This is a genomic window from Flavobacterium geliluteum (assembly GCF_017948595.1).
GTDB lineage: Bacteria > Bacteroidota > Bacteroidia > Flavobacteriales > Flavobacteriaceae > Flavobacterium > Flavobacterium flavipigmentatum.
The window spans coordinates 1-57,671 of record NZ_JAGFBV010000026.1 but is presented as its reverse complement, the minus strand read 5'-3'; the positions used below and the strand labels follow the sequence as shown (position 1 = coordinate 57,671).

The window sequence follows — 57,671 nt, the reverse complement described above, 5'->3', positions numbered from 1 at the left end:
GGAACTGTCGTAGATGCGGATGATTTGATGCAGGATATGACCGATACGGCAAAACAAATTTCTGAAGATTTAGGTAAATTGGATAGTTACTCTGAAGAGGAAAAAGCCAAATTATACAAAACAATTGGTTTGGGGGCCTTAAAATATTATATCTTAAAAGTAGATCCTAAAAAACGTATTTTGTTTAACCCAGAAGAATCTGTTGATTTTGCTGGTAATACGGGACCTTTTATACAATATACGTATGCGAGAATTCAATCGATTATTCGTAAAGCCGATTTTGATTTTTCAGCGAAAGCGGATATCCAAGAACTACATGAAAAAGAAAAGGAACTGGTAAAACAAATCGAACTTTTTCCGGAAGTCATTCAAAATGCGGCGCATAACCACAGTCCGGCTTTGCTTGCCAATTATACGTATGATTTGGTAAAAGAATACAACTCGTTCTACCAATCGGTACACATATTGGGAGAAGTAGATTTGACCAAAAAAATATTCAGAGTACAGCTTTCTCAAAAAGTAGCCGAAGTGATTAAAGCTGCTTTTACACTATTAGGAATTGAAGTTCCGGAGAGAATGTAAAAAAGCAAATTTGTTCTCATATAAAAAAGGCCAGTCGTTCTAAAACTACTGGCCTTTTTACAACTAACACAAACATTTTTATTTTACAAACTTGTCGATAATGGCATCAGTATCGGCTTTTTTAGTGTCTGGTTTTAAATCAAACAAAAGCGAGTAAAGTGCTTTTTTATCTACTTTTGCTTCCAGGTTTAAGTCTTTATGTCTGTCAAAGAGTGTTTGCCATTTGTCACGTACGTTTTTCCAAAGTACCGTATTCTCTTTCCACCAGTTTTGTGCTGCGATACATTTAATATCCGGAACTTTAGTGTATACATCCATTCCTTTTTCTTGCGCAAGCAAAACATCTTTTCCGCTATTATCTCTGATCAACTTGTCATTGTCCTCCTCATGGTTCCAGCCCGTAGCAGTAATTTGGTGAATATTTCTTCTCTTCAAAACATTATAATCATTGCGCTTTGTATGTTCTCTTCGCGGAAGCGGAGCATCTGTAGTATTGGTCCAATAATTTTGCCCATCAACATGTACCCATGTGGCAGATCCTTCATATCTTGGGCTATCATCTACTTGATATACTTTTTGTGTCCATTGCCCTTTTACGTCTTTTTTGTCTCGTTTTTGATACTTCCAGGAGGTGTTTTTATCAAAGGCATAAAAGTCGGTATTTTCGAATAACCAATCTTGTCTCCAGTGTTTGATGATCATGTCATCGCTCACAATCAGTAAATGCTGCATTACGATTTTATTTGGAGTGTCTTCTACCAATTCTACCCATTCCAAACCACTTTCATGTTTTGTTGGAGAGGGTTTGTATGTAAGGGTATCTTTAGGATATTGAAAAGTTTCGGCAAAATTAAATTTCACTTCATAACAACCACACATCGACTTAATCGATTTAATATCTTGTTGTTTTTTAGCATCCTGACCAAATCCAATGCTGCATGTCAAGGCCATTACGGCCGAAAAATAGAGACTTTTTGTAATCATAATTCTTTTCTTTTACTTTTAAAAAATTTCAGCAAATATATAAATTTTATTTAGATTGAATAAAAATAATTATATATTTGCCGAGTTATTAAGAATGAATAAAAATAATGAAAATAAAAATCACCCTTTTTACAGTGCTTCTTTTTGGACAACTTTCTCACTCGCAGGAGAAAGACACTACGGCTGTAAACAAACTTTCTGAAGTTGTTGTGACAGGTCAGTTTAAGCCTCAATCGATAAAAAAGTCTGTGTTTAATGTGAGACTGATAACGAGTAAAGACATTCAGAATCTAGCAGCTACGAATTTAGCAGATGTATTAAATCAGTATTTGAATATTACAGTAAGACCAAGCGGAAACGATGGGCGATCAACTGTTTCTATGTTTGGATTGGATGCGCAATATTTTAAAATTTTAGTAGATAATGTACCATTGGTTAATGAGGCCGGTTTAGGAAACAATATCGATTTGTCTCAGATAAATTTAAATGATGTAGAACAAATCGAAATAATAGAAGGCTCAATGGGAGTTACACACGGAGCAAATGCCGTGAGTGGTGTTTTGAACATTATTACAAAAACGTCATCAAAGTACAAATTGAGTATTGCTGCAACGGCTCAGGAAGAAACTGTTGGCGATGAGTATTCTCTTTTTGATAAAGGACGCCATATCCAGAATTTAAAAGTTTCTTATAATATTAATAAAAACTGGTTTGTCTCTATCGGAGCAAACAGGAATGATTTTCAGGGTTTTTTAAGTACTAAAAAAGGAAAAGATTATAGCGAAAATGACGGTTTACGCGGTTATACATGGCTTCCAAAAGAGCAATTAAATACAACAGCTTTAATTTCATACAAAAAAAATGATTTCAGCTTTTTCTACAAATTTGAATTTTTAGATGAAGATGTTGATTTCTATAACAGTACAGTGCAATCTGGTTTTAGTACAACTTTGGGTTCGTACAGATATTCACTTGATAAAAGATACTTAACCAATAGATTTTTTCATCACTTAAATACAACCGGAAAAATATTCTCTCAACTTAACTATAATGTTTCTGTTTCACATCAAAAACAGGCAAGAGATGTTGAAAATTTTAGATATTATCTGGCTGCTAAAACGGAGGCAGATAATGTTAAAGTAGAAGATCAATCTATGGAAGTGTTGTATTCTACAGGAACTTTAAGCAATTTCTTTCCGAACAGTAAAGTCGATATGCAAATTGGTTATGAATTTGTAAACAATCTTGGGTTCTCTTTGGTTCAGGAAGCTAATAATGTATTTGTTCCGGTTACCAAACGTCTTGAGAATTATGACTTTTTCGTAGCTTCAGAAATAAAAGCGACAGAGCGCCTTTCAATTAGACCCGGACTTCGTTTTTCTGATCAGTCAAAATTTAAAGATCAATATGCTTCTTCTTTAGGACTGCGTTATTTATTCGAAAAAGGAATTGAGCTTCGTGGTTCTGCCGGAAAATCTTTTAGAACACCGACTTTTAATGAATTGTATTCTAAATTAATTTTTGATAGTCACTTTTTTATCGGAAACGAAAATCTTGTTCCTGAAACAAGCAGCTCTTACGAAATCAGCCTTAAAAAATTAACGCTTTATTCGTCAGGATTGCAAATGTCGAACATGCTTACAGGTAGTTTTCTGGATGTAAATGACAGAATCGATATGGCATTGGTTGGTTTCAATGACGCAACCGGATCGCCGGAATACCAATACATCAATATTAGTAAATATCGAATGTGGAATGCTTCAACAATGCATCTATTTAAAAAAGACAATTTGACTTTTAATTTTGGAGCTTCTTTGGTTGGAATATCTCAAAAAATTGACAATCTGACTTTTACTTCAGATGATAAATTTTTGTATTCTTTTAATTTGAATAGCAGTATTTCTTACACTGTTCCAAAATGGAATACTGTTTTCTCCGCCTATTATAAATACAATGGAAAATCCCAACAATTTATAGAAACTAGCAATGCTTTTGTTATTTCAGAAATAGATTCAAGCAATTGGCTTGATGCTTCTGCGAGAAAGACTTTTTTCAATAATAAATTAGAAGCTACTATTGGAGCAAGAAATCTATTTGATATAAAAAATATCAATCAAACAAGAACGAGTGAAACTGCAGGACATGCAACTTCTAGTGAAGTAATGCTTGCCTACGGACGTTCTTATTTTGTAAAATTAACATATAACCTTAATCTTTAATATAAATCAAATACAATGAAAAAATCATTTTTAATCTTATCATTTGCCTTACTAAGTCTCGCGTCTTGTTCTAGTGACGATGAAGCTTCTGTTGAAATTCCTTCTGTTGGAGCTGTTTTACAACCATCAGTTGGAGGGCCAAACCAGCCAAATCAGGTTTATCTTGATTTAAGCAGTGAGGAATCTAAATCTGTAAACAGAACTGCATGGGATTTCGGATTCTCAACTGGAGCTGACTTTAGAGTAGTGATCAACGGATCTCTTAAAATGGCTGTAAAAAAATTAGAAACTACTGATATGTCTTTGGTTCAGACTAGCGACGCTAATGTAGCTGTTGGAGGTGGTACAACTCTTTCTTCTAATGGATTTGTTGATAACCCAACCGGAGTTTTGGCTGGTGCTGGTGCTGGAATCGGAACTGCAATTGCTGAGATTTCTGCTAATGATGCTGACAACAAAGTATATTTAGTAAATCTTGGATTTGGTATTGGTACTACTAAACCGGCTGTTGGTTCAGCTGCTGTTGATGGTGATGCTAGAGGGTGGAAAAAAGTTAGAATCTTAAGAAACGGAACAGGATACAAAATTCAATATGCCGACTTAGCTGCAACTACTTTTACTGAAAAAACAATTACTAAAGATGCAGATTTCAACTTTACATTTTTTAGTTTGACAACTGCAACTACTGTTGCTGTTGAGCCTCAAAAAACAAAATGGGATTTGAATTTTACAACATTTACTAACTACCTGAATATGGGTACTGGTGATGTAACTTATGGTTATGCAGATTTTATTACTACAAATTCAAAAGGAGGAACCTTGGCTTACCAGGTTTTAGTAACAGAAGCAGTAACGTATGCAAATTTCACAAAAGCAAGTGTAGTGGAGGCTAATTTTACAGTTTCGGCAACAGATCAAAGAGTTATTGGTGCTAACTGGAGAATTGGTGGAGGACCAACTACTTTACCAAGTGTAAGAACAGATCGTTTTTATGTAGTGAAAGATGCTTCCGGAAATTACTATAAAGTAAAATTCCTCGCAATGACAAACCAAGCAGGCGAAAGAGGACATGCTGCTTTTGAGTACGCAATTTTATTATAATTGAATGAGTTAGTGACTTTGTTTTTTTTATTTTTTTTTGGAAAAGGGGTTGGATTTATCTGACCTCTTTTTTTATTTCTAAGACATTCCAGTATTGGTTTTTCCGAATGAAATAAAACAGCTTTAAACTTTAAACCTTTGCGCCTCTGAATCTTTGAAACTTTCTAACTTTGTTCTATATTTGCAACTTCAAAAAAAACAATACTATGTTTGATAATTTAAGTGATAAATTAGATAAAGCGTTCCATATATTAAAAGGACACGGGAAAATTACAGAAGTAAACGTTGCCGATACCTTAAAAGAAGTGCGTCGTGCCTTATTAGATGCCGATGTTAACTTTAAAATTGCAAAAGATTTTACCACCAAAGTAAAAGAAAAAGCAATTGGTCAAGACGTTTTAACGACGCTTCAGCCAGGACAATTGTTGGTAAAGTTAGTAAAAGACGAGTTGACAGAGTTGATGGGAGGCGATGTCGCAGGGATTAATCTTTCTGGAAATCCTTCGGTTATTTTAATGTCGGGATTGCAAGGTTCTGGTAAAACGACTTTCTCAGGAAAACTAGCCAATTTTTTAAAAACAAAGAAAAATAAAAAACCACTTTTGGTAGCGTGTGATATCTACCGTCCTGCGGCGATTAATCAGTTGCATGTAGTGGGAGATCAAATAGGAGTTGAGGTCTACTCAGAGCCAGAGAATAAAAATCCTGTTGAAATTGCACAAAACGCAATCAAACACGCCAAAGCAAACGGCTTCAATGTTGTGATTGTCGATACCGCCGGTCGTTTGGCAGTAGACAAAGAAATGATGGACGAGATTGCTCGTGTTCACAAAGCCATTCAGCCACAGGAAACCTTGTTTGTTGTAGATGCAATGACTGGGCAAGATGCTGTAAATACTGCAAAAGCATTCAATGATATCCTGAATTTTGATGGAGTTATCTTAACCAAATTAGATGGTGATACTCGTGGTGGAGCTGCAATTTCGATTAAATCGGTTGTAAACAAACCAATCAAATTTGTTGGTACAGGCGAAAAGATGGAAGCAATTGATGTTTTCTATCCAGATCGTATGGCCGAGCGTATCTTAGGGATGGGTGACGTTGTGTCGCTTGTAGAGAGAGCGCAGGAGCAGTTTGATGAAGAGGAAGCCAGAAAACTGCAAAAGAAAATCGCTAAAAACGAATTTGGTTTTGATGATTTCCTTACTCAGATTCAACAAGTGAAGAAAATGGGTAATATGAAAGACTTGGTCGGAATGATTCCGGGTGCTTCAAAAGCCATGAAAGATGTAGAAATAGAAGATGATGCTTTTAAGCATATCGAAGCCATCATACACTCGATGACACCAGTCGAAAGAAGTAAACCTGCCATAATCGATGTAAAAAGGAAAGCCAGAATCGCCAAAGGTTCGGGAACCAAAATTGAGCAAGTAAACCAGCTGATGAAGCAGTTTGAGCAAATGAGCAAGATGATGAAAATGATGCAGGGCCCGGGCGGAAAAAACCTGATGAAAATGATGGGAGGCATGAAAGGAATGCCAGGCGGAATGCCGAGATAAAATAATAAAAGTTTCAAGTTTCATGGTTCAAGTTTTGAGCCTGAAATTTGAAACTTTTTTAATATAACAACATATCAGTTCCATTTTTCAAAACTTGAAACTTGAAACTAAAAATTTTAAACTTGAAACTTTTTTAAACAATGCAACTACTAGACGGTAAAAAAACATCAGAGGACATTAAAAACGAAATAGCAGCCGAAGTTCAATCGATAAAAGATGCGGGAGGCAAAGTGCCTCATTTGGCCGCAGTAATCGTGGGAAACAACGGAGCAAGTTTAACTTACGTAGGAAGTAAAGTAAAATCTTGCCAGCAAATTGGTTTCGATTCAACTTTGATTGCTTTACCCGAAACTATTACTGAAGCTGAGTTGCTTGATAAAATAAAAGAGCTAAACGAAGATGATAACCTGGACGGTTTTATTGTACAGTTGCCGTTGCCAAAACATATCGACGAGCAAAAAATTTTAATGGCAATTGATCCTGATAAAGATGTCGATGGTTTTCATCCGACCAACTTCGGTAAAATGGCGCTAGACATGGAAACATTTATTCCAGCTACACCATTCGGAATCATGCAATTATTAGAGCGTTACAACGTAGAAACTGCCGGAAAGCATACTGTTGTTATTGGTAGAAGTCATATTGTAGGTCGTCCAATGAGTATCCTGATGAGCCGTAAAGGAAATCCGGGAGATTCAACTGTTACCCTAACGCACAGCCGTACAAAAAACTTAGCCGAATTTACTAAAAATGCAGATATTATTATTACAGCTTTAGGAGTTCCTGAATTTTTAAAAGGAGATATGGTGAAAGACGGAGTTGTAATCGTAGATGTTGGAATTACAAGAGTTGACGATGCATCAAACCCAAAAGGTTATGTTATAAAAGGGGATGTCGATTTTGATGAAGTAAGCAAAAAGTCATCTTTTATTACGCCAGTTCCCGGTGGAGTAGGACCAATGACAATTGCAATGTTGCTTAAAAATACGCTTCTGGCACGTAAAATGAGAAGCGCAAAAAAATAATTTTTGTTAAGATTACGATAAAGAGAGCCTATTCTAATCAGAGTAGGCTTTGTTGTTTTTAATAAATAATTAGTATTTTAAAGTTTTAGGTTTAAAAAAATAAAAGATACTTTTGCAGCACTTAAAAAAAACTTCTCCAATGGACGATTATTATTCGTTAGTATTAAACTGAAAATAGCTTTTTGAATCTTTCAAAATGCTGTTATAAAAACTTATAATTTTGAAATGAAAGCCTTTTACAAAAACAACAACGGAGTAATCGCAATTCCAGAATGGACTTCAAATTGCTGGATAAATATTGAAAATCCAACCGCAGCAGAACGAAAATATTTGTTGGAAGAACTTCAAATTCCCGAAGCATTTTACAATGATATAGAAGATGTTGATGAAAGACCTCGTATCGAGATCGAAGACGGCTGGACACTCATCATCATGCGTGTGCCCATAAAAAGCGACGATGTGAAGCTCCCTTTTCAGACCGTCCCGATGGGTTTGATTTTTAGAGAAGATATTTGCGTTACGATCAGCTTTTACAAAACAGAAATTATTGCCGACTTTGTACTGTATTCTCAACGAAAAAATATCGAAATCAGAGATAACCACGATTTGGTGCTCCGATTATTGTTGTCTTCAAGTGTCTGGTATTTAAAATACCTCAAACAAATCAATCAGAAAATAAAGCTCGCAGAAGATAATTTAGAAAAATCAATCAAAAACGAAGAATTACAGGCTTTGTTGCAAATCGAGAAATGTCTCGTATTTTTTATCACTTCCTTAAAAGGGAATGATGTTTTATTTCATCGAATAAAAAACTTAAAAGCACAAAAAGCCAATTACGACCTCGATTTGCTGGAAGATGTTGAAATCGAATTGAGTCAGGCGCAAGATACCGCAAACATTTACAGCAATATTTTGACCGGAATGATGGATGCTTATGCTTCGGTAATTTCGAACAACATGAATAATATCATGAAGCAAATGACCTCCATTTCAATCATCTTAATGATTCCCACCTTAATCGCCAGTTTGTATGGGATGAACGTGCCAAACGGCCTCGAAGAAAGTAAATACGGAATCTGGATCCTGCTTTTTGTTTCAGTTGTGCTATCTGCTTTTGGCGTATTTTTGTTTAAAAGACGAAGATGGTTCTGATACAATTTTAGAAAAAAAATATACAAATTAGTGTAAAAGTCTGTTTATTAGAATAGGCTTTTTTTGTTCTATATATTGGGCGTGACCGTATTTACAAAAGGCGCATCGTAACAACCGCATATTGCGCGCCTTTTGCAAATACGGTCGGGCTATCCGCACTGCTTTGGCAGTTAGCTCCTATCCCTCACGCATTTTCTCGGTAATAGTGGCACTGGTTTTGGTGAGATTTTTAAGTGTTAAAGAGTTGTTTTTACAACAGTAAATAAAAAGCTATTTTTTGTTGCTCAATTCAAAATAAAACATAACTTTGCAATACAAAGTACTTTAATTATGAATCAAAAGCACCAGGAAGACTTATCACATATTCGCTCAATGATGGAGCGTTCTTCAAGATTTATATCCCTAAGCGGACTCTCAGGAGTTTTTGCAGGATTGTCTGCCTTGATTGGCGGGTTGTATGTGTACCAACTGTTAGAGTTAAACGGGCTCGATTATCTTCATGACGAGCATAGATTGTATTCGGGCAATTTGGTTTCAGAGTTATTTTGGATCGCTTTTATCGTGCTAGTATTTGCATTTGCGTTCGGTATTTTTTTTACCATCAGAAAAAGCAAAAAATACAATTTGCCTATCTGGACAACCGCCACAAAAAAAATGCTTTTCAATCTTGCCATTCCTCTCGTTGTCGGAGGTGTTTTTTGTCTGTCACTTTTATACCATCAAATTTATGTGTTGGTGGCTCCTGCTACTTTAATTTTTTATGGTTTGGCATTGATCAATGCAGAAAAATACACATTTTCAGACGTGAAATATTTAGGCTTTAGCGAACTTCTTTTAGGTTGTGTTTCTCTTTTCTATTTAGGATACGGCTTGGTCTTCTGGATATTGGGATTTGGCGTTCTACACATTTTATATGGACTGGTGATGTTCAAAAAATATAAATAAACCTCAATGGGAATTATTGATAAATTAAATAAAGATTTTGAAAGTCGCGTCAGATTAGGCATCATGTCTATCCTGATGGTCAATGATTGGATAGATTTTACAGAAATGAAAACGCTTTTGAACATCACAGACGGCAATTTGGCAAGTCATTCCTCAGCTTTAGAGAAATCTGAATACATAGAAGTAAAGAAAGAATTTGTGGGTAAAAAACCCAAAACTTCTTATAGGGTCACTAATAGAGGACGTGCGGCCTTTAACGAACATTTAAATAGTCTTGAAAAATTAATGAAATCCAATAAATAAAATTTTTTATCCAAAAACTTTGAATTACAAAGTACTTTTAAATTAATCAACATGAAAAAACATCATTTTATTTTAGTCAGCAGTTTGATTTTTACACTGCTTTTTTACAATCAGGGATTAGGCGTAAATCTCGCCCTATTCGGAATGGCTCTTACAGCCCTAATTTGCTATCACTTTCAGGAGCAATTTACCAGTCGCACACATTTGGTTTTGGTGCTGACATCGGTTTTGTCGTGTTTTGCGTTTGCCTGGTACGGCGATTTTGTTTCTTTTCTAGCTTTGGCCTTGTCGGTTCTTTTTTTGCAATTTAAAACGCAGGAAAACAACCTTAAAGTGGTACAGGTTTTTCCGCTTATAATAGTAAATGCATTTGCTTCTTTAGGTCGCATCCTCATGTTCAGCCAGTGGCTTCCGGAGCGTAAAATTCACAACAACTTAGCCAAAAAAATCATTGCCTATTTTATTATTCCTTTAGTATTTTTAGGGCTGTTTCTTATCGTTTACTCTTTCGGAAGTGCGCATTTTTCATCGTTATTTACCGATTATTATTTAGACATAGACGTTTGGCAGCTGATCATTATTGCGGTCCTCGGATTTTATATTTCTTTTAATTTCTGGAATTATTGGATCCCTGAAATTTGTTACGAAAAAAATGTACTGTTAGACAATGATTTTAGTACTGAAAGTAAGAATCAAAGGCAAAATACATTTTCGTTTCTGGATATTGATTTTGAGAGAAAAAGTGGTGAAATTACTTTGTTTTTGCTCAATGCTTTGCTTTTGGTTTTTATAGCGACATATATTTACGAACAGTTTTTTGAAGTTATTCAAACATCAAATTTAAGCGCTGATACACACGAAAGAGTAAATGCTGTTATTTTTTCTATCGTTATGGCTGTCGGAGTCTTGTTGTTTTATTTTAAAGGCGGATTTAATTTTGATGAAAAAGCCAAAAAACTAAAACGTCTCTCAAAAATTTGGATTTTTTTAAACGCAGTTCTGATTACAAGTACTATTTTCAAAAATTCAGAATACATTTCTTTTTATGGACTCACTTACAAAAGATTAGGGGTTTATGCTTTCCTTATTTTAGCAATAATTGGGTTGTTTTATGCTTTTCTTAAAATCACCAAGCAAAAAACCAACGCTTATCTTTTTAATCAAATGCTGTGGTATTTTTACGCGACAATTTTGTTGTGCAGTTTTATCAATTGGGGAAACCTGATTACGACCTATAATATTTCTGTAAATAAAGGAGTTGAGCCAAAATTTTTGAGTAATTTAAATTTTAATGATGATGCACGTCGCGAATATTTTCTGCTTCATTCTCTTGATGGGCAATTTATAGAGTCATATCGAGAGGAGGAAATTGCCAGAAGACAAAAAGATCCTTTGCTGTCAAAAGTTTTTTATTACGAATTTGTAAAAGACAAAAAATAATTTTAAAAACCCATTCAGTTTAGAATGGGTTTTTTTAGAATTTCAAGAGTGTGTAGGGCTATTTTTATGAAATGTTGAGGTGTAAAATTGTTAATTAATATAGTTATTACAAAGGGTTAAAACTTATTAAGAAAATCTTTATTATATTTGAATTATGAAAATTTAAAATTTTTGTATTTCCAAAACAAATAAGCAAGATTTTGCTTAAAAATTTAAGTAATCAATAATTTAATCCTAATAACAAATACCATGGAAAAAACTACCCAAAAATCGTGTACTGAAATTAATTTACCTCCAGGCAGTGTGATCGTTTCAGGAGAAAGTACTCCTCAATTAGGGAGCGTAACATTTCCTCAGACAAAGTCTGTAGATATTTTATCACCTTATGTGGAGGCATACTATAATGCCAAAGATAATTCGCTTACTGCAACCGCTGTTGTTTATGTTGATGACACGACTATTCAAAATGGAACATTTTATTATAGTGTGTTTCAAAACTCATATATAGATATTGCAGGAGCTCCTCAATTGCAATTTTTTATTGTGTACGACATGCCAGAAGAATTATCAGTGAATTTTGGTATTTATGAAATAACTTTTCAGGCAGACGCAACTATTTTTTCTGGTGGACTTTCAAATGTAGAATCAATCCAGACTTTTTTGTGGGATGCTGATCCTATAACCTCAAGAGGTACCGAAACAACCGTTCAACACGGATAATTAATAAATAAAGATTCTTACTTAAATGACGTAAAAGCGACAGGAATAAGTCTTGTACGCTTTTATGTCATTGTCATCTTTTAAATATAAAGCATAATAGTGTAATGATTAAAATTAGATCGTTTACTTATTTAATATTATTTTTTGTTTCCTTACCTCTCTTTTCACAAGAGTCACAACATGTTGTTTCCTTGATAGATACAGAAGTTAAAGCCAAATCCCTACAATTTAAAGAGAGGGTTAATTTTGATAAAGCTCAAACATTTTTCAGAGAAAGTAACTGGGATTCGACTTTAGTTTACTCCATGAAAGAAATGAGTAACTCTAAAAATATTGAACTCATAGATTATTGTCATTATTTTAGGGGAATTAGTTTTCAGGAAAAAAAACTACTCGATGAATCTAAAAAAGAGTTTGGTAAAATTTCACAAAGTTTCCGCTTTCTTTTTAAGGTTAAAATGAAATTAGGTGAAATTGCTTTAGACCAAAAAGAATTTAAAAAAGCATTAAAATATTTTCAACAAGTCGAAAAAGCATCTAAGATTGCTTCTCATGATATGAAAAAAAGTACTGTTATACATAACATAGGCCTATGTTATTTACATCTTGAGAAATTCGATAAGGCAGAAAAGTATTTATTCGAAAGTGTGAAATTACAAGAAATTCAAAAAGATACTTTAATGATTATAAGTTCTTATATGGATATTGCTAATTTATATTACACACAATATAAAGATGCACAGGCAATTCCGTATTTTCAAAAAGCATATTTTTTATCAAAAAAGGCCAACTCATTTAATTTGAAAAAAACGGCAGCTATGAATATGGCCGTTGTAGAAGAAAATAGAAAAAATTTGTCGCTGGCATTGGCTTACAGAAAAGAATACGAAATATGGAAAGATTCTTTAAACGATCAGAATAAAGTTTGGGCCATTGCTGATCTCGAAAAAAAGTTTGCGATAAAACAAAAGCAAAAGGAGGTAGATGTTCTTGCAGCTGAAAATAAAGCAAAAATAGCCGAGAGAAACGGATTTATTCTTTCTTCGGTTTTACTGTTCGTATTGTTTGGTACAGGCGTTTATTTTTATCGTCAGAAGATAAAAAGTAGTAAGATCATTTTGGCTCAGAAAAATGAGTTAGACCAACTGAATGCAACTAAGGATAAGTTGTTTTCGATAGTAAGTCATGATTTAAGGTCTTCGGTCAATGCTTTAAAGACGAGTAATGGCAAACTGATGGAAAATCTGGAAAATAAAAATTTTACAGAGCTAGATGTTTTGCTTCATAACAACAGCACCATAGCCAATGGCGCTTATAATTTATTGGACAATTTGCTCAATTGGGCTTTGTTACAGACCAAGCAAGCTTATTTTTATCAGGAATCGCTGCATTTGGCTTCTATTGTACAGCATGTAGAGTACAATTATAAACCCTTGATGCTAAACAAAAATCTCCATTATAAAAATAATGTTTCTGCGACAGATTATGTATTTGCAGACATGGATTCTCTCAAAATAATGATTCGAAATCTGCTGGATAATGCCATTAAATTCTCCAAAGAAAACGGAACGATCTCTATTTATACGAGACCTTCATCAGAGGATTTTTGCTTTTTGGTGATAGAGGATACGGGATCTGGAATGAATGATTCAACAAAAGAAGAATTGCTTAAAGACACCGTTTTACTTTCGAAAAAGAAAGATGACGAGGCGATAGGAACTGGCTTAGGAATGCAGTTGTGTAAAAGCCTGATTCGCAAAAATGGTGGAAAATTAGACATCGAAAGCGAAGAAAATGTGGGTACTAAAATAATCATTGCATTACAAAAGTTTAAAAATCATGGATAATATTAACGTACTTATTATCGAGGACACTCCTGTTGAAAGTGATGCGCTTGTAAAAGTCCTTACGGAAAACAATTATAATGTTGTAGGTGTTGCTGCAAACTATAACGATGCACTAAAACTTTTTTATCAAAACACGGTTGATATTGTTATTATCGATGTTTTTTTAGATGGAAAACCAGACGGAATCACTTTTGCAGAAACCATCAATATCGTTCCAAATGGATTAAAACCATTTGTTTTTTTAACGAGCTCTAAAGATCGCCAAATTTTTGAAAGAGCAAAATTGACTAAACCTTTCAGTTTTTTGTTGAAGCCGTTTAATGAACTCGAAATTCTCTACGCATTAGAGATGGCAGTGGAGAAGTTTTACGGTCAGGCGAATGTTTTTCACAGCGAAGATCAAAATACAGTGGTAAGCAACGATTCCCTTTTTATCAAAAAGAATAAAGTTCTAAAAAAAGTCCAAGTAGAAGATATTGTTTATATCGAGGTGGAAGATCGCTATTGTAACATCATAACTGAAGTTGAAAAATTTGTTATTTTAATATCATTAACCAAAATTATACAGCTTTTGGATGCGACTAAATTTTGTCAGACACATCGCAATTATATCGTAAATATTAGTAAAATTGAAGAGATAATTGTCAATGATAACTTGGTGATACTAAAAGGGAATCATAAAGTAACTTTAAGCGATAAGTATAAAGATTTTGTGAAAAACTTCCGAATTTTGAGATAACGGAATTATAAATCAAAAAAAAGAGCCTTTTTTTAAGGCTCTTTTTTTTTGATTCTAAACAAATTAGTAATCTCCTTTTTTCTTAAATCGAGGATCATTTTTTGAGATGAATTCGGTTCTACGCTTTGGTGCTTCCGTTTTTGGCAAGCTAGCTTCCTGAGTTTTACTCGATGGCTCGATTAACGCATTTAGTTCTTTGATTTCGGCATCTGTTAGATCGCGATAGCGCCCCACGGGAACGTCCAGTGAGATATTGATAATTCGAATACGTTTAAGAGCCGTTACTTCATAGCCTAAATATTCGCACATTCTACGAATCTGTCTGTTCAGTCCTTGAGTCAGAATGATTTTAAAAATGTATTTACTAATTTGTTCTACTTTGCAATCTCGCGTTACAGTGTCCAAAATCGGTACTCCACTTCCCATTCGTTGTATAAAACGATCTGTAATAGGTTTGTTCACGGTTACGGTATATTCTTTTTCGTGGTTGTTTCTGGCACGTAAAATCTTGTTTACGATATCACCATCATTTGTCATAAAAATCAACCCTTCGCTCGCTTTGTCTAGTCTTCCAATTGGAAAAATACGTTTTGGGTAATTGATGTAATCGACAATGTTATTTCGAACCTCTAAATTGGTAGTGCATTCAATTCCAACAGGTTTGTTAAAAGCCAAATAAACCAATTTTTCGTGTTTCTCAACGATTAATTTTCCATCAATGCGTACTTCGTCACTTGGAGAAACTTTGGTTCCCATTTCTGGCACAACACCATTTATTGTTACGCGTCCTTCTTCAATCAATTTATCGGCTTCACGACGGGAGCAATACCCGGTTTCACCAATAAATTTATTAAGACGTTTTAAATTCTCTTCCATGATGCAAAAGTAGTCAAAATTTAGATTTTAGACTTCAGATTTCAGTTTTTAGATTTTTCCTTTCAAAAAATATCGTAAATCAGAATCTTAAAAAGTCTCTATTCCTTTAAAACTTTAAAAATTTATGAGAACAAAAAATCATAGACTTTTTGATACAATTCATCATCATGCATGCCGTGTCCCAAACCTTTGGTTTCAATAAACTGACTGTTTTTCCAGTTGCTGGCAATTTTTTTTCCTTCTTCAAAAGCAACGATTTTATCAGTGGTATCGTGAGCAATTAACCCGGAAACATTAAATTGAGAGGCAAATTTTTGTCCTGAAAAATCCTCTAGTTTAAAATTGAAACGTGTTAGGAAGCGATCCTCCAAGAGAGAGTACATTTTAGTATTCAGGCTTAGCATCGAAACATAATTGGTTATCAAGATTTTTAAGTCTGAGGGTGCTCCAAGAATTACCATTTTATTGATACTTGTATTTGGAAATAAATATTGATGATATACGCAAGCCGCACCTCCAATTGAATGTCCGATTATGATAGACGGCTGGTATTTTTCTACCGCTTTGTTGATGAATTCGGCATAAAGTGGCACATTAAATTCTTTTCCACTGCTTTGTCCGTGAGCAGGGGCATCAATGGCAATAATAGTACTTCCTGACTTTTGTAAATGAGGCAATGTTTTTTTCCAGCGGGAAGAATTGCTTTCCCACCCGTGTACGAGAAGTATTTTGGTTTCATTTCCTTTCCAAATATACGTTTGAAAATGATGTTCGTTGTGATGAAAGGTTTCTGTTTCTGTATTTCTTAAAACTTTAGGTAAGTTTTCTTTCTGCAATCGACCAATTCTGGGCTGACTAAAAAGTGCGTACGAGAGCGCTATGGCTTTTTGCGGTCGAACATGGCTTAAGAAATTGATGTATTGTCCAACCGATTTTACGGTAATAAAACGTATTCCTTTTTTAATTCCCAAAACAAGTGGTTTAATGATGAAAAAATATAAGTATTTGCGATCTGATCTAAAAAAGTTCGCCACGAATAACACAAATTTAGCACGAATTTTTATTCTTAGATATAAAGAAAATATAAATTAGTGAAATTAAGGAAATTCATGGCAAAAAAAAGTCCCGATTAGATCGGGACAATGTTATTTAGAATTTAGAGAACAATTGTTCCATTTTTTCTTTTTCTTCTTCAGCCAATGCGCTGTCAACCAAAATTCTTCCAGAGTGCTCATCAGTAATGATTTTCTTTCTTGAAGCAATCTCTACTTGCGTTTGAGGCGGAATCGTAAAGAATGATCCTGCAGAAGCACCTCTTTCGATAGAAACTACAGCCAAACCGTTACGAACACTGCTTCTGATTCTGTTGTAAGCAGCCAATAATCTTTCTTCTATCTGAGCCGAAAATTCAGCAGATTTCTCAGACAAGAAGATTTCTTCTTTTTGAGTTTCTGCCATAATTGCATCCAATTCAGATTTTTTATGTTTCAAATGCGAACTTTTAGCATCAAGTTTTTCCTTTAAATTAGAAATAACTTCTTTTTTATGCTCGATAGAAGCTTTCATTTCTTTGATTTGCTTTTCAGCCAATTGAATTTCTAATTCCTGAAATTCAACCTCTTTAGTCAAAGAATTAAATTCTCTGTTATTACGAACTGATTCTTGTTGTTTTGTGTATTTTTTGATAAATTCTTTGTGCTCATCAATAGCATTTTTCTTTGCTTTGATTTGCTCTTCAACCACCTCAAGTTCACCTTTCAGTTTCTCTGAACGAGTGCTTAAACCTGCAACTTCATCTTCTAAATCTTCAACCTCTAAAGGAAGTTCTCCTCTTACGTTTCTGATCTCGTCAATTCTAGAGTCAATAAGCTGTAAATCGTATATTGCTCTTAACTTGTCCTCAACACTTAATTCTTTCGTATTCGCCATATTCTATAAGTACTTAACTGGATTTGTATTTTCTTCTGATAAAATGATGGCAAAATTAAGGATTTTTTTTCGAAGATAATCAACAATATAGTTTTTTGTATAGCGTTCGCTCTCAAAATGACCAATATCTGCCAAAAGCAACTTGTTTTCGGCTTCATAAAACTGATGGTATTTTAAATCGGCCGTCAAAAAAACATCCGCTCCCGCTTGAATAGCATTTTTTATCGCGTAACTTCCAGAACCTCCCAAGACCGCTACTTTTTTTATTTTTTTTCCTAGAAAGACAGAATGACGGATTCCATCGGCAATCATTTTGTCTTTCACGAAAGTGAGAAACTCTTTTTCATCCATTTCTGACGAAAGTTCACCAATCATTCCTAAACCAATATTTTGATGAGAATTTTCTAAAGTATAGATTTCATAAGCGACTTCTTCGTAAATATGATTCGAAAAAAGCGCTTTTAAAATTTTAGATTGTAAATGTTTTTCAAAAATAACTTCTATTTTTATTTCGGTTCCAGTGTGTAGTTTTCCTTTTTCTCCGATTACAGGATTACTCTCTTCGTTTCCTTGAAAAGTAAAAAAACCTTCGGTATTAAAACTACAATTGTCATAATTACCAATGGTTCCAGCACCAGCTTCAAACAAAGCATTTCGAACCTTTTCAGAATTATCAGGAGTGGTATAAGTGACTAATTTTTGAATAAAATTTAGCTTCGGTATTAAAACCTTAGTATTGGTTAAGCCCAAAGCATCACAGAAGATTTTATTAACGCCAGCCGAATGATTGTCTAAGGCAGTATGAACAGCATAGATAGCAATGTCATTTTTTATGGCTTTTAAAATCGCGCGCTCGACATAGTTTTTGCCTGTAATTTTCTTAATTCCCGAGAATAAAATCGGATGAAAACACACCACGAGATTGCAGTTTTTGGTAATCGCTTCTTCGATAACATTTTCCAGGGCATCATGGCAAACCAGTACGCCCGTAGTTTCGGACTGAGAATCGCCAACCAAAAGGCCAACATTGTCAAAATCTTCGGCGTAAGCCAAAGGAGCCATTTCTTCGAGAACTTCGATGATATCTTTGATTTTCATTTTAATTTTTGTTTCAGGTTTCAGGTTTCAAGTTTTTACGAGATGCAGAAAACTTGAAACTTGCAACAAATTAACGAAAAAAAATATACTTTCGTAAAATGAATCTACTTCGAAAAATACTTTTCCCATTCGCCATTTTATATGGATTTATTACTTCATTTCGGAATTTTCTTTTTGATAAAGGAGTTCTAAAATCGACTTCATTTGATATTCCTGTAATTGCAGTAGGAAATCTAAGCGTTGGCGGAACAGGAAAAACACCTCAGATAGAATATCTCATTCGATTATTATCAAACCAATATAAAATTGCTACTCTAAGTCGTGGCTACAAACGTCAGTCCAAAGGTTTTGTTTTTGCTAATGCAAGTTCAAATGCCTTGATTTTAGGAGATGAACCTTTTCAGTTTTATCAAAAATTCCCTAACATTCAGGTGGCGGTTGATGCCGATCGTACCAACGGAATTACTCAGCTTATTTCTCAGCAGGAAAGACCGCAAATAATTTTGCTTGACGATGCATATCAGCACCGAAAAGTAAAAGCCGGTTTTTATATTCTGCTTACTTCCTATGGAGATTTATATGCAGATGATTGTATGTTGCCCACTGGAAATTTGCGGGAGAGCAGGAGCGGAGCTAATCGTGCCAATATTATTATCGTGACCAAATGCCCGAAAGATTTGCCGGATGAAATACAAAATGATATTAGAAAAAAATTAAGGATTAATTCTTCGCAACAACTGTATTTTACCGGTATCGATTATGATGATTTTATTGGTGATCAAGAGAAAAAAATAGCGGTAAGCGACATAAAAAAAGAACCAAAGCTTCTTTTGGCGGGTATTGCAAAACCAAAACCTTTTTTTGATTATTTAAAAAATAAAAACGACGAATGTCTTACGTTTCCTGATCATCATCATTTTTCTGAAGCTGATATAGAATCGATTTTGATCAAAGCACAAGGCAAAAAAATTGTCACTACCGAAAAAGATTATGTACGATTGAAAGATTCTAAATTGGCGACGCAATTGTATTATTTGCCCATAAGAAGTCATTTTCTGGGTAATAAGCAAAATTTTGATGCAACAGTTTTAGAATATGTTAAAAGGAGTGCTAATTTGAATTTTGAAAACCTCTAACAAGGATCAAAATATTTGGCAATTGTACTGTAGAATTCTTCTGGTACAAATGGTTTTGTGATAACATCGTTCATTCCGTAAGATAAAAGTGTATCTCTGTTTTCGTTAAGCGAAATAGCTGTTAGGGCAATAATAGGTGTTGTTTTGTCAAATTCGCGTATTTGTTTTGTAGCTGTCGTTCCGTTAATTCCGGGCAAATGTACATCCATCAAAATCATATCAAATGGTTTTACTTTTAGTAGTTCTACAGCCTCTTCGCCGTTGTCTATTATTTGGCAGGTGACAGCTTTGTTCTCGAGCATTTTTCTTGTAATCATCTGATTGATTTTGTTGTCTTCAACTAACAAAATAGATTTGTCGCGCAACTGCAAATCATTGTAAGACTTAGCTTCTGATGCACTGAGTAACGGCTCGTTATTGATTTGGAGTTTTAACTTAAAGTTAAAAGTAGATCCTTTTCCAATTTCACTTTTTAAGTTGATCTCACCGCCCAAAATTTCGATCAATTTTTTTACAATCGTAAGTCCCAAACCCGTTCCGCCATATTTTCTGTTAATTTCGACCGAGCCTTGAACAAAACTTTCAAAAACAGTTTGCAATTTGTCCTCAGGAATTCCGATTCCGTTATCGACAATCTCAAAATAAATAGTAGCTTTTTCATCCTCAATCGAATGTAATTTTGCGATTAAATTCACATCTCCGTTTTGTGTAAACTTCAATGCATTGTTAATCAAATTCATAATGATTTGAGATATTTTGGTAGGATCGCCAATCAAATGATCGGGTATCGCTTCGTCTATTTCTAAGTTGAAATTGTTTTTGTTGGCTGCAGCCAATTCTTCGAGGGAACGCTGAATGTTAACCAATAACATTTTTAGATTAAAACCAATGTTTTCAATTTCTATTTTGGTCGAATCTATTTTGTTAATTTCGAGAATTTCATTGATAAAATTAGTCAGGTAATTGCCAGAAAATTTTAGAGATTCCAAATACTTTAATTGTGATGGATTTGGATTTTCTTCGAGTAAAAGATGTGTGATTCCGTTAATAGCATTTAAGGGAGTTCTAAGTTCATGGCTTACTGTCGATAAAAATTCAGAACGTGCTTTTGATGCTTCTTCTGCTTTATTTTTGGCCAAAATAAGTTCTTTGTTTTTCTCTCTTAAAAGTAAATTGCTTTGATTTCTAATGATGTTGTTCTTGTATAAAGCTAGACTCAGTAAGGATAATATTGAGATTAAGGCAATGGCCAGAATACTGATAAGTTTTGAGTAACGATATGTTTTGATCTGAACTTTTTCTTCGTTTTTTCTTTTTAATTCATTGTCTTTGAGTTTTTTATATTCTTCAGAATTTAAGTTGTTATTTTTAAGTTTTAAAATATACTTTTCTACAACATAATGTTCATGGAGATAGTGAAAAGCGTTTTGATACTCTTTCTGATCTTTACAATATTGACTGATTGCCAGTAATATTTTTGATTTTTGTTTGAGATCACTACTTTTTTTGCTCAAATTGAGAGCACGATTAAAATAGAAAAGTGCCGAATCATTTTTGTGAAGTTGTGTTTCGGCTAAACCAAACTGGTGGTATATCGTACCAAGTTTAAGATTTTGATTGGCTAAATCCTGAGCTTGACGAGTTTTTGTACAATAAGCTATCGATTGTTTGGTGATCCCGATAGCTTTTTTATAGTTTTTCTCTTTTAAATTTTTAGTAATGAGTTCATTGTAATAAGCAATGCTATCTGTATTCTGTTTGGTTTGAGAATACAAAAATGAATTTAAAAAACTAAAAAGAATAAAAAGTCTGTACTTCATGTTTTGCAAGCCTACTTGACATTGAATATTATTTTTTTCTTATCAGTAAAATCAAATCTATCAATCTCGACGAATACCCAATTTCGTTATCATACCATCCCACAACTTTTACCATTTTATCGATAACAGAGGTGAGTTGAGCATCAAACAAACACGAGTGTCTATTGCCTATTACGTCGACCGAAACGATTGGATCTTCTGTATAATCAAGTATTCCTTTCAGAGTACTTTTTGATGCTTTCTCAAAGGCTTCATTGATTTCTTCGATAGTTACAGCACGCTTTACATTAAACGTAATATCAGTTAATGAGCCGTCTGGAACAGGAACTCGAATCCCGCAACCTCCAATTTTATTATGCAAGTTAGGGAAAATTTTTGTTAATGCTTTGGCTGCACCAGTAGTTGTTGGTACAATTGATTGACTTGCACCTCTGGCTCTTCGTAAATCCTTGTGTGGTTGGTCGTGTAAACTTTGGTCTGTGGTGTACGAATGTATAGTGGTAATATACGCCTGCTCAATGCCACATAGCTCATTAATGATTTTGATCATCGGAGCAGCGTTGTTGGTTGTGCAACTTGCATTAGAAACAATATCTTCTTCTCCGTCTAAAATACTTTCATTAACTCCTAAAACAACTGTTTTTATGGTGTCTACTTCTGATGGAGCAGAAAGAATTACTTTTTTCGCTCCTGCGGTAATATGAGCCTGTAATTCTTCATGCGTTTTATATTTTCCGGTAGATTCTATCACAAAGTCTATAGCATTGCTTTTCCAGTCAAGATCTGCTATTTTTTTTTCGTGAAAAAACAAATAATGTTTCCCATCTACAATAATTCCTTTTTCGTCATGACTTACGGGATAAGGTAAGACACCATGAATGCTGTCATATTTTATCAAATGTGACATGGTTTTTTTGTCGGCAATATCATTGATGGCAATGACTTCAATATCAGGGTGGTTGATTAATAATCGAAATAAATTTCGACCTATTCTACCAAAACCATTAATAGCAATTCTAGTTTTCAAACTTTTTGATTATTCGGTTAATTGTTCCAACGATTAATTGGTTAATCGCTTAATCAGGTTGGTGATTACACGATTAACCAATTAAACGAATAAACTTTTTTTATAAAATGTGTTTTTGCGCTTTATAAGAAGAACGCACCAAAGGCCCGCTCTCTACATGACGGAAGCCCAATTCCAGACCAAACTTTTCGTATTTGGCAAATTGATCCGGCGTGATAAATTCCTTTACAGGTAAATGTTTTTTACTGGGTTGCAGATATTGCCCAATAGTTACGACATCTACATTCGCATTTCGCAAGTCGGTCATGGTCTGAAAAACTTCTTCTTCAGTTTCGCCAAGACCCAACATAATGCCCGATTTGGTTCTGTTGATTCCTTTTTCTTTCAGATAGCGCAAAACTTCGAGACTACGATCATATTTTGCCTGAATACGCACTTCTCTTGTTAAACGTCGAACGGTTTCTACGTTGTGCGACACCACTTCGGGATTGGCTGCTACAATTCTGTCTATATTTCTTTCAATTCCTTGAAAATCAGGAATTAAAGTCTCAAGAGTGGTATTTGGGTTCATTCTACGAATCGCTTTTACGGTTTCTATCCAAATAATAGAACCTCCATCTTTCAAATCATCTCTGTCTACACTCGTAATTACAGCATGTTTGATGTTCATTATTTTTATAGAGCGCGCTACTTTTTCAGGTTCGTCCCAATCTACCGTTTCTGGTCGTCCCGTTTTTACACCGCAAAACCCACAAGAGCGTGTACATACGTTACCCAAAATCATAAACGTAGCTGTTCCTTCGCCCCAGCATTCGCCCATATTCGGGCAACTTCCAGAAGTACAAATGGTGTTTAAGCTATATTTATCGACCAAACCACGAAGTTCGGTATATTTTTGTCCAATAGGAAGTTTAACTTTTAACCATTTAGGTTTTCCTGTTGGTATATTTTCAGTAATAGTTTCCATATATTTAAATTCAAAATGCAAAGATAAGCATTGTAGTTTATTTCAAGATTGGTTTAGAGGTTATTTTGATAAGCAGCCTTTTTTAGTTATCCAATTAAAAAATTTACAAAAGAGTTAAATGTTAAAATGCTTAATTGAAGTATTTTATATTGTTAATTTTTTTGTTTTTTAAACTGTTATTTCTTTAAAACAATAGTATTGTAAATTATTTTAAGATTTAGGAAAAATAAGTACCTTTAAAGTGAAATTCTTTAAGCTGATAAAATTTTATTCGGCATTAAAATTGTAGTACATTTGGTGTTAAATAAATAAAAATAAAAAATGAAAAAGAAATTTATAGTTTTAGGAGTGTTGTTTGCCATGTTTGGTGTTACAAAAACGAATGCGCAAATTAATCTGGGAGACAGAGCGATGGGAGCTGTTTCTAAAGGGATTTCCGGATTTACTTTTAGTGATGCTGATGCAGCAACGTTGTCGAAGGCGGCTGTAGCACAAATGGATAAAGAGCATGAAGTTGCGGGACCAACAGACCCTTACACCTTGAGATTGAACAGGGTTTTTGGGAAACATACCGCCGGAGACGGATATACTTTAAATTATAAAGTGTATAAAATAAAAGAGGTGAATGCTTTTGCCACAGCAGATGGCAGTGTGCGTGTTTATTCTGGCTTGATGGATATCATGGATGATAACGAATTACTAGCTGTAATTGGTCACGAAATTGGTCACGTTGCCAACCACGACTCCAGAGATGCGGTAAAGGCTGCTTATCAAAAAGAAGCGCTAATAGATGCTGTAGCGTCTCAATCTAAAACTGTTAGTACGCTTACCGATAGTGAATATGGAAAAATTGGTAGTGCGATGATTGATAGCAAACATAGCCGTAAACAAGAAGCCGAAGCCGATTTGTTTTCGTATGATTTTTTGAAAAAAAATGGTTATAATGTAAACGCCGAAGAATCTGCATTTAGAATTTTGGCTAAAATGAGTGAAGGTGCAGAAGCTTCCTTTATTGATCAGATGATGAGTTCGCATCCAGATTCTAAGAAAAGAGCTGAGGATGCAAAAATGAGAGCAGAAAAGGACGGAATGTACAAGCCTTATGTGCAGCAAAAAATTGTAAATACGGTACCTGTTCCAGCTAAGAAAAAAGCAGTTAAAAAAACAGCTACTAAAAAGAAATAATTTTTAGTAAAAAAAATAAAACCCGACAGATTTTGAAATTTTCCTTCAAATGTGTCGGGTTTGCTGTTTTTATGGGTTAACCTAAAACGTGATGTGCTAGTACTTTTTGCACTTCATAAACATTTACAGATTTATTAAATTGTTTGATGATACTGGGTTGCAATTCGCTGGAAACCCAAATTTTTAATTCGGCATCGAGATCAAACGTACCTGCTGTTTCTACACTAAATCTTGTAATGCTTTTGTATGCAATAGATTTGTATTCGGTTTTGCTTCCTGTAAGACCTTGTTTGTCTACCAAAATCAATCGCTTGTTGGTAAAGATAAAAGTGTCTCTGATGAGTTTGAAACCCATTTCGATTTCTTCATTTGCCGTCAAAAGCTGACCGTAATTTTTAATTAATTCTTCTTGATTCACAGCGCCTGCGTTACCAAGAATAGCAGAAAATATTCCCATTTTTTTGTTTTTTTAATTGAATTGTTGCTTTTTACTTTATAATTTGTAAAAATAGAAGTTTTGAATATGTTTTACGAATTAACTTTCAATTTTATTAAAAATGGTGTTAGAATCAGAGCAATCATTAAAGCCGAAATTATAGAAACAATGGCGTTTCCGATCGCATTAATGTTGAAGTTAACTGATAATCTAATCATTAGAATAAATAAAACTAATACTGCTACAATAAACCAATATTTTTTATTGGGATAAGACTTGTAAATTTTGTTTTTTGGCATCTTTAATAATGAGAGTATAATGACAAACATTCCCACTAAAGAACTTAAATGTTGTGCGATTTTATAGTATGGAATTTCAAAATCAGCAATATAGATAGTGTTTTGAAGAACCTTAATTTCATTGACAAAATAACCGGTTTCATGAGTAAAACTGTCCCAGAAAAGATGAGAAGCAATTCCGATTAGAAAGGAGATGATTATGACAATCCAGTTTTCTTTGAAATAATCATTCCAATTAAATTCGGTAAAAAATAAAACTCTTGATTTAATTACTTTAGGTAGATTATAGAATAAACTGTCGCGAACAATATTGTGAAAGACAAAAGCTAGTAAAAGACCAAGAGGCAAATCAAACCAGAAAATTCCATAAACAGTATGGCTGTAAGTGCTTTGAACTTTCATTCGAAGAAAATATTCAAAATCTGGAGTTAGGGTGCCAATAATAAGGCTGGTGAGAGAAAACCATTTTTTTGGTAAAAAATGTAGAGGTAAAACGATTGCTGGATGCGAAAAAGTAAAAGGCATTTAGGAATTTGATTATTTTTAAAAGGTAAATTTAAAATTTTAGATTGATGATATAAAAAAAGCAGAACCTAAATTCTGCTTTTTGCTTTTTATTATTCTGCTTCCGTTTTTATGGTAATTGGAAGGCTGTATAAGGTTCGTACTGCTTTTCCGTTAAGAATTCCAGGACTCCATTTTGTTTTTATTGATTTTAAGACACGAATCGCTTCTTTTCCAATGCCATATCCCGGGTCATTTTTTACCATGACATCAGTGATAGAACCGTCTTTTTCGATCACAAAAGTAACATATACTTTTAATGTTCTTTCGGCATCTAGTTCCGGTCTGTTGAAATTGTTGCCAACATAAGTGTAAAATTTGCTCATTCCTCCAGGAAATTCCGGCATTTTGTCTAGTACGCCTGGTGCAACCGGATCATTTGTAGGGGCTGCTGGCTGCATTGCTTCGCCACCACCTGTTGATGGTAATACATTAGTAACTCCTGTAGTTCCAGTGGTCGAAGTATTGTCTGAAACTGGCGTGTTGTTGTTATTAACAGCAATTTCAGTTGTTGCTTGCTCCGTAGGAACGATTTCCGGGTTTACCAACTGATCTGTTTCTGATGAAGTTGCGGCGGCTTGTTGCTGTTGCTGAATTGGTTCTTCTGTCCTAGGTTGCTCAATTCGAGGCGTTAAATCGACTGGTGTAATAGGGTCAGTAAAAGCTTCCGGCGGAGCTGGTGCCACATTGACGTGACTAAATTTACTTACTAAAGCAGATACGCTTCCAATAGTTGCTATAATTAGCAAGGCCATGAATAATGCTGCGAATGAATTTTTTGAGGTTTCTTGGCGCAATTGATAAGCACCGTACTCTTTGTTTTTGTTCTCGAAAACAAGGTCAGTCCATTTGGTTTCGTAAAGGCTTAATTTTGACATAATTGATTGGATTTTAAGGTTAAGTAACATTAAATCATAAGCATCATTTTTTGGTTGGGACTCATTACGAAATCGATTGAGTTTTTATTAAGTTAGTATTTAGATAATTAAGAAAAAAGATACTAATATCTTAATCTTTTCTTAAAGATAATGAATTATCTGTTACTTTCGATGATTTCTGCTAATAATTTTTTAGCGCGTAGTAATTTTACTTTGACATTACTCAAAGGTTCGTCAATTTTTACTGCAATTTCCTGATAACTCATTTCCTGAAAATAGCGTAACTGAATGACTTCCTGATAATGTGGTTTGAGTTCTTTAACACATTGTAGTAATCGGGAGAGGTTTTGCTCCTTAATTAAAGCATCTTCTGCAGACGGAGTGGTGTCGGCAATATTGTAAGCTTGTTGGTCTTCGGCGTCTGTGATTTCTATAAAAAGATTGGTTTTTCTTTTACGTAACAAATCAATATAGACATTTTTTGCAATAGCAATTAGCCAAGTGTTAAATTGAAATTCAGAGTTGTATGAAGCAATTTTGTCAAAGGCTTTGGCAAACGTTTCAATTGCAATATCTTCTGCTGTGGTTTCGTTTTCGGTGCGTTTTAGCATAAAACCGTACACTTCATTCCAGTAATAATCTAATAAAAAAGTGAAGGCTATTTGGTCGCCTTTTTTTGCTTTTTCTATTTTAGAATTTATTTCCAATGTACAGGTTTTGAAAAGATATTAGTAATAAAGATATTAATTTGTGTAAATATAAGCGCTATTTCTAAAACGGGAAACCAAATTTTAATATCGTGTTCCTTTAGTTTGCCCGCAGAAAAACCTACTACAATCCATGCAATGGTGTAACGTGTGGCAAGCAAAGCCAGTACAGCGATCCATTGAAATTGGAAAGCCAATAAAACGATAACTGATAAAAAGAAAAATAATTGTGAGCTGTAGAAAATTCCCAACTGAATTTTATCAAAAGCTTTGTAGTAATTTGCTGTAGTAACGTGTCGTCTTTTTTGGGTGAACCACTCTTTGTAGCTTTCTTTTGGTTTTGAATACGTAAAACTTTCGGGGATGTACGAAATAGAAGTATTGGCTTTATTGGCAGCCTGATTGATAAATAAATCGTCGTCTCCCGAACGAACCTGAATGTGCTCTATAAAGCCATTTACATTAAAAAATTCTTCTTTTTTATACGCTAAGTTGCGACCAACACCCATATATGGCAAGCCTACTTTTGCCCACGAGAAATATTGTAGCGCGGTACAAACGGTTTCAAAACGAATGATTTTATTCAATAAAGAACGCTCTATTTTTTCATAACCTCCATATCCTAAAACAATGGTTTTATTCATTGTAAATTGAGAAGTCATTGCCGTGATCCATTCTGTAGAGGTTGGGTAACAGTCGGCGTCTGTAAATAACAAATACTCTTTTTTGGATGCTTTTATTCCTAATGTCAAGGCATATTTTTTGTTGCCCCAAAAGGCTTCGTTGTTTTGCACTTTTACCAAACGAATATTGGAATATTGTTTTTCAAATTCTTCAAAAACTTCTAATGTTTCGTCGCTGGACGCATCATCAATCAAAACAATTTCGAAATCAGGATAATTTTGCTGAGCCAGTAGCGGAATAAAGTTTTTTACGTTTTCTTCTTCGTTTTTGGCACAAACAATTACAGAAACCGGAAGGTTTTTTTGTGTGATTTGTTGCGGTTTAGCAAAAGCAAATTTTCCAAAGATTCCTAAATAATAAGCAATTTGGATTACAACAATAGCAATAAAAAAGTAAAAAGTAATTGTAAGCATCTGATTTTAATGTCTTTTAATTTCAAGTCTTGCGCGTGCAAATGTACTTATGAATTCTTAATTTTCAATACCTAAAACCAATTTACTTTCGGCATTTAGACATTTCTTTTGCAACGGCAATAGCCTGAGGGTTTTCGGTTTTTTCTAACGCTGTGATTATGTTTTTATAATTAGTATCATCTCTGTTCTGAGACATTTTTTTAGTGGCTTGGATTTCATCAATTTCTATTTCAAAAGCATAGATTCCTCTGGCTTCGCGCATTGTTTTTTCAGACAAATCCTCGATGCGTACTGGGTTTGCAGAGTTGGCTTCGTATTTGTCTACTAATTTTTTTAAAGATGCAATTGCTGCCTCTTCGTCTACAATTTTTATGCGGCCGTAAACATGTACGGCAATATAATTCCATGTCGGTACATTTTCGTGGTCGTACCAAGAGGAAGAAATGTACGCATGTGGTCCTGTAAAAACCGCCAAAACCTGATCGTTTTCTGCAAAACCTTCCGCTTGCGGATTGAGTTTAGAAAGATGTCCCTGCAGAATTTCTTGTCCATCAGCATTCATCTCCAGCTCTATCGGAATGTGAGTTGCACACAACTTTCCGTGAGTTTGATTGATTAAAATTCCAAAACTATTTTCTTTAAGAAAAGTTCTTATGGCTTCCTGATCTTCGTTTTTATAGAGGTTGGGTGTGTACATAACAATTTTTTTGTCCTTAATTTAAAATGTCTTTATTATAAATTTGTGTTTTAAATCACATTGACTTCTGCTTCGATAGCGATGCCAAATGTTTCAAAAACAGTTGTTTGAACGGCTTTTGAAACGGCTAATATTTCCTGACCTGTAGCATTACCATAATTGACCAAAACCAACGCTTGATTTTTATGTACTCCTGCATCGCCAAAACGTTTTCCTTTAAAACCTGCCTGTTCGATCAACCATCCGGCGGGTACTTTTACTTCGGTTTCTGAAACTTCGTAGAATTTCATTTCGGGAAATTTTTGATGAATAGGTTCAAAATCTGTTTTTAATAAAATAGGGTTTTTAAAAAAACTACCACTATTTCCTAATTCTTTTGGGTCGGGTAATTTGCTTTTTCTGATGGCAATTACGGCATTGCTCACGTCTTTTAGGGTGGGAGCAGTGACGTTGTTTTTTGCCAATTCGGTGGTAATATCACCGTACGAAATATTTATTTTATGATTGCGTTTGGTGAGTTTGTACACTACCGAAGTAATGATGTATTGGTCTTTGGCTTTGTTTTTAAAGATACTTTCGCGATAGCCAAAATTACATTCGGCATTGGTGAAAGTTTTTGTTTCCTGAGTGGTCATGTTCATGGCGTTGCAGGAAACAAAGGTGTCTTTTATTTCGGTTCCGTAGGCGCCAATGTTCTGCACGGGCGTGGTGCCAACGTTGCCCGGAATGAGTGACATGTTTTCTAAACCTCCAAAATTATGGTCAATTGTCCAGAGAACAAAATCATGCCAGTTCTCGCCAGCCTGACTTTCTACCCAAACAAAATCATCGTTTTCTTCGATTATTTTTTTGCCTTTTAAATCAATATGAATCACCAAAGCATCAATATCTTGGGTTAAAAGCATGTTGCTGCCGCCACCTAAAATAAATTTTTTCTGCGTTTTGTTTTCCTCTAAAATACTTTTTAATTCAGCTATCGAATGCACAGCGATAAACTGTTTTGCCTTGGCTTCGATACCAAAAGTGTTGTGGTTTTTTAGAGAAAAATTAGATTGAATTTCCATAAATAAAAGACTTTTTTGAAGAATTGATTCCGACTTCAAAAGTAAGGATTATAATTTATTTGTGTTGAATTTTGAAGAAATATCCAATAGGGATTTTGGATGTATTTCTTCAATAAAATAAATAACGTTTTGCGGCTTGTTGAAAGAGCAAAGCAATACGAAAATAGGGCGTTGTTGAATTTTATACCTTAAAAAGATCAATACTTTTCATCCAAAAGATATCTGATGCTAAGAATTGTAGTTTTGTTTTGATTATTTTGTCTGTTTTATTTCTTGGAGATTTGATGATCAATCGTGCTTTGGTGTTGGTAAAGTCTAGAGCATGTTTGTCGTCAAAATCTTTTTCTTTATCAGCAAAAAATGAAACCACGTTGTTTGCTATCGTCCAGTTTCCTTTGCCGTATTTATTGCTCTCGGGTGGAATTCCAGACTTAATATTTGAATAGTAGTGGAAGAAAAATGTGCCGTCTGGATTTAGCGTCAGATTGTATTTGAGTAAATGAGTCTCTTTGTTTTCGAGTTGAAGCGTGTAGTTACCAACCACTTTTTCTGCCTGAGCGAAAGAGGCGAGATTAGTAATAAAAAATATAATTGTAACGATTGCTTTCATGGTTTTTTATGGCTAATTGGTAAAAGAGAGGTGTTTTTTTGCCTAGTACTTCTTTTTATTACAAACGAAGTTATCGAAAATTTTGTTACTGTTTTAATTTATGCGTTTTCCATACGTTTTTAGACTTTGTGCATGCATTTTCAGACTTTGTGTATGCGTTTACAGAGATTGTGCATGCGTTTATAGACTTTGTGTATGCATTAATAGAGATTGTGCATACGTTTTCAGACTTTCTGTATGCGTTTATAGAGATTGTGCATGCGTTAATAGAGATTGTGCATACGTTTATAGAGATTGTGTATGCGTTTTCAGAGATTGTGCATGCATTTATAGAGACCGCGTAACTATATTTTTTAGTTATAACTTTGTCGGTATTCGATTGGTGTTAAATTGGTTTTGGTTTTGAATAATTTGCTGAAAGATTGTGGGTATTCAAAACCTAAATGGTAGGCAATTTCACTAACAGTCAAATTGGTGGTAGTTAGAATTTCTTTTGCTTTTTCGATAAGTTTATCATGTATGTGTTGTTGCGTATTTTGTCCTGTGAGGTTTCGCAACATATCACTTAAATAAGAAGAAGAAACATGGAGTTCGGTGGCTAGTTTTTCGACCGTTGGTAATTTTAAATCGGAATTATCACTAAAATAATTTTCTAAAAGATGCTCAAAGTTGGTTAGCAAGTCATTGGTTGCCATTTTTCGGGTAATAAATTGCCTGTTGTAGAAACGGTTGCAGTAACTTAAAAGTAACTCGAGATTGGAGACGATCACGTCTTGACTAAAATTATCTAATCTCGAATTTATTTCTTTTTGTATGTTTTGCACAAGGGCTTCCAACGTTTTTTCTTCCTCTTCTGAAAGATGCAGTGCTTCGTTTACTCCGTAAGAAAAAAAGCCGTAATTTTTGATTGCCTTGCCCAACGGATATTGCCTGATGAGGTCAGGATGGAACAATAATGACCAGCCATCTGTGTTTCTATCCTCTTCGTTATCGACGCTAATGATTTGGTTGGGCGCAATAAAAGACATTGTGCCATCGTCAAAATCATAGCGATTTTTGCCGTATTTTAATTTTCCTTTAAAACTTCGTTTGATGGATATATTATAAAAATCTAAAAGCAGTTTTTGAGACGAAGGCAGATTGTTTTTTTGGGTTTGAGCATGATCAATTATGGTAATTAAAGGATTTAAGGGACTTGGTAAGCCCATAAAAGTGTGTAATTCTTTTACCGAAACAATTTTTTTTATGTTTTGTTCTGTGTTTTTCATCATCAAAAATGAGCAGGCAGCATTATTTTACTGCCTGCTAGTATGTAAATTTAAGCATTTAAAAAATCAACTCCTGCACTACTTCTGTCCATCGTCATGATTTCTAAAACATTTGCAGGATATTCTACAGGCAATTTGCTGACTTCGTTTAACAAATCTAATTCTTCTTTTGTAAATGTAACCGCAACCGCTTTTAGATTGTCCTGAAGCTGATGTAATTTGGTAGCACCAATAATCACGCTGCTTACAACGGGCTGATGTAATAACCACGCCAATGCCAGTTGAGAAACTGAAACCTTTTTTTGCTCTGCCATTGGTATCAGTACGTCTAAAACATCGTAGGCTCTGTCTTCGTGAAAAGGAGGGAACGGAAAATTGTTTAATCGGCCTTCTTGGTTGCTTCCGTTTCTGGTGTATTTGCCTGTAAGCAAGCCACCACTTAAAGGGCTCCAAACCATTAAACCTACTTTTTGGTCAAGGAGCATTGGTACAATTTCTCGTTCTGCATCTCTTACATCTAAGGAGTAATTGGCTTGAAGAGAGGCAAATTTATCCAAATGATTGTAGTGCGAATATCCCACACCTTTCATTAATTGCCAAGCCGACATGTTGCTAGCACCAAAGTATCTTATTTTGCCGCTTCGTACTAAATCGTCTAGTGTTTTAATGGTTTCTTCGATGGGCGTTAAAGGATCGGCTGTGTGAATTTGATAAAGATCAATATAGTCGGTGCCGAGTCTTTTTAGGCTGGCTTCGACTTGCTGAATAATGTGTTTTTTTGAAAGTCCTCTGTCGTTTTCGCCATTACCCATTGAACCTCTGACTTTGGTAGCCAAAACCAAATCGTCTCTGTTGATCGAAAGATTTTTGATGGCCTGTCCGATCATCGTCTCAGAAAGCCCTTCTGAATAAATATTTGCGGTGTCAATAAAGTTTACGCCAGCTTCTGTTACGGTTTTTATTTGTTCATCAACTGCTTTCTGATCAAGATTGCCCATGTAGCCAAAGAAACCTTTTCCTCCGTAATTCATTGTGCCCAAACAAAGTGTTGAAACTTTCAATCCTGTATTTCCTAAAATTTTGTACTTCATCTTTTTTTACTTTAATTGTGAAGTACAAAAGTCAGCAGTTTATCTAGCGTATACGTGTTCAAAATGAAGTTGTTTGTGTTCAAAATGAAGTTGGATACTTCTGCGGTCTGTGGATGTTATTATTATTGAAGTTTAAACATGTGAATTAATTTCATCACATATTGTTTTCAGACGCTATTATTTTTGCAAATTCAACAATGCATGATATTGTTCAGAAATGATTTTCATGTTAAGATCATAATTTGCGTTTTCTTCAACAAACTTTCTGTTTTGTAGAATGGCCTGATTTCGGGAAGCGGAATTTTCAAAAGTCAATACCAATGCTTCGGCAAGTTTTTCGATATTGTCAATTTCAATCAATTGTCCGTTTTGTCCGTGTGTAATCCAACTTTGATTTCCAGGAATGTCTGAAACGATAGGGTAAGTACAACAAGCCATTGCTTCAAATAAAGAAGCCGAAACTCCTTCTGTAGTGGGCATGCTGATATAAATATTCGATTCTTGTAATAATTTAGGAAGGGTTGTATTAGGAATTCTTCCAGTAAAAATCACCTTGTTGTCAATTTGTAATGCTGTGGCTAAATCTTTCAGAAATTGCAAACGACTTCCATCTCCCACAATTGTCAGCGAAAAGTCAATTTGTTTCTGATGTAAAATTCCGAAAGCTTTCAGGATAATTTCATGGCGGTATTCGGGCTGTAAAGAGCGGGTGACAATGGCTTCGATTTTGTTTGAAGTATTGATCGAAGGTGTAAAAAGCGATAAGTCAATTCCTTTTGGAAGCACCAAAACTTTGCGCATATCAACACCAATGGCTTTCATAGAAACGGTCATGACGGGGCCCCAAGCGTGAATTAAATGTGCTTTTTTGAAGGCATGTTTTTGTATTAATTTCTTGAAAGGATATAAAAAAGAACCTTCCGGCCATAAATCGGTGCGGCCTTGTTGGGCAATAGCAATGGTTTTCATACCAGAAATAGCAGCGAGAAAGCCGTAACTGGTGGTGCGCTCGGCAATAATCATGTCGGGCTGTTCTTTTCGAATGGTTTTTCGAATCGAAATAGGAGCAAAGAGGTATTCGAGAATTCGTTTGAATTTCTTGCTGTTTGGAGTTTGCAGTTCCCAGGTGCAAATTTCAAAATCGCCAAATTCTTTCAGGCCCTTCATCCAAGTAATGGCGTCTGCTCGGTAAGATTCTCCAAGAAAAAGTATTTTCCTTTTGTTCATCAAGTGATTTGTTTTTTGCCACAGATTAAAAGATTTTTTAATGTGTGCGAATCCTTCAAATCAGTGGCGACCTTTTTAAAATTTAAAATTCTTCTGTTTCTAAAGCGCGATTGATGAATTCGTTCAGAGGTTTTAAAGCGATTAATCTCTGACTCATTTTGGTCACAAAATCTTTTTGAGTGACTTCTGAAATATCAAATTTTTGAGCAGCCGTAAAGCTTTTTAGTTTTAAGAACTCAATTGCAGGATGGTCTTTTTCGTAACCTCTTGGCGGATTTTTAAGCGCATTACTTTCGTTAACATCCAAACTGCCAAACTCTTTTTTGAAGTTTTTATCGTTCAGAATAGCTTCTAAATCATCGTAAAAAAAAGCAATTTCTTTGCGTACTTTTTTTAGTTCTTCCGCTTCAGGCGAATAAAATCCTCCAGCGATAAAACTCGCCCCTTTTTCGATATGAAGGTAATAACCAGAACGATTTTGACCTTTAGCGCCAGACGAGAGCCAAATGCCTAAATGTGCTTTATAAGGTGATTTGTCTTTAGAAAAACGAATGTCACGATTGATTCTGAATGTGCAATTTTTAACTTCTAATAATTCTAAAGATGGGTCCAGCGGTTTCATCGCATCCAGAAAGTCTTGCACCAATTGGTGATAGTCTTTCTTGAAAATCTCGTATCGTTTTTTTTGGTCTTGAAACCAATCTCTATTATTGTTCTTTTTTAAATCGTCTAAAAATTGCAATGATTCTTTCGTTAGCATATTGAGTATTTATTGCAGTTGTTTTTTTAAAATTTTGCTTTCGCTAAAGTAATGATTTTTAAAATTTACTAAATCACAAATTGAATATTTTGTAACTCTGATGCGTCGATTTTACAATGGCTTCTGTTCTTTCGGGATGTGTGTCTGAAATGAATAACTGGCCAAAAGTTTCGCTGTTGACCATTTCGACAATTTTAGCAACGCGGCTTTCGTCTAATTTGTCAAAAATATCATCAAAGAGCAAGATAGGTTTTACACCACTTTGTTTTTTCAAAAATTCAAATTGTGCTAATTTTAAAGCAATTAAAAATGACTTTTGCTGACCTTGTGAGCCGAATTTTTTTATGGGATGCGAATCAATTTCAAAAGATAAATCGTCTTTGTGAATGCCTACGCTTGTATAATGCAATGCTCTGTCTTTGTTGATGTTTTCTTGTAAAAGCGTCAGTAAGTCTTTTTCATACAAATGACTTTCGTAAACCAATTGCACCGATTCTTCGGCGCCTGTTATTGCTTGGTGGTGTGCCTTAAATATAGGTATAAATTGTGCAAGGAATTCTTTTCGTTTTTCAAAAATAGATTGTCCGATGCCGTTTAGCTGCTCATTATATATAGACAAGGTATCGTTGTCAAAAGTATGATTGAGGGCAAAATATTTGAGCAGAGCGTTGCGCTGCACAATTATTTTTTGGTATTGAATGAGCTGATGCAAATAAGTCGTATCGAGTTGCGAGATCACACTGTCCATAAATTTACGACGGGTTTCGCTTCCTTCTACAATTAAATCGCGATCGGCAGGCGAAATAATCACCAGAGGAATAAAACCAATGTGGTCTGAGAATTTATCGTAGGCTTTTCCGTTTCTTTTTAAGATTTTCTTTTGCCCTTTTTTTAAACTGCATACAATTTGCTCGGTTCTTTCATTTTTTTCGAGTTCGGCATCAATTACAAAAAACTCTTCACCGTGTTTGATGTTTTGCACCGCCAACGGATTAAAATAGCTTTTTCCGTATGCCAAATGATAAATTGCATCGAGCACATTTGTCTTTCCGATTCCGTTTTTTCCAACAAAACAATTGATTTTGTGGTCGAATTCGAAACTGGCTTCGGAGAAATTTTTATAATTGAATAAAGAAATTTTGTTTAAATGCATTTTTAAGGGACTGAAATGGTAATGTTTGGCGTTTTAGAGCCGTAGTAATTTGAGGGTGCAAATTATTGAAAATTATCGATATAATGGGCTTTTGGGCTTTTTGAAGATGAATTATTTTACTGTCTAAATGAAACAACTTCTTGATAATCGAATTATTTTTTATAAAATTAGCTATAAAGTTGATTTTTTATACTTCAGTTTCAATAAAAATTTTATTTTTGCCGTTCACTAAATTAATTTTAAATGGCTACTTACAATAAAAGAGGATATAAAACACCAAAAGAAAAGGAAGTTAAAGAAGTTGTTACCGAAGATCAACAAGTAATCATTGATGAGAAAGATAGTACAACTGCTGGTGTTTTTTCAAAATTAGATGAAACAGCTTCTAAAACAGAAGACTGGGTTGCTAAAAATCAAAAAATTATTATTGGATTAGTTGCTGGTATTGCTGTTGCAACTATTGGATATTTGGCTTATCAAAAATTTATTGAAGCTCCTAAACAAGATGAGGCTGCTAACGAAATGTTTGTTGCACAACAAAACTTTCAGAAAGCAACAGAAGGTGTAGCAAGCGATTCATTATACAAATTGGCATTGAATGGTTCTGAAGGAAAATTTGGATTTGTAAAAATTGCTGACGAATATTCTGGTACAGATGCTGGAAATTTGGCTAATTATTATGCGGGTATGGCTTACCTAAATACAGGTAAATTTGACGAAGCTATTAAATATTTAGGTGATTTTAAATCGGAAGATTTAATTTTAAGTGCTCTGGCCAAAGGCGGAATTGGAGATGCATATTCTCAAAAAAACAAGCAAAAAGAAGCTTTAGACTATTATGTAAAAGCAGCAGAATCTAACAAAAATGATTTTACAACGCCTCGTTTTTTATTAAAAGCAGGGAAAACGGCTTTGGCTTTAGGTCAGAAAGAAGATGCTTTGAAATATTTTACAGATATTAAAGACAATTATGATGCAACACCAGAAGCAGCTTCTGTTGATGCTTTAATTGGATTGGCGCAATAATATAATTTATGGAGTTCAGATTTTAGATTTTAGATTTGTATTTTTGCAATCTGAAATCTTAATTCTAAAATATACAGATGGCTACCGAAAATAAAAATTTATCAGAATACGATAAAAACACGATCCCAAATGCGAAAGATTTTCGATTTGGGATTGTTGTTTCTGAATGGAACGAAACCATAACCGAAGGACTTTACACAGGCGCTTTTGAAGCATTAATCGATTGTGAAGTTCCTGCCCAGCAAATTATTCGTTGGAATGTTCCGGGGAGTTTTGAACTGATTTACGGCGCAAAAAAAATGTTGCAAACACAAAATGTAGATGCCGTTATTGTTATTGGATGTGTAATTCAGGGGCAGACAAAGCATTTTGATTTTGTTTGCGAAGGTGTTACGCAAGGAATTAAGGACTTGAATGTTCAAACCGATATTCCGGTTATTTTTTGTGTTTTGACAGACAATACTATGCAACAGTCTATTGACAGAAGTGGAGGAATTCACGGAAACAAAGGAACTGAAGCAGCGATTGCGGCTATCAAAATGGCTTACATTCGTCAACAGGCTTCTATGTCACATCCTTTTAATCAGCCGTTGCTATCATCGGGGGCTCTTCAAATTGAAGAAACTCCAATAAAAATAGAAAACGAATAGAACATCATTGTTTTAAAATAATAAAACCTATGCTGTGTAAAAATAGTGTAGGTTTTTTGTTTTTTTTATGACAAGACTTATTCTGAAAGCCCATAGAAATTCATTAAATTTGTACACCTTGGTTTAGATTTTAAATCAAAAATCAAAAATCTTTAATCGACAATCAAAAATTTTCAATGTCTAGTATTATTCAATTACTTCCTGATCACGTTGCTAATCAAATTGCCGCTGGAGAAGTGGTTCAAAGACCCGCTTCAGTTGTAAAAGAATTGCTGGAAAATGCTGTTGATGCAAAGGCAACCGACATTAAATTAATCATTAAAGATGCCGGAAAATCACTGGTTCAGGTTATTGATAATGGTATGGGAATGAGTGTTACTGATGCTCGTTTGTGTTTTGAACGTCATGCCACCTCAAAAATTCGTCAGGCCGAAGATTTATTTTCACTACATACAAAAGGGTTTCGAGGTGAGGCTTTGGCTTCTATTGCGGCAATTGCCCACATGGAAATGAAAACCAAACAGGATCAGGAAGAGTTAGGAACACATATTGTAATAGAAGGCAGTAAATTTGTGTCGCAAGAAGTTGCCGTTTTGCCAAAAGGAACGTCTTTTGCTGTCAAAAATTTGTTTTTTAATATTCCTGCCAGACGAAATTTCTTAAAATCAGATACGGTAGAATTTCGTCATGTTATGGATGAGTTTCAGCGTGTAGCTTTGGCACATCCCAATATTCATTTTACCTTTTATCATAACGGAAGTGAAATGTACAATCTGCCGGCAGCTGGATATCGCCAGCGTGTTGTAGGGATTTTTGCAGGTAAAACCAATGAAAAACTGGTTCCGGTCAATGAAGATACCGAAATTATAAATGTGCAGGGATTCGTTTGTAAGCCTGAATTTGCCAAGAAAAACAGGGGAGAGCAGTTCTTTTTTGTTAACGATCGTTTTATTAAAAGTGGTTATTTGCATCATGCTGTGATGGCTGCTTATGACGGATTGCTTAAAGATGGCTCGCAACCTAGCTATTTTTTGTATTTGCAGGTGCCGCCCAACACCATCGATATTAACATTCATCCTACCAAAACAGAGATTAAGTTTGATGATGAGCAGGCTTTATATGCGATTTTAAGAGCTTCGATAAAGCATAGTTTAGGTCAGTTTAATGTAGCGCCAGTTTTAGATTTTGATCGTGACGCCAATTTAGACACGCCTTATCACTATAAAGATATAGAGGCAGAAACACCCACTATTCAGGTAGATGGTACTTTTAATCCTTTTACAGATGACAAAACCAATCAGCATTATGCTAAAGCCAGTTCTGGATCTGGAGGAAATTTTAGTTCGGGTTCCTATTCAGGATATAATAAAAGAGTAGAGCCAACAGCGAGCTGGGAAAGTTTGTACGTGGGTCTGGAAACAGATACCATAGAAAGTTCTCCTTTTACGTTCGAAAACGAAGAGGTAACTTCGTCATTATTTAATGATGATGAGGTAGAACAGGCCATTCATAAAACATATCAAATACATAAAAAATATATTGTTTCGCCAATAAAGTCGGGAATGGTCATTGTCGATCAAAAGCGGGCGCATGAGCGTATTTTATACGAACAATTTTTGCTGAATATGACGGTTAATCAGGCTTTGAGCCAGCAATTGTTATTTCCTTTAAATTTGTTTTTCTCGTCAAGCGAAATGAAACTAATCGAAGAATTAAAACCTTCACTCGCCACAACAGGTTTTGTTTTTGAGGAAGCCCAAAGTGATCATGTGGTGATTTCCGGAATTCCCGTAAACATCACCGAAAGTGAAGTTTCGCTTGTAATCGAACAGTTGGTGAGTGATCTGCAAGACGGAATTCCAGCGAGCAGTTACAGCCAAAATGATACCATAGCCAAATCTATGGCCAAAATTTTAGCAGTTAAAACTGGATCTTATTTAACCGAAAAAGAACAGGACAACATTGTAAATGGGTTGTTTGCCTGTAAAGATCCTAATATTTCACCTTTTCAAAAACCAACTTTCATCACCATGCGTGTGGAAGATATTGATAAAAAGTTTGCCTTATGATGAACGTGACTCCTGTAGTAAAACAATTATTGATCATTAACATCATCTTTTTTATAGGATCTCAGCTTGTGCCTGTATCGTATGAATATTTTATGATGTTTTTTCCGGAAAACCCTGGTTTTAAGCTTTGGCAGCCTCTTACGCACATGTTTATGCACGCAGGAATTGGGCATATTGCTTTTAATATGTTTGCTTTGTATTCATTTGGTTCTACTTTAGAACATTTTTGGGGAGGAAAGAAGTTTTTGTTCTTTTACATTTCGTGTGGTTTGGGAGCTGCGCTGATTAATTATGCTGTAAATTATTATTTCTTTCAAGATGGTTTGAATACTTTGGTAAACAGTGGGTTTCCAAAAAGTACTATTTTAAATCTTTTACACGATGGAAAAATCGATACGAGATGGCAACAGCTTTTGTCTGTTTCTCAATATCAACATTTTATAAGTTCGTATTTAGGAACTGTTTTAGGGGCCTCAGGCGCTGTTTACGGATTGATGGTGGCTTTTGTGTTTATGTTTCCTAATGCTGAGTTAGGACTTTTGTTTATTCCTATTCCGATAAAAGCTAAGTATTTTGTTCCAGGTTATATCCTTTTATATGATGGGTTCTTCGGAATATTTGGAAACTCATTTTTGGGACTTAACGACGGAGTAGCACATTATGCACATATTGGAGGAGCTTTATTTGGCTTTCTGATTATGTGGTATTGGAAAAAAAATCAATTTAATAAAAATCGTTGGAATTAATTTTTAATTTAGATAGAAAATAGAAAACCAAAAGAAAGTCTGTATGAATATTTTAGATGATTTAAAATTACAATATAAATTAGGAGGTATTGCACAACGTGTTATCTATTGGAATGTAGCTTGTTTCTTGGTTTCTTTAATTTTTTTCTATCAGTTTTCCATAGGACAATTTGATTTTCCAAATTGGCTGGCATTGTCTTCAGACCCATCGGCTTTTTTGTTTAAACCTTGGACATTTTTAACGTATGCTTTTTTTCATGACGGATTTATGCATTTGTTATTTAATATGCTGGTACTCAATTTTGCAAGCTCGCTTTTTTTAACTTTTTTTACTCAAAAACAATATTTAGGATTGTATATTCTAAGTGCTGTTTTTTCGGGAATAGTGTTTGTCCTGAGTTTCTACTTTTTAAATTATGGTGCCTCAATAGTAGGTGCTTCTGCAGCTATTATGGCAATTTTGGTAGCAACGACAACTTATCAGCCTTTAATGCATGTACGCCTGCTGCTGATCGGAAATGTAAAATTATGGCACATTACTGCTGTAATTTTAATTTTAGATTTAATGCAATTTCGACTAGGAAATATGGGCGGACATATTTCGCATTTGGCGGGTGCTATTTTTGGATTCATTTTTATTAAATTACTTCAAAACGGAATTGATTTGAGTAAGATAGTCTCCAAAATAATAGATTTTTTCGTAAATTTATTCCGAAAATCCCCTTCGACCCCTTTCAAAAAAGTACATAAAAATTACAAAAAACCTACAGAAAAAACGCCATCAAAAATTGTTACGAAAGATAAAACGCAACAACAGATTGATGAAATTTTAGACAAAATTAGTCAGTCTGGCTATGATTGTTTAACACAAGAAGAAAAAGAATTTCTATTTAAAGCTGGAAAATAATCCATTAGCAAAAAAATATGAAAAACCTTTCGTGGTTTAATAAAATAATGTTCTTTTTGAATATAGTACTGACGGTCTTGACTTTTAGTGTCTATGTCTTGCCATTTCTGGCGCCCAAAAGTTTTCCTTTATTGTCGGTGCTCACGCTTTTTATGCCCGCCTTTTTTGTGCTCAACGGTTTGTTCTTCGTTTATTGGGGAATCCAGTTTAAAAAACGCCTTATTTTGTCTGGTTTGGTGTTGTTAACCGGAATTACTTTTATAAGTAAGTTTTACAAATTTTCGGCAAAAGAATATGTCCAGGACGAAAAGGATTTTTCTGTCATGAGCTATAATGTTCGTCTTTTTAATGTGTTTAAATGGCTGCAGCGAGATGATATTCCGTCTAACATAAAAACATTTATAGATGATAAAAATCCGGATATTTTATGCATTCAGGAATATTCAAACTCGGCTCATATTGATCTGAAAGTGTATCCGCATCGCTATATTTTTATCGAAGGTGATCAGATTAAAACTGGCCAGGCCATTTTCTCTAAGTTTCCTATTTTGTACGAAGGGAATATTGTTTTTCCAAAATCAAATAATAATGTGATTTATGCCGATATCAAAAGGGGAAAGGATGTTATTCGTGTGTACAATATGCATTTGCAGTCTATTAAAATTTCTCCCGATGTCAATGAGATTTCGGATAATATAGATAATGTAAATCAGCAAAAATCACAACTTATTTTTACCAGAATTAGTAAAGCATTTAGACAGCAGCAGGAGCAGGCAGCAGTTTTTAAGGAAAATATAAAGGAATGCAAATATCCAATTATTATTTGCGGAGACATGAATAATAGTCCGTTTTCGTACGTTTATCGTAATATAAAAGGCAAACTGAAAGACTCTTTTGAAGAAGCTGGAGAAGGCTTTGGAGCTACTTATAAATTTAAATATTATCCAGCTCGCATCGATTATATTTTTGCAGATAGCAAGATGAAGGTCAAGCAATTTGAAAGTTTTTCTGATTTTGAAAATTCTGACCATTATCCTGTAATGGCAAGGCTATCTATGGAATAAAATAACAGAAAAAATTCTAAAAATAGAAATCTCACGAACCAACTTTATAAAACACACACACACACACACACATACAAGAATAGTGATCGCTTATTTTACTGCTATCTTCTGTGATTTTAAGTAATCTAATGCAAATTTACCTTCATTAAAAAGTAAATCTAAAATACTGAGATTATTGATAAAGCCATGTTTGTCATCAAAAACCTGTGGATATTTTTCGAACAAATTAGGGTCTTTTTTGCCATTTGCCAAAGGTCTGAAATCAACCAAATTATTCACTTCATGAAAATATTCGGTTGTTTTGCCAAAATCTAATTTCAATCTCATACATTTCGTTAAAAGGTCTAAAACTTCCATATTTAAGTCCATCAAGAAGGTGTGTTTTTTTTCGAAAATAGGTCGAATATCATCTTCAAAAAACTCAAAAAACGGTGAACTTCTGTATCCTGCTTCCAAAGATTTAAAATGTTGTTTTTGCCAGTCAAATTCATTTTCTATCAGTACATCTTTTGTTTTTTGATGTAGTGTTTTAGAATGTTTTATGGGTATATTCAGAAGCTGAATTCCGTTTGGACTATAAATGTAGGTACGATTTCGATTGGTTTGTTTCTGAAAATTATCTTCCATTTCAAAAGTTAAATTCTCAGATTGCACCATAATCGCAAAATGACTGATAGATGGAAAATAGGTAGGAAGTAGTAGAGAGTTCATTGTGATTTTTGTTTAATTGGTAAATCGTTTAATCGTACTCTTAAAGAAACGATTAAACGATTTACCAGTGCAACGAATAACGGTTTTTATACTTTATTCTCTTTTCTTTTTCTCCATAAAAACTCACCAACAAAATAAGCAGCAAGCAGAATTAAGAAATATTTGAAGTACGATTGAGGTTGTCCTTCTCCGCTCACAGTAGTAAAAACTCTGTCCCAGCGAATTTTGTTTATTCCTTTTCCGTTGCTATCCCAGCTCATCCAGATAAAAACTGGTTTTCCTACAATGTGGTTTTCTGGTGTGTATCCAAAATAACGGGCATCTAAGGAGTTATGACGATTGTCTCCCATCATCCAGTAATAATTTTGTTCGAAAGTGTAGCTCGTAGTCGGTTTGTCATCAATAACAATTTGATCGCCGTTAACAACTAATTTATGTCCTTCATAATTGGTAATAATGGCTTTGTACAGCGGAAGATTTTCTTTTGTCAAAGTAATGGTTTTTCCGGCTTGCGGGATGTAAATTGGGCCCATATTATCGCAGCTCCAATTGTTGGTTGTTGAAGGTTTTCCGTCTTGATAATCAGGAAATATACCGTCTTCCGGCCCTTTTTTGATTTCTCTTTTTATAGCTGTTACTCCAGGTGTGTTTTTGATTCTTTCTGCACTAGCTTGTGTCAGGGCAGTAAAAATTAATGTATCTCTTTTTTGAACATTCGGGAAATAAGCACCATCTGTAATGTCTAATTCTTTGGCCAGAGACTCAAAATCTATAGGTGTTTTGCCGTCTAAAGCAACCGCATACGAATACTGTGGTTTTGCTCTTTCAGGTAAAATAAGTTCTTTGCCATTAATAAAAACAATACCATCTTTTATCTGCAACTGATCGCCAGGAATCCCTACGCAACGTTTTACATAGTTGGTTTTTTTATCAATAGGTTTGTAATAACTTTTGTCGGGACGAATGTACATATTAAAAGCGGTGTCTGTTGGCCAGTTAAACACTACAATGTCATTGTTCTTTATTTTTTCTAGAGCGGGTAGTCTGAAATAAGGCAATTGCGGTCTGCTTAAATACGATTTGATTTTTACAAACGGAATAGTGTCATGCACCATTGGAAAGGCAACTGTTGTCATTGGAGTTCTAGGGCCGTAATTTACTTTGCTTACAAAAAGAAAATCTCCAATAAGTAGGGATTTTTCTAATGATGCAGTTGGAATAGTAAAAGGTTGTACCACGTATGTATGTACCAAAGTTGCCACAATAATAGCAAAAAGTAAAGAGCTTACCGTATCTGCAGTCCTGTTTTCGGGAGTTAATTTTCTGTCGCTATTGTATACTAGTTTTTGTGTATAATTTACATAATAGATATAAAATCCCAAGGTGAAGATTCCTAGAAAAGTGTCTGCAGTTGATTTTTTCCCGAAGGTTTTCAGCGTTTCTACCCAAACTACAGGAAACATGATGAGGTTAATAATCGGAATAAAAAGCAATAAAGTCCACCAAGTTGGTCGACTGATGATTTTCATTAAAATAATTGAATTATAAACAGGAACGGCGGCTTCCCAGCTTTTTCTTCCGGCAGCCTGATATAATTTCCAGGTTCCTAAAAAATGGATTACTTGTACTGCTAAGAAAAAAAGAAACCAGTGATTGATTGTCATAATATTTTTTTTAAAGTTTAAAGTTTAAGGCTTTTTAAAAAATTAAAATGATACCTTAAATATTTAAAATCTGTTTATTTTAAGTTTAATACGTCTTTCATGGTAAAAACACCTTTTTTGCCTGCCAGCCATTCTGCAGCAATAACGGCTCCTAGCGCAAAACCTTCACGATTATGTGCCGTATGTTTGATTTCGATACTATCAACAATAGAATTGTATGTTACGGTGTGAGTTCCGGGAACATCACCGATTCTTTTGGCCTCGATAAAGATTTCATCTTTTTTGGCTTCCTCCAAAGTCCATTTCGCGTAAGCGCTATTTTCTATAACTCCTTTTGCAAGTGAAATGGCGGTTCCGCTGGGTGCATCTAGTTTTTGAGTGTGATGAATTTCTTCCATCGACACATTGTAAGAGTCAAATTGAGACATGATTTTGGCCAAATATTCATTCAATTCGAAGAAAATATTGACGCCCAAGCTAAAATTTGAACTTGAGATAAAACCGCTTTGTTTTTCGTTACAAAGAGCTACCATTTCGTCATAATGTTCTAACCATCCTGTTGTTCCCGAAACTACTGGAACATTGGCGTTAAAAGAGTTCGAAATATTGTCTACAGCAGCAGTTGGTACACTAAAATCTATGGCAACATCGGCGGTCGAAAGTCCTTCAAAAGAATTGGATTCATCCTTTTTTAAAACAATTTCATGACCTCTTTCTAAAGCAATTCTTTCGATTACTTTACCCATCTTTCCATATCCTAATAATGCAATTTTCATTTTGTATTTTTTTATTAATTTTAGATAGCAGTGCTATTTAGAACTTGTAATTAAAAGTTAGTCCAACGTTTGGTTTAAACGTTACATCGTTGGGGTAAATTTCGGGATGCATGGACAATCTTTCATTTACATTAAATTGAATTAAATGCGCGTCTACATTGGCATCTATAATATTTAAAGCGTAAAAAGCGACTACAAACAAAGCCGATAAATCTCTGTTTCGCTGATAGAATTTTTGTCCTGCAATCAGCCTGCTTTCGTCCAGATAGTCATATTTACCTCCGGTTCCGATACCATTTCCTTCGAGCCTTCTTTTATATTCGTTGCGATAATCGCGGTATTTTTTATTATTGTCGATATAAAAATATAAACTTGTACCAATTGCTCCGTACACGAGCGGAATTTTCCAGTATTTTTTGTTGTATGCCTGACCTAAACCAGGTAAAATTGCGGAATAAAAGGCAGCTTTGGCTGGTGTAAGCGGATCTATTTCTTGCAGTGCAACAGTGTCTTTAACAATCAAAACCGCATCTTCTTTTGCTTGAGCAAAAAGAGAAACGGTTCCTATAAGAAAGAACAAGAAACTTATGGGGACAATTTTATTCACTATCCGTTTATTAATTTTATGATTCGATTAAAGTCGGCTTCAGAATTAAAAGGAATTGTAATTTTTCCTTTTCCGTTGCCAGCGACTTTTATATCAACTTTCGCACCAAAATAATCAGTGATGGCGTTTTTCTTCTCTTCTTCAATAGCAAAAGAAGATTCTGGTTTTGCTTTTCCTTCTACTTTTGGTTTCAGACTTTCATGATAATTTTTAACCAAAGTTTCCGTCTCGCGAACTGATAAATTTTGGCTGACAATTTTTTGATAAATATCGGTTTGAATGTCTAAATCTTCAATATTGATAATGGCTCTACCGTGTCCCATACTAATAAAACCGTCACGAATACCCGTTTGGATAATTGGGTCTAATTTTAAAAGACGCAAATAATTGGCAATTGTGGAGCGTTTTTTTCCTACTCGTTCACTCATTTGTTCCTGTGTCAATTGAATTTCATCAATCAAACGTTGGTACGAAAGTGCAATTTCGATAGGATCTAAATCATGACGCTGAATGTTCTCCACCAAAGCCATAACCAAAGATTCGTTATCGTTGGCAATACGAATGTAAGCGGGAACGGTCGTTAAGCCAACTAAAGTAGAAGCACGCAAACGACGCTCTCCAGAAATTAATTGGTATTTGTTGAAGTCTAATTTTCGAACAGTAATAGGTTGAATGACACCAAGTTCCTTGATAGAAGTCGCTAATTCTCGTAAGGACTCTTCATTAAAATTACTTCTAGGCTGAAAAGGATTTATTTCTATAGCACTTATTTCAAGCTCAATAATATTTCCAACAACTTTGTCAGCATTTTTGTCCTCTACTGATGTAATGTCGTTTTCCGGATCTTTTAATAATGCCGATAATCCTCTTCCTAAGGCTTGTTTTTTAATTGCTTTTGTCATAAAAACTATTTGCTGTTTTTCTTTATAATTTCTTGAGCTAAATTGATGTAATTGATGGCTCCTTTGCTGGTGGCGTCATAATTGATGATGCTTTCTCCAAAACTTGGTGCTTCGCTTAATTTTACATTTCGCTGAATGACGGTTTCAAAAACCATGTCGTTAAAGTGTTTCTGAACCTCTTCTACAACTTGATTAGACAAACGTAATCTCGAATCGTACATGGTGAGTAGCAATCCTTCGATGTCAAGATCGGGGTTGTGGATTTTCTGAATACTTTTTATCGTATTCAATAATTTTCCTAATCCTTCTAATGCAAAATATTCGCACTGAATAGGGATTACGACAGAATCTGCAGCTGTCAAAGCATTTAAAGTTAGCAAGCCTAATGATGGAGCACAATCAATGATAATAAAATCATACTCATCTTTAACACTTTCTAATGCTTTTTTTAGCATGTATTCTCTGTTTTCTTTATCGACCAACTCGATTTCAATGGCAACAAGATCAATGTGAGCAGGAATCACATCAACGTTAGGGGCCGAACATTGAATGATGGTTTCTTTGGGTGTGTGGCTGTGTTCAAGTATTTGGTAGGTTCCAATCTCAACAGATTCTACATCAATCCCAAGGCCAGACGTGGCATTTGCTTGAGGATCAGCATCTATTAATAATACTTTTTTTTCTAAAACACCCAATGAGGCCGCTAGGTTTACTGATGTAGTAGTCTTTCCAACGCCTCCTTTTTGATTAGCAATCGCAATGATTTTGCCCATTTATTTTCTGAATTTTGAACCGTAAAAATACAATTATTTATGGTTTCTGAAAATCTATTTTGTTAACATTTAATAAACTTTGATGAACCGTTGCTTGATGGGTCTTAGAAAGAATTTATTTTTAACAGAAATGTAAATTTTTTTCAAAATCAACAAATCTAAAATGCTTTTTTTAGTTAAAAAACAACTTCAAATTGAGTTTTAAAGAAGACAAAAGAAGAATAATTGATGTGTAAGGACAATTTTGATCAAAAAAAAAGTCTTTCCAATTTTTTTGAAAAGACTTTTGTCGGGGTGGCAGGATTCGAACCTGCGGCCTCCTGCTCCCAAAGCAGGCGCGATAACCGGGCTACGCTACACCCCGTAAGCGGTTGCAAATATAGCAATAAATTTCTTTTACAAAAGGAAAAAGAGCAAATAAATAAAACTTATTTTCTAATAGTTATTTTGGATTTGTTTTGGCTGGAAATTTTTATAATTAAGTTTACCTTTGTTCCATCAAAAAACATTAATACGATCACACTATGTCAGATACAATCGAAAAAATTAAATGCTTAATTATTGGTTCTGGTCCTGCGGGATATACTGCTGCAATTTATGCTGCCAGAGCAAATATGAATCCAGTTTTATATCAAGGAATGCAGCCAGGTGGTCAGTTGACTACGACTAATGAGGTTGAAAACTGGCCTGGTAACCCTGAGGGAATAACTGGTCCGGAAATGATGATTCAGCTACAAGAGCAAGCCCGACGTTTTGGTACTGATATTCGTGATGGTTGGGCAACTAAAGTTGATTTTTCCGGAGAGATCAAAAAAGTTTGGATAAACGATACAATCGAATTGCACTGTGAAACAGTCATTATTTCTACAGGAGCTTCGGCAAAATATTTAGGATTACCTTCTGAGCAACATTATTTGCAAATGGGAGGAGGAGTTTCGGCTTGCGCTGTTTGTGATGGATTTTTCTACCGTAATCAGGAAGTGGTGATCGTTGGGGCAGGAGATTCTGCTTGTGAAGAGGCGCATTATTTGTCTAAACTTTGCAAGAAAGTGACAATGTTGGTAAGAAGCGAAAAATTCAGAGCCTCAAAAATCATGGAAGAACGCGTTCGCAAAACCGAAAATATTGAGATTTTGATGAATCACGATACGGTTGAAGTTTTAGGAGATCAGCAAGTGGTTCACGCTATAAAAGCAATGAATAAAACAACTGGAGAGGTTTTTGAGATTCCTGCAACCGGATTTTTTGTAGCAATTGGTCATAAACCCAATACAGATATTTTTAAAGATTACATTACTCTTGATGAAACGGGTTATATCATTAATACTCCGGGAACATCAAAAACAAATGTTGAAGGTGTTTTTGTAGCCGGTGATGCTGCTGACCATGTTTATCGTCAGGCAATTACCGCTGCGGGTACAGGTTGTATGGCGGCGCTGGATGCGGAACGTTATTTAGCTTCAAAAGAATAAATTTTTAGAGGTTTAAAAAAGTTTCAGGTTTCAAGTTATTGGAACGTAAAATTTCGAGTAAAAAAAATCCCATTCTATTATCGAATGGGATTTTTTTATAGGTGTAGAAACCTGAAACTATTTACTAATCTTCTTAATCAATTTTGCTTCTTCGCTAAATCGGGTCAGTTCTATTTTAGGATTTCCGTAAAGGGTAACTTCAGATTTATCTCCTGCAGCTATTGAAATTCCAATTTCTGCAAAAATAGTGGCAGTAGAATAACTCTCTGCAACAAGAGAAGCTTGCTTTATAGAAAGTTTTGTTCCTGTAAAAGTAGCATTATTGTCTAAGCGGATGCTTCCTTTTTCAACAAAACCTTCAAGAGTCGCTGTTCCTCGTTGGTACTGATCGCACTTAAATTCTTTGGCAGTAATTAATGCTTTTACAACAGCATTTTTACTCAATTGCAAGTTGGCATTGTCTGCTTTCAAATTCAATTCGGTTTTTGTTTTGTCGTCTACTACGAGACTAAATTTTTTAGAATTTACATTCAAAAATAATTTCGAATAATCATAGGCATTGATCGTCAAATCGTCTAATGTAAGTTCTTGAATAGCATAAATAATGGCTTCATTTTTGGCAATTGCTTTTTTAAGTGAGCTTGTGTACGTTACGCGAACACTTAGTTTTTTAAAAATAGAAGATTCTTTAGAAGTATACAAACGAAGCGTTTTATCTCTCAAATCCATTCCGATAATATCATGTAAATTGTCATCGGCTTCAATTTTTATTTCGTTTTTTTCTCCTCTTTCCAGGTACAATTCGATGTTGTCATCTACCTCAATGGCATCAAAATCAACAACTTCTTTTATCGAAGTCGTTACGATTTTAGATCCTTTTATCTTCTCTCTTTTTTGAGCAAATGATGTAGCGGTTACTACTAACAGTAAAAGTAATATGCTGATTTTTTTCATTTCGTATTTAATTTGATTTTCACAAATATAAAAAAATCATCCACTTTTGATGAATGATTCCTTTATATTTTATAACTATTTTAAGTTTAACCTTTGCTAATGCTTCCGCCAGAATGTGAACTTTTTTCGATGATTTTTGGAGTTGTATCATAATTAATGCTTCCTCCGCTTGAAGCTTCTGCTCTAAGTTTTACTATCGGATGAATGTTTACACTCGCTCCGCTTGAGGCTTCAGCTTCGATCTCGTTTGCTAATAATTTTTCTGCATTAATACTAGAACCGCTTGAAGCAGAAGTAACCAGCTTTAATGCTTTTCCTTTGATGCTAACAGAACTTCCGCTACCAGAATCTAGAGAAATTGTATCAGATTCTATCGTCACATCCATCGTGGCGGCACTCGAAGTTTCTAAATCAATATCTTGCCCTTCGATAGTATTTTTACTGCTTACAGCTGCGGCACTCGATGCTTCAATTTGATCGATGATCGGCATTTTTACAAGTACTCTTCTGGTTGCGTTGCTAAAAGATCCGTGTTCGCTGCGAATCACCAATGTACCCTCCTCAACCGAAACCGAAATTTCTTTTTGTACATTATCATCTGCTTCTACAATGATTTCTGTGCTGTCAGATTGTTCTATTACCAACTCGATGGCGTTGCTTACAGAGACTTTCTTAAATTCGCCCTGCACTATTCTTTTTTCTTTGGTTACATTGCCGCTTCCTTCGATAGCGTTGACATTAAAATTACAAGAAGCAAATAATAATGCGGTAATCGTTGCAATTAAAAACTTGGTTATGTGTATGATTATTTTTATCATGACTTAATTAATTTTAATTATTACTCCGTTTTTATCAGTGGTTAATTTTCCTGAGCTTTTTTTACCGTTTAAAACTTCTTTACCATTTATTTTTATCGAAACTTCTTTTACTGTGTCATTTTCGATATCATTCTGTTCCTCAACATCATTGTATTCATTCTCGTCTTCAGGGCAGTTTAAACATTTTATATTCGAATTTTGAACTTTATAAATGTAGTTTCCACTAAAGTGTAAGTTAAAAAATGAATCATCAGAATTGTCATAATCTTGTACAGACGTGTCTGGTTTAAACAATTGTCCTTCTGGTAAGTACAAATATACATCAACTTCCTGACCTCTGAATTTATTTTTTACATCTGTTAAAAAATAATTATCCAATACCAAATGATTTCCGTTAATCTGAACTTTATAATTTATCTTCTCGGCTCTTTGTTTTGCTGCAATAAGCGAATTTCCTCTGGCACTTTTTTCTATCTGCAAATAAGGCGTTGCTTCATCTGTATGTAAAACATGCAAGCGCACATCTGTAGAATAAATCAGCTGATTGTTGGCAGAGTCTTGTACAAATTCAAAATCTCCGTGGTGATCAAGATCTTTGGCAAAATAATCATTGTATCTAAATTTTACATACAAGGTATCTTTTGCGGTAATGTTGATTGCTTTTTTCTCAACCGACTTATTATCGTGCGAAATTTCAGTTGCTTGTTTGATTCCGATACTGATTGCAATTGCTACCGAAATGATCCAAACCGCAAGTAAAGTATATTTTGCAATATTGCCTATTGTTTTAATGTTTGGAGCCAATAGTTTAAAGCCTAAAAGCGTCAAAAAGAAAAACGGAATTCCAACAGCAAAGAACATCAATAAGCCAAATGACCAGATAGGATATTCTGTAAAATTACCAGCTTCTACAAAGTTTTGCCAAGGAAAATCAATAAAAATATTAGTTCCCAAAGTAAAAACTCCAATTAAAAGCAGAATCAAAGTTGTGATTCCGGCCATGATCAAAATAACGCCTAAAAATTTTGCGAAGATTTTAAAAACGGTCATTATAAAGTCTCCAAACGAACTACTTATTCTCTCAGCTCCCGACTTTACTTGGTTTCCCATTTGGTCATAATCAGCATTTTTAAAACGGTCAGATAATGACTCAATTTCTTCACGTACTTTTCTTTCGATATTCGAAATAGTAACCGGCTCGCCAGTCATTTCCAGTTTCTCAGAGGTTGTAACTGCTTCAGGAGTTACAATCCAAAGTACAAAATAGGCTAAGATTCCAGTTCCAAAACCAGCAAAAACAAAGATCAGGAAAAGCACTTTTATCCAAACGGCTTCAATTCCAAAATAATGTCCCAAACCAGTTGCTACACCTCCAATCATACCGTTTTCTTTATCTCGGTATAATTTTTTGTTTTTTCTCGTAGCGCTATTGTTAAACGATTGATTCGATTTTGTATCGTCCTCAATGATGTAATCTTCAGGTTGTCCCATCACTACAATTACCTCATCAACATCTTTTAAACCCACAACGTGTTTTTCGCTTTTTTGTTTCTCTGTAAGTAATTCAGAAACACGCATTTCAATATCTTTAATGATCTCGTCTTGTCCAGACGAGTTGTTCAAAGAACGTTTTATAGCGTCAAAATAGCGCGTTAATTTTAAGTATGCATCTTCATCAATGTGAAAAAACATGCCTCCTAAGTTTATATTTACTGTTTTGTTCATGACTATTGGTTTTGTTGATTGGTGATTAGTTTTACGGCATCAGACAATTCTGTCCAGGTACCGCTAAGTTCGTTTAAAAAAGTTTGTCCTATCTCGGTTAATCCATAATATTTTCGTGGTGGCCCTGAAGTCGATTCTTCCCATCGATAATTAAGTAAGCCGTCGTTTTTTAATCTAGTCAGAAGCGGATAAACCGTTCCCTCAACAACTAGTAATTTTGCTTTTTTCAAAGTGTCTAATATTTCTGAGGTGTAGGCATCTTTTTCTTTCAATACAGATAAGATGCAAAACTCAAGAACACCTTTGCGCATCTGTGCTTTTGTGTTTTCAATGTTCATAATTTCATTTTGTTTTTTTTAGATTGAACAATTCGTTTTTTGATTGATGATGATGATTGATGATTGTTTTTTTAGGAGCTGTTTCCTGCTATTCGCTGTATCTTTTCCTGGCTAAAGGAGCCAGAAAAAGGATGCCGCTTCTATCAGGGCTAGGGCTCTTGTATTTCAAAATAACTTTTAATCTTTTTACGGATTACTTTATAAAAGGTATCGTCATTGGATATTTATATAAATCTCCGTTTGAAGTTTTTATAGCAGCATAAATCACTAAGAAAAACTCCACAATTTTTAATAACCCAAAAAGTAAAACCGCTGTCGCACCAATACTTAATAATCCAATGTTCCCTTCAAAATTAAAGTTTCTGATTACGTAGTTTTCATTGTGCATAAATGCTTCAATTGGAATGTTTTTTAACACTACTGCGACAAAAATCGGAATAGCGATCAAAGCCAAAATCAAAGTGTAAAGCAATAAACTTAACTGAAAGTTTAAGGTCTGTTTCCCGTGGTGATTCACAAATTCTGACTTCCCTTTGTAATTTGTCCAGATTAAAATCGGAAAAATATAATTCCCAAACGGAATGAAGTACTGACTTAAAGTGCTTAAGTGTGTGAACGTTGCAATATTCTTTTCTGATGTGTTTTCCATGATGAGTGGTGTTGATGTTTCCATGATTAAAAGTATATAGTAATTTCTTATGCAAATATATATCTAAAAGACAGTACTTTGTTTCGCATAGTACCAAATGTTAACAAAATTTTAACACCTTAAAAATTTTAAATATGCTTTTAGATTGTTCAAAACTATCATAAATCCCCGATTTTATTGGCTTCTTCTGAAAGTAACTGTAATTTGTTGTGCGTGCATAGTTTTTTTGTATTTTTACCTAAAAAAGATAAACAATGGCAATTTCAGTTTCAAAACTTAACAAATTTGTATTATTCAAATTACCATCTGCCTTCATTTGTGGGGTGCGCGTAAAAGCAATTAGCGAAGAAAGCTGTACAGTAAGTGTAAAGCACCGTTGGATCAACCAAAATCCGTTTAATTCGATGTATTTTGCAGTTCAAGCTATGGCTGCCGAACTCTCAACTGGCGCATTGGTGATTTCACAAATTCAAGAAAGTGGAAGAAAAATTTCTATGCTGGTAGCCAATAACAAGGGAAACTTTACCAAAAAAGCAACCGGAAGAATCACTTTTGTTTGCAATGACGGTCATCTCATAGCCGACGCCATCAAACAAACCATCGCAACAGGCGAGGGGCAAACCTTTTGGATGAAATCTATTGGAACCGATGAAAAAGGAATTCAGGTCTCAGAAATGGATTTTGAATGGAGCGTTCGCCTGAAATAATAATTTCCGAAATCAATTAAGGAGCACATAAAAAGCCCCCAAATAGTCTCTGACTTTTTGGGGGCTATTCAATTTTAGGGGCTTTTTTATTGAGTAAAAAGAAGTTGTTATTTTTTAATTATTTTAAAACTTTCGCTGCTTCCATTTTCAAAATTTATCCGAACAAAATAGATGCCGCTTTCAACATTGGTTGGCTGTACAAGAATTTTTGAATCTAATCTGCTTTCAAAATCTTGCTGCCATACTTGTATTCCACTTGGGTCGAAAATAGTTATTCTTGCCTTGTTAAAGGATGCGTTATTCAACTCAATTGTAAAGACATCGCTGAAAGGATTTGGATAAACACTAAACAATTGGTTTGTCCTCAATTCAAAATCATCATTTCCTAAATTAGGGCTGTAAGTACCAGCTTCATTATTGTTTTTGTCTAGAGAAGTAACTACTATAAATTTGGTATCCACTTGGTTTTGCGTTAAAGTGTATTGATTTCCTGCTGTAATTTCTATTATTCTCGAACCATCATCTTTATTGGTAACGGCTTCGGCGGTATTGCTAAAAGCATAAATCACATATTTTGAAGGTAAATCCCCATCAGCGGCAGCAGCTGGAGTATCCCAGCTTAATGTTGTTCCAGTAATTTTAATATTAGTTGGGGGGTTCGGGCAAATGGCATCTTTGCTAGTAATTGGGGGAGCAAAAGATTTGTATTTGTATTCTGCAGCAAGAAGATTTGTGTTGATTGATTTAGAATTGTTTTTTATTGAGGTATAGCTGTAAGCGATTTGCCCAAAAGTAGCATTCATAGAGGCCGCTCTGTTTTGAATTGTCTGATTTTGTAACTCAGCTGAAAGCCAGTTATTTGAATCGTCCATTTTGTAATAGGCCTGACTTACATACAATTGTTTGTTTTTTGCTTTTACTTGGTCATTCCACCATTGCGAAAGGCTTACATAATCCTGTGCACCAGTAATTTTCCAATACAACTGTGGGGCTAGATAATCAACTTTTCCAGCATTTAACCAGGCAATCGGATCATAAAATAAATCATTATAGGTAGAATTTCCTGATATGCCCGTTGGTGTACCAGATTTCCAGATTCCTGTTGGGCTTACTCCAAAAACAATGTTTTTGTTCAGGTTGGTATTAATTGCCTGTATGGCGTCGTAAACCATTGTGATCATTTTATTGCCATTCTCTCTCCTCCAATCTCCCAGACTAAGTGCAGCGGGATTATTGTCAATATAAGCTTGATTGTCCTGATTGTTTGGTGCAGCTGTCATTGCACCACTAGGATAAAAATAATCATCAAAATGTATTCCGTCTACATCATATCGTGTTGCAATATCCTGTACAATCGATACGATATAATCTCTTACCTGCGGAATTCCTGGGTTTAGAATCTTTAGATTAGCGTTATTGGCAGCGGTAAATACCCAAGAAGGGTTTTTAATTATTGGGTGATTGGATGCGTTGGCATAAGTACCGTTTTTAGCCCTGTAAGGATTGATCCAAGCATGTAAATCTAGCCCGCGCTTATGTGATTCGTTGATGGCAAATGTCAAAGGATCCCAAACCGGGTTTGGTGCTGTTCCCTCAGTTCCTGTTAAATAATTAGACCAAGGTTCTATCGCAGAAACATAAAGTGCATCACTTGCTGGGCGAACTTGCAAAAAAACAGTATTGTAATTATTGGTTTTTAAGTGATCCAAAATAGTAATCAACTCGTTTTGTTGCGCTTGCTGCGTAGCGAGAGTATTACCTTTGGTAGTTGGCCATGTCAAGTTGAATACGGTGGGAAGAAAAACGCCTCTTAAATCCCTTTTTGGGGTCACTTTACTAAATTCATTGTCCTGTGGACATTGAGAATTTGCAATGAAGTAGCATAAAATAAGACAGCTAGTAAAAGCAGTCTTTAGTTTTGGTAGCGTAATTTTTTGCATGTTGAATTAATTTAAAATTTGTGTTTTTTTTTGGTTTGTTAATTGATTTTCAAGAGATAAACTTAATGAATATTTTTAACACAAACAATTTATAGTGCATTTTTTATATTATTTTTCCAAAATAATGCATGAAAACGCAAAAAATAATAAGTTGTTTATTTTGCTTGCAATCATAACATTTGAATTCATATTATTTTTGATAAGAAGAGAAAATGGAACCATAAAAAAAACGCCTCAATTTCTTGAGACGTTTTATCGAATTTGTATCTAAGTTGCACCCAACGGGTTTCTGTAATAATTTTCTAATAATTCAGATTAACTCCAAAACCAACTCCCATATCGCTATCATAATGCGTAGTGACTCCGAAGTTTCTGCAACTATATATTTTAGACCTGCTATATTTTCTTTATTTATGTTGTAGATTAAATTCATTCGCAAACGTCCTAAGAGCGGGTAATTACTTTTGTCTTTTTTTGTTTTTTGATGTTGATGATTCAATTTTGATGAATAAAATATAACGCAAATTGGGATTTGTAATAATAATTAATTCAAGTTGCTAGTTTGAGTATTAAAAATACAAAGCAAAGGTTAAGTAAATTTGTTTTGCCGACTAAAAAACAAAACCGATGCTTTGCAAAGACAAAATTATCTCAATTTTTTGTTTAAT

55 protein-coding genes and 1 tRNA gene (1 of these 56 running past the window's edge) are annotated in these 57,671 nt (G+C 34.5%); 22 read left to right on the top strand and 34 right to left on the bottom strand.

The genetic code is table 11. The annotated features are described in order from the left end of the window. Positions 1–582: the end of an arginine--tRNA ligase gene (argS, locus tag J3495_RS15095; RefSeq protein ID WP_210667371.1), read on the top strand. The gene continues 1,197 nt to the left of window position 1, outside the view; only the last 582 of its 1,779 coding nucleotides appear in the window; its start codon lies off the left edge, out of view; its stop codon occupies positions 580–582. 78 nt (positions 583–660) lie between these two features. Here the strand turns inward: argS and J3495_RS15090 are convergent, their stop codons facing one another. After that, positions 661–1,566 (bottom strand): DUF6607 family protein, encoded by a 906-nt coding sequence (locus tag J3495_RS15090; protein ID WP_210667370.1) that lies wholly within the window; start codon positions 1,564–1,566, stop codon positions 661–663. A 107-nt stretch (positions 1,567–1,673) separates the two neighbouring features. Between J3495_RS15090 and J3495_RS15085 the strand changes: the two genes are divergently transcribed. The 11 genes from J3495_RS15085 to J3495_RS15035 all read left to right on the top strand — a co-directional run bounded on the left by J3495_RS15085 (position 1,674) and on the right by J3495_RS15035 (position 14,616). Then, entirely contained in the window at positions 1,674–3,785 is a 2,112-nt protein-coding gene (locus J3495_RS15085) for a TonB-dependent receptor plug domain-containing protein (RefSeq protein WP_210667369.1), read from the top strand. Between the two features lie 15 nt (positions 3,786–3,800). Continuing rightward, a complete protein-coding gene (locus J3495_RS15080) occupies positions 3,801–4,886 on the top strand; it encodes an HmuY family protein (RefSeq protein WP_210667368.1) in 1,086 nt (361 codons plus the stop codon). A gap of 206 nt (positions 4,887–5,092) precedes the next feature. Beyond that, positions 5,093–6,445, top strand: coding sequence for a signal recognition particle protein (gene ffh, locus J3495_RS15075; RefSeq protein ID WP_210667367.1), 1,353 nt, complete (start codon positions 5,093–5,095; stop codon positions 6,443–6,445). 140 nt (positions 6,446–6,585) lie between these two features. Further along, positions 6,586–7,470, top strand: coding sequence for a bifunctional 5,10-methylenetetrahydrofolate dehydrogenase/5,10-methenyltetrahydrofolate cyclohydrolase (locus tag J3495_RS15070; protein ID WP_210667366.1), 885 nt, complete (start codon positions 6,586–6,588; stop codon positions 7,468–7,470). Between the two features lie 225 nt (positions 7,471–7,695). Beyond that, positions 7,696–8,622, top strand: coding sequence for a magnesium transporter CorA family protein (locus J3495_RS15065; protein ID WP_210667365.1), 927 nt, complete (start codon positions 7,696–7,698; stop codon positions 8,620–8,622). Between the two features lie 330 nt (positions 8,623–8,952). Next, a complete protein-coding gene (locus J3495_RS15060; protein WP_210667364.1) occupies positions 8,953–9,567 on the top strand; it encodes a hypothetical protein in 615 nt (204 codons plus the stop codon). A 6-nt stretch (positions 9,568–9,573) separates the two neighbouring features. Continuing rightward, a complete protein-coding gene (locus J3495_RS15055) occupies positions 9,574–9,870 on the top strand; it encodes a winged helix-turn-helix domain-containing protein (RefSeq protein ID WP_210667363.1) in 297 nt (98 codons plus the stop codon). Between the two features lie 51 nt (positions 9,871–9,921). After that, positions 9,922–11,310: a DUF4153 domain-containing protein gene (locus tag J3495_RS15050; protein ID WP_210667362.1), complete on the top strand. Its 1,389-nt coding sequence runs from the start codon at positions 9,922–9,924 to the stop codon at positions 11,308–11,310. Positions 11,311–11,559: 249 nt separating this feature from the next. Further along, entirely contained in the window at positions 11,560–12,030 is a 471-nt protein-coding gene (locus tag J3495_RS15045) for a hypothetical protein (protein ID WP_210667361.1), read from the top strand. Positions 12,031–12,221: 191 nt separating this feature from the next. Then, positions 12,222–13,877 (top strand): tetratricopeptide repeat-containing sensor histidine kinase, encoded by a 1,656-nt coding sequence (locus tag J3495_RS15040; RefSeq protein ID WP_236025478.1) that lies wholly within the window; start codon positions 12,222–12,224, stop codon positions 13,875–13,877. Further along, complete coding sequence (locus tag J3495_RS15035) at positions 13,870–14,616, top strand: LytR/AlgR family response regulator transcription factor (RefSeq protein WP_210667359.1); 747 nt, start codon at positions 13,870–13,872, stop codon at positions 14,614–14,616. Before J3495_RS15040 ends, J3495_RS15035 begins: the two co-directional genes overlap by 8 nt. A gap of 63 nt (positions 14,617–14,679) precedes the next feature. Here the strand turns inward: J3495_RS15035 and rluF are convergent, their stop codons facing one another. From rluF to J3495_RS15015, 4 genes are all read right to left on the bottom strand, one after another. Beyond that, positions 14,680–15,492 carry a 23S rRNA pseudouridine(2604) synthase RluF gene (gene rluF / locus J3495_RS15030; RefSeq protein WP_210667358.1) on the bottom strand — a complete coding sequence of 271 codons (813 nt, stop codon included), beginning with the start codon at positions 15,490–15,492 and terminating at the stop codon, positions 14,680–14,682. A 122-nt stretch (positions 15,493–15,614) separates the two neighbouring features. Next, on the bottom strand, positions 15,615–16,463 hold the full coding sequence (locus J3495_RS15025) for an alpha/beta fold hydrolase (RefSeq protein WP_210667357.1): 849 nt from the start codon (positions 16,461–16,463) through the stop codon (positions 15,615–15,617). A gap of 178 nt (positions 16,464–16,641) precedes the next feature. Beyond that, positions 16,642–17,421 (bottom strand): zinc ribbon domain-containing protein, encoded by a 780-nt coding sequence (locus tag J3495_RS15020; protein WP_210667356.1) that lies wholly within the window; start codon positions 17,419–17,421, stop codon positions 16,642–16,644. Positions 17,422–17,424: 3 nt separating this feature from the next. Further along, positions 17,425–18,519, bottom strand: a complete 1,095-nt coding sequence (locus J3495_RS15015) for a Nif3-like dinuclear metal center hexameric protein (RefSeq protein ID WP_210667355.1) — start codon at positions 18,517–18,519, stop codon at positions 17,425–17,427. 98 nt (positions 18,520–18,617) lie between these two features. On the opposite strand from J3495_RS15015, the gene lpxK reads away from it, so the two are divergent. Continuing rightward, positions 18,618–19,655 carry a tetraacyldisaccharide 4'-kinase gene (gene lpxK, locus J3495_RS15010; protein WP_210667354.1) on the top strand — a complete coding sequence of 346 codons (1,038 nt, stop codon included), beginning with the start codon at positions 18,618–18,620 and terminating at the stop codon, positions 19,653–19,655. Here the strand turns inward: lpxK and J3495_RS15005 are convergent. The 3 genes from J3495_RS15005 to lipA all read right to left on the bottom strand — a co-directional run bounded on the left by J3495_RS15005 (position 19,652) and on the right by lipA (position 23,469). After that, positions 19,652–21,475, bottom strand: a complete 1,824-nt coding sequence (locus J3495_RS15005) for an ATP-binding protein (RefSeq protein WP_210667353.1) — start codon at positions 21,473–21,475, stop codon at positions 19,652–19,654. The two genes, lpxK and J3495_RS15005, sit on opposite strands and share 4 nt — an antisense overlap. Positions 21,476–21,503: 28 nt before the next feature. Further along, entirely contained in the window at positions 21,504–22,502 is a 999-nt protein-coding gene (gene gap, locus J3495_RS15000; RefSeq protein ID WP_210667352.1) for a type I glyceraldehyde-3-phosphate dehydrogenase, read from the bottom strand. 100 nt (positions 22,503–22,602) lie between these two features. Further along, on the bottom strand, positions 22,603–23,469 hold the full coding sequence (gene lipA, locus J3495_RS14995) for a lipoyl synthase (protein ID WP_210667351.1): 867 nt from the start codon (positions 23,467–23,469) through the stop codon (positions 22,603–22,605). 321 nt (positions 23,470–23,790) lie between these two features. On the opposite strand from lipA, the gene J3495_RS14990 reads away from it, so the two are divergent. After that, positions 23,791–24,654, top strand: a complete 864-nt coding sequence (locus J3495_RS14990; protein WP_210667350.1) for a M48 family metalloprotease — start codon at positions 23,791–23,793, stop codon at positions 24,652–24,654. A 76-nt stretch (positions 24,655–24,730) separates the two neighbouring features. Here J3495_RS14990 and J3495_RS14985 read toward each other — a convergent pair whose 3' ends face one another. From J3495_RS14985 to recF, 13 genes are all read right to left on the bottom strand, one after another. Next, positions 24,731–25,111, bottom strand: coding sequence for a PH domain-containing protein (locus J3495_RS14985; protein ID WP_210667349.1), 381 nt, complete (start codon positions 25,109–25,111; stop codon positions 24,731–24,733). A gap of 71 nt (positions 25,112–25,182) precedes the next feature. Beyond that, the gene (locus tag J3495_RS14980) at positions 25,183–25,914 is read right to left on the bottom strand and encodes a DUF4184 family protein (protein WP_210667348.1); all 732 of its coding nucleotides are present in this window, start codon (positions 25,912–25,914) and stop codon (positions 25,183–25,185) included. Positions 25,915–26,006: 92 nt separating this feature from the next. Then, positions 26,007–26,831: an energy transducer TonB gene (locus J3495_RS14975; RefSeq protein ID WP_210667347.1), complete on the bottom strand. Its 825-nt coding sequence runs from the start codon at positions 26,829–26,831 to the stop codon at positions 26,007–26,009. A gap of 155 nt (positions 26,832–26,986) precedes the next feature. Beyond that, on the bottom strand, positions 26,987–27,538 hold the full coding sequence (locus tag J3495_RS14970) for an RNA polymerase sigma factor (protein WP_210667346.1): 552 nt from the start codon (positions 27,536–27,538) through the stop codon (positions 26,987–26,989). Beyond that, positions 27,529–28,635: a glycosyltransferase gene (locus J3495_RS14965; protein ID WP_210667345.1), complete on the bottom strand. Its 1,107-nt coding sequence runs from the start codon at positions 28,633–28,635 to the stop codon at positions 27,529–27,531. Before J3495_RS14965 ends, J3495_RS14970 begins: the two co-directional genes overlap by 10 nt. A gap of 82 nt (positions 28,636–28,717) precedes the next feature. After that, positions 28,718–29,332, bottom strand: a complete 615-nt coding sequence (locus J3495_RS14960; protein ID WP_210667344.1) for an FMN-binding negative transcriptional regulator — start codon at positions 29,330–29,332, stop codon at positions 28,718–28,720. Positions 29,333–29,382: 50 nt separating this feature from the next. Continuing rightward, the gene (murB, locus tag J3495_RS14955) at positions 29,383–30,396 is read right to left on the bottom strand and encodes a UDP-N-acetylmuramate dehydrogenase (protein WP_210667343.1); all 1,014 of its coding nucleotides are present in this window, start codon (positions 30,394–30,396) and stop codon (positions 29,383–29,385) included. A 181-nt stretch (positions 30,397–30,577) separates the two neighbouring features. After that, positions 30,578–31,006 (bottom strand): hypothetical protein, encoded by a 429-nt coding sequence (locus tag J3495_RS14950; RefSeq protein ID WP_210667342.1) that lies wholly within the window; start codon positions 31,004–31,006, stop codon positions 30,578–30,580. Between the two features lie 353 nt (positions 31,007–31,359). Then, a complete protein-coding gene (locus J3495_RS14945) occupies positions 31,360–32,277 on the bottom strand; it encodes a helix-turn-helix domain-containing protein (RefSeq protein ID WP_317192644.1) in 918 nt (305 codons plus the stop codon). A gap of 47 nt (positions 32,278–32,324) precedes the next feature. Next, a complete protein-coding gene (locus J3495_RS14940; RefSeq protein WP_210667341.1) occupies positions 32,325–33,365 on the bottom strand; it encodes an aldo/keto reductase in 1,041 nt (346 codons plus the stop codon). A gap of 177 nt (positions 33,366–33,542) precedes the next feature. Continuing rightward, complete coding sequence (locus J3495_RS14935) at positions 33,543–34,592, bottom strand: glycosyltransferase (protein ID WP_210667383.1); 1,050 nt, start codon at positions 34,590–34,592, stop codon at positions 33,543–33,545. 82 nt (positions 34,593–34,674) lie between these two features. Then, on the bottom strand, positions 34,675–35,352 hold the full coding sequence (locus tag J3495_RS14930) for a DUF2461 domain-containing protein (RefSeq protein ID WP_210667340.1): 678 nt from the start codon (positions 35,350–35,352) through the stop codon (positions 34,675–34,677). 73 nt (positions 35,353–35,425) lie between these two features. Then, complete coding sequence (gene recF / locus J3495_RS14925; RefSeq protein WP_210667339.1) at positions 35,426–36,505, bottom strand: DNA replication/repair protein RecF; 1,080 nt, start codon at positions 36,503–36,505, stop codon at positions 35,426–35,428. A gap of 243 nt (positions 36,506–36,748) precedes the next feature. On the opposite strand from recF, the gene J3495_RS14920 reads away from it, so the two are divergent. The 6 genes from J3495_RS14920 to J3495_RS14895 all read left to right on the top strand — a co-directional run bounded on the left by J3495_RS14920 (position 36,749) and on the right by J3495_RS14895 (position 42,967). Next, on the top strand, positions 36,749–37,531 hold the full coding sequence (locus tag J3495_RS14920) for a tetratricopeptide repeat protein (protein ID WP_210667338.1): 783 nt from the start codon (positions 36,749–36,751) through the stop codon (positions 37,529–37,531). A 77-nt stretch (positions 37,532–37,608) separates the two neighbouring features. Beyond that, positions 37,609–38,181, top strand: coding sequence for a 6,7-dimethyl-8-ribityllumazine synthase (gene ribH / locus J3495_RS14915; protein WP_210667337.1), 573 nt, complete (start codon positions 37,609–37,611; stop codon positions 38,179–38,181). Between the two features lie 176 nt (positions 38,182–38,357). After that, a complete protein-coding gene (gene mutL, locus J3495_RS14910; RefSeq protein WP_210667336.1) occupies positions 38,358–40,250 on the top strand; it encodes a DNA mismatch repair endonuclease MutL in 1,893 nt (630 codons plus the stop codon). Continuing rightward, positions 40,247–40,996 (top strand): rhomboid family intramembrane serine protease, encoded by a 750-nt coding sequence (locus tag J3495_RS14905; protein ID WP_210667335.1) that lies wholly within the window; start codon positions 40,247–40,249, stop codon positions 40,994–40,996. Before mutL ends, J3495_RS14905 begins: the two co-directional genes overlap by 4 nt. A gap of 43 nt (positions 40,997–41,039) precedes the next feature. Further along, on the top strand, positions 41,040–41,903 hold the full coding sequence (locus J3495_RS14900; RefSeq protein WP_210667334.1) for a rhomboid family intramembrane serine protease: 864 nt from the start codon (positions 41,040–41,042) through the stop codon (positions 41,901–41,903). Between the two features lie 17 nt (positions 41,904–41,920). Then, positions 41,921–42,967 (top strand): endonuclease/exonuclease/phosphatase family protein, encoded by a 1,047-nt coding sequence (locus tag J3495_RS14895; protein ID WP_210667333.1) that lies wholly within the window; start codon positions 41,921–41,923, stop codon positions 42,965–42,967. 90 nt (positions 42,968–43,057) lie between these two features. On the opposite strand, the gene J3495_RS14890 is transcribed toward J3495_RS14895, so the two are convergent. From J3495_RS14890 to J3495_RS14860, 7 genes are all read right to left on the bottom strand, one after another. Continuing rightward, positions 43,058–43,678, bottom strand: a complete 621-nt coding sequence (locus tag J3495_RS14890) for a WbqC family protein (protein WP_210667332.1) — start codon at positions 43,676–43,678, stop codon at positions 43,058–43,060. Between the two features lie 86 nt (positions 43,679–43,764). Beyond that, a complete protein-coding gene (gene lepB, locus J3495_RS14885) occupies positions 43,765–45,342 on the bottom strand; it encodes a signal peptidase I (protein WP_210667331.1) in 1,578 nt (525 codons plus the stop codon). A gap of 74 nt (positions 45,343–45,416) precedes the next feature. Continuing rightward, positions 45,417–46,118 carry a 4-hydroxy-tetrahydrodipicolinate reductase gene (dapB, locus tag J3495_RS14880; protein ID WP_210667330.1) on the bottom strand — a complete coding sequence of 234 codons (702 nt, stop codon included), beginning with the start codon at positions 46,116–46,118 and terminating at the stop codon, positions 45,417–45,419. A gap of 37 nt (positions 46,119–46,155) precedes the next feature. Then, the gene (locus J3495_RS14875; protein WP_210667329.1) at positions 46,156–46,725 is read right to left on the bottom strand and encodes a DUF5683 domain-containing protein; all 570 of its coding nucleotides are present in this window, start codon (positions 46,723–46,725) and stop codon (positions 46,156–46,158) included. After that, on the bottom strand, positions 46,725–47,627 hold the full coding sequence (locus J3495_RS14870) for a ParB/RepB/Spo0J family partition protein (RefSeq protein WP_210667328.1): 903 nt from the start codon (positions 47,625–47,627) through the stop codon (positions 46,725–46,727). The genes J3495_RS14875 and J3495_RS14870 overlap by 1 nt, the downstream gene beginning before the upstream one ends. Positions 47,628–47,632: 5 nt before the next feature. Further along, positions 47,633–48,400 (bottom strand): ParA family protein, encoded by a 768-nt coding sequence (locus J3495_RS14865; protein WP_210667327.1) that lies wholly within the window; start codon positions 48,398–48,400, stop codon positions 47,633–47,635. A gap of 289 nt (positions 48,401–48,689) precedes the next feature. Then, positions 48,690–48,764 (bottom strand) — tRNA-Pro (locus J3495_RS14860). A 160-nt stretch (positions 48,765–48,924) separates the two neighbouring features. On the opposite strand from J3495_RS14860, the gene trxB reads away from it, so the two are divergent. Continuing rightward, the gene (trxB, locus tag J3495_RS14855) at positions 48,925–49,872 is read left to right on the top strand and encodes a thioredoxin-disulfide reductase (RefSeq protein WP_210667326.1); all 948 of its coding nucleotides are present in this window, start codon (positions 48,925–48,927) and stop codon (positions 49,870–49,872) included. A 117-nt stretch (positions 49,873–49,989) separates the two neighbouring features. On the opposite strand, the gene J3495_RS14850 is transcribed toward trxB, so the two are convergent. The 5 genes from J3495_RS14850 to J3495_RS14830 form a co-directional block, all read right to left on the bottom strand. Further along, complete coding sequence (locus tag J3495_RS14850) at positions 49,990–50,826, bottom strand: GIN domain-containing protein (RefSeq protein ID WP_210667325.1); 837 nt, start codon at positions 50,824–50,826, stop codon at positions 49,990–49,992. Between the two features lie 86 nt (positions 50,827–50,912). Next, a complete protein-coding gene (locus J3495_RS14845) occupies positions 50,913–51,644 on the bottom strand; it encodes a head GIN domain-containing protein (RefSeq protein ID WP_210667324.1) in 732 nt (243 codons plus the stop codon). 3 nt (positions 51,645–51,647) lie between these two features. Beyond that, entirely contained in the window at positions 51,648–53,369 is a 1,722-nt protein-coding gene (locus J3495_RS14840) for a PspC domain-containing protein (RefSeq protein WP_210667323.1), read from the bottom strand. A 2-nt stretch (positions 53,370–53,371) separates the two neighbouring features. Continuing rightward, positions 53,372–53,707, bottom strand: coding sequence for a PadR family transcriptional regulator (locus J3495_RS14835; protein WP_210667322.1), 336 nt, complete (start codon positions 53,705–53,707; stop codon positions 53,372–53,374). A gap of 193 nt (positions 53,708–53,900) precedes the next feature. Then, positions 53,901–54,380 (bottom strand): DUF4870 domain-containing protein, encoded by a 480-nt coding sequence (locus J3495_RS14830; protein WP_229974967.1) that lies wholly within the window; start codon positions 54,378–54,380, stop codon positions 53,901–53,903. Between the two features lie 230 nt (positions 54,381–54,610). Here J3495_RS14830 and J3495_RS14825 point away from each other — a divergent pair, with 230 nt between their 5' ends. Further along, positions 54,611–55,063 carry a DUF4442 domain-containing protein gene (locus J3495_RS14825; RefSeq protein WP_210667321.1) on the top strand — a complete coding sequence of 151 codons (453 nt, stop codon included), beginning with the start codon at positions 54,611–54,613 and terminating at the stop codon, positions 55,061–55,063. Between the two features lie 107 nt (positions 55,064–55,170). Here J3495_RS14825 and J3495_RS14820 read toward each other — a convergent pair whose 3' ends face one another. Further along, the gene (locus J3495_RS14820) at positions 55,171–57,003 is read right to left on the bottom strand and encodes a family 10 glycosylhydrolase (protein WP_210667320.1); all 1,833 of its coding nucleotides are present in this window, start codon (positions 57,001–57,003) and stop codon (positions 55,171–55,173) included. Positions 57,004–57,671 lie beyond the last annotated feature (668 nt).

Bases quoted from the DNA above. Each gene is read 5' to 3' on its own strand.
- J3495_RS14865 (WP_210667327.1), bottom strand. From the start codon at position 48,400: ATGGGCAAAATCATTGCGATTGCTAATCAAAAAGGAGGCGTTGGAAAG.
- J3495_RS14980 (WP_210667348.1), bottom strand. From the start codon at position 25,914: ATGCCTTTTACTTTTTCGCATCCAGCAATCGTTTTACCTCTACATTTT.
- J3495_RS14900 (WP_210667334.1), top strand. From the start codon at position 41,040: ATGAATATTTTAGATGATTTAAAATTACAATATAAATTAGGAGGTATT.
- J3495_RS15050 (WP_210667362.1), top strand. From the start codon at position 9,922: ATGAAAAAACATCATTTTATTTTAGTCAGCAGTTTGATTTTTACACTG.
- lipA (WP_210667351.1), bottom strand. From the start codon at position 23,469: ATGGAAACTATTACTGAAAATATACCAACAGGAAAACCTAAATGGTTA.
- J3495_RS14825 (WP_210667321.1), top strand. From the start codon at position 54,611: ATGGCAATTTCAGTTTCAAAACTTAACAAATTTGTATTATTCAAATTA.
- J3495_RS15045 (WP_210667361.1), top strand. From the start codon at position 11,560: ATGGAAAAAACTACCCAAAAATCGTGTACTGAAATTAATTTACCTCCA.
- lepB (WP_210667331.1), bottom strand. From the start codon at position 45,342: ATGACAATCAATCACTGGTTTCTTTTTTTCTTAGCAGTACAAGTAATC.
- dapB (WP_210667330.1), bottom strand. From the start codon at position 46,118: ATGAAAATTGCATTATTAGGATATGGAAAGATGGGTAAAGTAATCGAA.
- J3495_RS15015 (WP_210667355.1), bottom strand. From the start codon at position 18,519: ATGAAAATCAAAGATATCATCGAAGTTCTCGAAGAAATGGCTCCTTTG.
- J3495_RS14820 (WP_210667320.1), bottom strand. From the start codon at position 57,003: ATGCAAAAAATTACGCTACCAAAACTAAAGACTGCTTTTACTAGCTGT.
- recF (WP_210667339.1), bottom strand. From the start codon at position 36,505: ATGCATTTAAACAAAATTTCTTTATTCAATTATAAAAATTTCTCCGAA.
- mutL (WP_210667336.1), top strand. From the start codon at position 38,358: ATGTCTAGTATTATTCAATTACTTCCTGATCACGTTGCTAATCAAATT.
- J3495_RS14845 (WP_210667324.1), bottom strand. From the start codon at position 51,644: ATGATAAAAATAATCATACACATAACCAAGTTTTTAATTGCAACGATT.
- J3495_RS14945 (WP_317192644.1), bottom strand. From the start codon at position 32,277: ATGATGAAAAACACAGAACAAAACATAAAAAAAATTGTTTCGGTAAAA.
- J3495_RS14920 (WP_210667338.1), top strand. From the start codon at position 36,749: ATGGCTACTTACAATAAAAGAGGATATAAAACACCAAAAGAAAAGGAA.
- J3495_RS14960 (WP_210667344.1), bottom strand. From the start codon at position 29,332: ATGTACACACCCAACCTCTATAAAAACGAAGATCAGGAAGCCATAAGA.
- J3495_RS14835 (WP_210667322.1), bottom strand. From the start codon at position 53,707: ATGAACATTGAAAACACAAAAGCACAGATGCGCAAAGGTGTTCTTGAG.
- J3495_RS14975 (WP_210667347.1), bottom strand. From the start codon at position 26,831: ATGTCAAAATTAAGCCTTTACGAAACCAAATGGACTGACCTTGTTTTC.
- J3495_RS14840 (WP_210667323.1), bottom strand. From the start codon at position 53,369: ATGAACAAAACAGTAAATATAAACTTAGGAGGCATGTTTTTTCACATT.
- J3495_RS14985 (WP_210667349.1), bottom strand. From the start codon at position 25,111: ATGGGAATATTTTCTGCTATTCTTGGTAACGCAGGCGCTGTGAATCAA.
- J3495_RS14935 (WP_210667383.1), bottom strand. From the start codon at position 34,592: ATGAACAAAAGGAAAATACTTTTTCTTGGAGAATCTTACCGAGCAGAC.
- J3495_RS14870 (WP_210667328.1), bottom strand. From the start codon at position 47,627: ATGACAAAAGCAATTAAAAAACAAGCCTTAGGAAGAGGATTATCGGCA.
- J3495_RS14940 (WP_210667341.1), bottom strand. From the start codon at position 33,365: ATGAAGTACAAAATTTTAGGAAATACAGGATTGAAAGTTTCAACACTT.
- murB (WP_210667343.1), bottom strand. From the start codon at position 30,396: ATGGAAATTCAATCTAATTTTTCTCTAAAAAACCACAACACTTTTGGT.
- J3495_RS14930 (WP_210667340.1), bottom strand. From the start codon at position 35,352: ATGCTAACGAAAGAATCATTGCAATTTTTAGACGATTTAAAAAAGAAC.
- J3495_RS14905 (WP_210667335.1), top strand. From the start codon at position 40,247: ATGATGAACGTGACTCCTGTAGTAAAACAATTATTGATCATTAACATC.
- trxB (WP_210667326.1), top strand. From the start codon at position 48,925: ATGTCAGATACAATCGAAAAAATTAAATGCTTAATTATTGGTTCTGGT.
- J3495_RS14895 (WP_210667333.1), top strand. From the start codon at position 41,921: ATGAAAAACCTTTCGTGGTTTAATAAAATAATGTTCTTTTTGAATATA.
- rluF (WP_210667358.1), bottom strand. From the start codon at position 15,492: ATGGAAGAGAATTTAAAACGTCTTAATAAATTTATTGGTGAAACCGGG.
- J3495_RS15085 (WP_210667369.1), top strand. From the start codon at position 1,674: ATGAAAATAAAAATCACCCTTTTTACAGTGCTTCTTTTTGGACAACTT.
- J3495_RS15060 (WP_210667364.1), top strand. From the start codon at position 8,953: ATGAATCAAAAGCACCAGGAAGACTTATCACATATTCGCTCAATGATG.
- J3495_RS15035 (WP_210667359.1), top strand. From the start codon at position 13,870: ATGGATAATATTAACGTACTTATTATCGAGGACACTCCTGTTGAAAGT.
- J3495_RS14990 (WP_210667350.1), top strand. From the start codon at position 23,791: ATGAAAAAGAAATTTATAGTTTTAGGAGTGTTGTTTGCCATGTTTGGT.
- J3495_RS14950 (WP_210667342.1), bottom strand. From the start codon at position 31,006: ATGAAAGCAATCGTTACAATTATATTTTTTATTACTAATCTCGCCTCT.
- J3495_RS14965 (WP_210667345.1), bottom strand. From the start codon at position 28,635: ATGCTTACAATTACTTTTTACTTTTTTATTGCTATTGTTGTAATCCAA.
- J3495_RS15080 (WP_210667368.1), top strand. From the start codon at position 3,801: ATGAAAAAATCATTTTTAATCTTATCATTTGCCTTACTAAGTCTCGCG.
- J3495_RS15020 (WP_210667356.1), bottom strand. From the start codon at position 17,421: ATGGCGAATACGAAAGAATTAAGTGTTGAGGACAAGTTAAGAGCAATA.
- J3495_RS15065 (WP_210667365.1), top strand. From the start codon at position 7,696: ATGAAAGCCTTTTACAAAAACAACAACGGAGTAATCGCAATTCCAGAA.
- ffh (WP_210667367.1), top strand. From the start codon at position 5,093: ATGTTTGATAATTTAAGTGATAAATTAGATAAAGCGTTCCATATATTA.
- ribH (WP_210667337.1), top strand. From the start codon at position 37,609: ATGGCTACCGAAAATAAAAATTTATCAGAATACGATAAAAACACGATC.
- J3495_RS15055 (WP_210667363.1), top strand. From the start codon at position 9,574: ATGGGAATTATTGATAAATTAAATAAAGATTTTGAAAGTCGCGTCAGA.
- J3495_RS14850 (WP_210667325.1), bottom strand. From the start codon at position 50,826: ATGAAAAAAATCAGCATATTACTTTTACTGTTAGTAGTAACCGCTACA.
- J3495_RS14890 (WP_210667332.1), bottom strand. From the start codon at position 43,678: ATGAACTCTCTACTACTTCCTACCTATTTTCCATCTATCAGTCATTTT.
- lpxK (WP_210667354.1), top strand. From the start codon at position 18,618: ATGAATCTACTTCGAAAAATACTTTTCCCATTCGCCATTTTATATGGA.
- J3495_RS15005 (WP_210667353.1), bottom strand. From the start codon at position 21,475: ATGAAGTACAGACTTTTTATTCTTTTTAGTTTTTTAAATTCATTTTTG.
- J3495_RS15070 (WP_210667366.1), top strand. From the start codon at position 6,586: ATGCAACTACTAGACGGTAAAAAAACATCAGAGGACATTAAAAACGAA.
- J3495_RS14830 (WP_229974967.1), bottom strand. From the start codon at position 54,380: ATGGAAACATCAACACCACTCATCATGGAAAACACATCAGAAAAGAAT.
- J3495_RS15090 (WP_210667370.1), bottom strand. From the start codon at position 1,566: ATGATTACAAAAAGTCTCTATTTTTCGGCCGTAATGGCCTTGACATGC.